Annotated in this window: 36 protein-coding genes; 19 read left to right on the forward strand and 17 right to left on the reverse strand. The window is 65.2% G+C overall.

Annotated elements, in window-relative coordinates:
- Window positions 1–227: 227 nt before the first annotated feature.
- The 3 genes from ACP7DD_RS22640 to ACP7DD_RS22650 are packed head-to-tail and all read right to left on the reverse strand — an operon-like array spanning window position 228 to window position 3229.
- Window positions 228–1133, reverse strand: a complete 906-nt coding sequence (locus ACP7DD_RS22640) for a LysR family transcriptional regulator (RefSeq protein ID WP_426177120.1) — start codon at window positions 1131–1133, stop codon at window positions 228–230.
- A 24-nt stretch (window positions 1134–1157) separates the two neighbouring features.
- Window positions 1158–2087, reverse strand: a complete 930-nt coding sequence (locus tag ACP7DD_RS22645; protein WP_426177122.1) for a pseudouridine-5'-phosphate glycosidase — start codon at window positions 2085–2087, stop codon at window positions 1158–1160.
- A 2-nt stretch (window positions 2088–2089) separates the two neighbouring features.
- Window positions 2090–3229 carry a carbohydrate kinase gene (locus ACP7DD_RS22650; RefSeq protein ID WP_426177124.1) on the reverse strand — a complete coding sequence of 380 codons (1140 nt, stop codon included), beginning with the start codon at window positions 3227–3229 and terminating at the stop codon, window positions 2090–2092.
- Window positions 3230–3509: 280 nt separating this feature from the next.
- Between ACP7DD_RS22650 and xapA the strand changes: the two genes are divergently transcribed.
- Genes xapA through ACP7DD_RS22685 form a run of 7 tightly spaced genes read left to right on the forward strand, consistent with a single transcriptional unit; the run spans window position 3510 to window position 11907 of the window.
- Window positions 3510–4352, forward strand: a complete 843-nt coding sequence (xapA, locus tag ACP7DD_RS22655) for a xanthosine phosphorylase (RefSeq protein ID WP_426177125.1) — start codon at window positions 3510–3512, stop codon at window positions 4350–4352.
- A 30-nt stretch (window positions 4353–4382) separates the two neighbouring features.
- Window positions 4383–5576, forward strand: coding sequence for a phosphopentomutase (locus tag ACP7DD_RS22660; protein ID WP_426177127.1), 1194 nt, complete (start codon window positions 4383–4385; stop codon window positions 5574–5576).
- Complete coding sequence (gene deoC / locus ACP7DD_RS22665) at window positions 5573–6529, forward strand: deoxyribose-phosphate aldolase (RefSeq protein WP_426177129.1); 957 nt, start codon at window positions 5573–5575, stop codon at window positions 6527–6529. The genes ACP7DD_RS22660 and deoC overlap by 4 nt, the downstream gene beginning before the upstream one ends.
- Window positions 6530–6547: 18 nt before the next feature.
- Window positions 6548–8926, forward strand: a complete 2379-nt coding sequence (locus ACP7DD_RS22670; RefSeq protein WP_426177130.1) for an aldehyde dehydrogenase family protein — start codon at window positions 6548–6550, stop codon at window positions 8924–8926.
- 27 nt (window positions 8927–8953) lie between these two features.
- Window positions 8954–10276: a thymidine phosphorylase gene (gene deoA, locus ACP7DD_RS22675; protein ID WP_426177132.1), complete on the forward strand. Its 1323-nt coding sequence runs from the start codon at window positions 8954–8956 to the stop codon at window positions 10274–10276.
- Between the two features lie 10 nt (window positions 10277–10286).
- Window positions 10287–10691, forward strand: coding sequence for a cytidine deaminase (locus ACP7DD_RS22680; protein WP_426177134.1), 405 nt, complete (start codon window positions 10287–10289; stop codon window positions 10689–10691).
- A gap of 1 nt (window position 10692) precedes the next feature.
- A complete protein-coding gene (locus tag ACP7DD_RS22685) occupies window positions 10693–11907 on the forward strand; it encodes a nucleoside deaminase (protein WP_426177136.1) in 1215 nt (404 codons plus the stop codon).
- Between the two features lie 313 nt (window positions 11908–12220).
- On the opposite strand, the gene ACP7DD_RS22690 is transcribed toward ACP7DD_RS22685, so the two are convergent.
- From ACP7DD_RS22690 to ACP7DD_RS22715, 6 genes are all read right to left on the reverse strand, one after another.
- Entirely contained in the window at window positions 12221–12997 is a 777-nt protein-coding gene (locus ACP7DD_RS22690) for a LytR/AlgR family response regulator transcription factor (protein ID WP_426177138.1), read from the reverse strand.
- A gap of 1 nt (window position 12998) precedes the next feature.
- Window positions 12999–13892: a sensor histidine kinase gene (locus ACP7DD_RS22695; protein ID WP_426177139.1), complete on the reverse strand. Its 894-nt coding sequence runs from the start codon at window positions 13890–13892 to the stop codon at window positions 12999–13001.
- The gene (locus ACP7DD_RS22700; RefSeq protein ID WP_426177141.1) at window positions 13889–14137 is read right to left on the reverse strand and encodes a hypothetical protein; all 249 of its coding nucleotides are present in this window, start codon (window positions 14135–14137) and stop codon (window positions 13889–13891) included. Before ACP7DD_RS22700 ends, ACP7DD_RS22695 begins: the two co-directional genes overlap by 4 nt.
- Before the next feature lie 115 nt (window positions 14138–14252).
- Window positions 14253–14807 (reverse strand): GNAT family N-acetyltransferase, encoded by a 555-nt coding sequence (locus ACP7DD_RS22705; RefSeq protein WP_426177142.1) that lies wholly within the window; start codon window positions 14805–14807, stop codon window positions 14253–14255.
- On the reverse strand, window positions 14800–15471 hold the full coding sequence (locus ACP7DD_RS22710) for a TetR/AcrR family transcriptional regulator (RefSeq protein ID WP_426177144.1): 672 nt from the start codon (window positions 15469–15471) through the stop codon (window positions 14800–14802). Before ACP7DD_RS22710 ends, ACP7DD_RS22705 begins: the two co-directional genes overlap by 8 nt.
- 8 nt (window positions 15472–15479) lie before the next feature.
- Window positions 15480–16949, reverse strand: coding sequence for a PLP-dependent aminotransferase family protein (locus ACP7DD_RS22715; RefSeq protein WP_426177145.1), 1470 nt, complete (start codon window positions 16947–16949; stop codon window positions 15480–15482).
- Between the two features lie 174 nt (window positions 16950–17123).
- Between ACP7DD_RS22715 and ACP7DD_RS22720 the strand changes: the two genes are divergently transcribed.
- The 7 genes from ACP7DD_RS22720 (at window position 17124) to ACP7DD_RS22750 (ending at window position 26958) form a co-directional block, all read left to right on the forward strand.
- Window positions 17124–18440 (forward strand): aspartate aminotransferase family protein, encoded by a 1317-nt coding sequence (locus tag ACP7DD_RS22720; RefSeq protein ID WP_426177147.1) that lies wholly within the window; start codon window positions 17124–17126, stop codon window positions 18438–18440.
- 13 nt (window positions 18441–18453) lie between these two features.
- Window positions 18454–19956 (forward strand): CoA-acylating methylmalonate-semialdehyde dehydrogenase, encoded by a 1503-nt coding sequence (locus ACP7DD_RS22725; protein ID WP_426177148.1) that lies wholly within the window; start codon window positions 18454–18456, stop codon window positions 19954–19956.
- Between the two features lie 76 nt (window positions 19957–20032).
- Window positions 20033–21409: an NAD(P)-dependent oxidoreductase gene (locus ACP7DD_RS22730; RefSeq protein ID WP_426177149.1), complete on the forward strand. Its 1377-nt coding sequence runs from the start codon at window positions 20033–20035 to the stop codon at window positions 21407–21409.
- On the forward strand, window positions 21397–22668 hold the full coding sequence (gene preA / locus ACP7DD_RS22735) for an NAD-dependent dihydropyrimidine dehydrogenase subunit PreA (RefSeq protein WP_426177150.1): 1272 nt from the start codon (window positions 21397–21399) through the stop codon (window positions 22666–22668). The genes ACP7DD_RS22730 and preA overlap by 13 nt, the downstream gene beginning before the upstream one ends.
- A 134-nt stretch (window positions 22669–22802) precedes the next feature.
- Window positions 22803–24281 carry an NCS1 family nucleobase:cation symporter-1 gene (locus tag ACP7DD_RS22740; RefSeq protein WP_426177152.1) on the forward strand — a complete coding sequence of 493 codons (1479 nt, stop codon included), beginning with the start codon at window positions 22803–22805 and terminating at the stop codon, window positions 24279–24281.
- 20 nt (window positions 24282–24301) lie between these two features.
- Window positions 24302–25702, forward strand: coding sequence for a dihydropyrimidinase (gene hydA, locus ACP7DD_RS22745; RefSeq protein WP_426177154.1), 1401 nt, complete (start codon window positions 24302–24304; stop codon window positions 25700–25702).
- Window positions 25703–25716: 14 nt separating this feature from the next.
- Window positions 25717–26958 (forward strand): Zn-dependent hydrolase, encoded by a 1242-nt coding sequence (locus ACP7DD_RS22750; RefSeq protein WP_426177156.1) that lies wholly within the window; start codon window positions 25717–25719, stop codon window positions 26956–26958.
- A 51-nt stretch (window positions 26959–27009) separates the two neighbouring features.
- Here ACP7DD_RS22750 and ACP7DD_RS22755 read toward each other — a convergent pair whose 3' ends face one another.
- Window positions 27010–28197, reverse strand: a complete 1188-nt coding sequence (locus tag ACP7DD_RS22755; protein WP_426177158.1) for an ammonium transporter — start codon at window positions 28195–28197, stop codon at window positions 27010–27012.
- A 287-nt stretch (window positions 28198–28484) separates the two neighbouring features.
- Here ACP7DD_RS22755 and ACP7DD_RS22760 point away from each other — a divergent pair, with 287 nt between their 5' ends.
- Window positions 28485–29645, forward strand: a complete 1161-nt coding sequence (locus tag ACP7DD_RS22760; RefSeq protein ID WP_426177160.1) for a zinc-dependent alcohol dehydrogenase — start codon at window positions 28485–28487, stop codon at window positions 29643–29645.
- Window positions 29646–29694: 49 nt separating this feature from the next.
- Here the strand turns inward: ACP7DD_RS22760 and ACP7DD_RS22765 are convergent, their stop codons facing one another.
- Together ACP7DD_RS22765 and ACP7DD_RS22770 are read right to left on the reverse strand one after the other, a co-directional pair.
- Complete coding sequence (locus ACP7DD_RS22765) at window positions 29695–31452, reverse strand: allantoate amidohydrolase (RefSeq protein ID WP_426177162.1); 1758 nt, start codon at window positions 31450–31452, stop codon at window positions 29695–29697.
- 37 nt (window positions 31453–31489) lie between these two features.
- Window positions 31490–32425 (reverse strand): LysR substrate-binding domain-containing protein, encoded by a 936-nt coding sequence (locus ACP7DD_RS22770; protein WP_426177164.1) that lies wholly within the window; start codon window positions 32423–32425, stop codon window positions 31490–31492.
- A gap of 121 nt (window positions 32426–32546) precedes the next feature.
- Here ACP7DD_RS22770 and ACP7DD_RS22775 point away from each other — a divergent pair, with 121 nt between their 5' ends.
- Together ACP7DD_RS22775 and ACP7DD_RS22780 are read left to right on the forward strand one after the other, a co-directional pair.
- Window positions 32547–33749 (forward strand): urate hydroxylase PuuD, encoded by a 1203-nt coding sequence (locus ACP7DD_RS22775; protein ID WP_426177166.1) that lies wholly within the window; start codon window positions 32547–32549, stop codon window positions 33747–33749.
- 8 nt (window positions 33750–33757) lie between these two features.
- On the forward strand, window positions 33758–35017 hold the full coding sequence (locus ACP7DD_RS22780; protein WP_426177168.1) for a M20/M25/M40 family metallo-hydrolase: 1260 nt from the start codon (window positions 33758–33760) through the stop codon (window positions 35015–35017).
- 90 nt (window positions 35018–35107) lie between these two features.
- Here the strand turns inward: ACP7DD_RS22780 and ACP7DD_RS22785 are convergent, their stop codons facing one another.
- The 4 genes from ACP7DD_RS22785 to ACP7DD_RS22800 form a co-directional block, all read right to left on the reverse strand.
- Complete coding sequence (locus tag ACP7DD_RS22785) at window positions 35108–36031, reverse strand: hypothetical protein (protein ID WP_426177170.1); 924 nt, start codon at window positions 36029–36031, stop codon at window positions 35108–35110.
- 3 nt (window positions 36032–36034) lie between these two features.
- Complete coding sequence (locus ACP7DD_RS22790; RefSeq protein ID WP_426177172.1) at window positions 36035–36784, reverse strand: DUF6345 domain-containing protein; 750 nt, start codon at window positions 36782–36784, stop codon at window positions 36035–36037.
- Window positions 36785–36990: 206 nt separating this feature from the next.
- Window positions 36991–39351, reverse strand: coding sequence for a prolyl oligopeptidase family serine peptidase (locus ACP7DD_RS22795; RefSeq protein WP_426177174.1), 2361 nt, complete (start codon window positions 39349–39351; stop codon window positions 36991–36993).
- Between the two features lie 297 nt (window positions 39352–39648).
- Entirely contained in the window at window positions 39649–39909 is a 261-nt protein-coding gene (locus tag ACP7DD_RS22800) for a hypothetical protein (protein WP_426177176.1), read from the reverse strand.
- Window positions 39910–40101: 192 nt separating this feature from the next.
- Here ACP7DD_RS22800 and ACP7DD_RS22805 point away from each other — a divergent pair, with 192 nt between their 5' ends.
- The gene (locus ACP7DD_RS22805; RefSeq protein WP_426177177.1) at window positions 40102–42567 is read left to right on the forward strand and encodes a PAS domain S-box protein; all 2466 of its coding nucleotides are present in this window, start codon (window positions 40102–40104) and stop codon (window positions 42565–42567) included.
- Between the two features lie 129 nt (window positions 42568–42696).
- Window positions 42697–42939, forward strand: a complete 243-nt coding sequence (locus ACP7DD_RS22810) for a hypothetical protein (protein WP_426177179.1) — start codon at window positions 42697–42699, stop codon at window positions 42937–42939.
- Window positions 42940–43042: 103 nt separating this feature from the next.
- On the opposite strand, the gene ACP7DD_RS22815 is transcribed toward ACP7DD_RS22810, so the two are convergent.
- Window positions 43043–45877: a M16 family metallopeptidase gene (locus tag ACP7DD_RS22815; RefSeq protein WP_426177181.1), complete on the reverse strand. Its 2835-nt coding sequence runs from the start codon at window positions 45875–45877 to the stop codon at window positions 43043–43045.
- Window positions 45878–46236 lie beyond the last annotated feature (359 nt).

Here is a 46236-nt window from a genome sequence, read left to right on the forward strand (position 1 = left end):
CGGGTGGGGCAAATCAATAACCAGTGGGAGGGCATCGGACAGCATCAGCCAGAAAGTTAACACTTCGGCCGAAAGTTTACAACAAGAAAATGCGACTAAAGCTTAACTTAGCGGCATTAAGGTCTGACCCCAAAAGTGACTCTGCTAAGCAAATCGGGGCCAGACCTAGGTCTGACCCCAAAAGTGCCAGACCTAGGCCTGACCCCAAAAGTGCTATCGGCATTTCCTTACTCTGCGGCAGCAGGATTGAGGATATTGAGGAAGGCGCGCACCACCGGTGCGTCGTCCTGCGTCGTGTAGGCGATGTACAGGTTGGCCGACGGCGGGTCGGTCTTGATCGGCAAGAAGATCACGCCGGGCCAGCCGATCCGGCTGGTCGTCTCCGGCATCAGCGCCACGCCCAGGCCCGCGCCGACCATCGCCAGCAGCGTCTGCGGTTCGCTCGCCTCCTGGAAAATCGTCGGCTGAAAACCGGCGTCCACGCAGCACTGGATCAGGTAGCGCGGGAACGCCGACTTGTCGAGCGCCAGCGTCAGCATCGGCTGGTCGGCGATGTCGATCAGCTCCACGTGCGCCTTGCTGGCCAGCGGATTGTGTTCGTTCACCGCCACGCACACGTTCTCGCGGAAGCACAGCTCCTGGCGCAGGTTGTCGTGCTTGAGTTCCTCCACGCTGAGCTTGGGCTCGCGCCAGAAGCCGACGTCGATCTGCTTGGCGCGCAGTGCCTCGTACTGCACGTTCGGCCCCGACTCGTGCAGCGTCCACGTCACGCGCGGATACTTGGTCTGGAATTCCTCCAGCAGGCTGGGGATCGGTCCCCACATCGCCGAACCGACGATGCCCACGCGCAGGCGCCCGACTTCGCCGCGGTCGATCTGGCGGATGGTGTCGATCGTCATGCGCATCTTCGCCAGCAGCTCCGACGCCTCCGCCATCAGTGCCTTGCCGGCCACCGTCAGTTCGAACGTGCGGGTGGTGCGAGCGAACAGCTTGACCCCTAGCTCGCTCTCGAGCTTCATGATCTGCTGCGACAGCGGCGGCTGCGAAATGTGCAGCCGCTCGGCGGCGCGGCTGAAGCTCTTTTCTTCGGCAACGGCAAGGAAGTACTTCAGCTGTTTCAGGTCGATGGACATGGCGCCCTTTTCTAGCGGTTCAGGTCAGACCGGCTGGGTGCCGGGAAAATCGTGCAGCGCCAGCGCCAGCCGCGCGCCCACCACGGCGTTGTGCTTGACCAGCGCGATGTTGGTGGCCAGGCTGCGGCCGCAGGTCAGCTCCTTGATGCGCCCTAACAGGAACGGCGTCACGGCCTTGCCGGTCACGCCGCGCTGGTCCGCCTCCATCAGCGCCTGGGACGTGATGCGGTCGATCTCTTCTTTTTGCATCGCCGCTTCGGCCGGCACCGGATTACTCACCACCACGCCGCCGCGCAGACCGAGCGCCCATTTGGTGTCGATGAAGGCCGCCTGGTCGAGCGGGCTGTCGAGCTGGAAGTCGGCATTGAAACCGCTCTCGCGCGTGAAAAACGCTGGAAAGCCCGCCTGGCCGACGCCGATCACCGGCACGCCGTGCGTTTCCAGGTATTCGAGCGTGAGGCCGATGTCGAGGATCGACTTCACGCCCGCGCACACCACCGCCACGTTGGTCTGCGCCAGTTCCTGCAGGTCGGCCGAGATGTCGAAGCTGGTCTCGGCGCCGCGGTGCACGCCGCCGATGCCGCCGGTGACGAATACCGCAATGCCGGCCAGCTGCGCGCAGATCATCGTCGCCGCCACCGTGGTCGCTCCAAGGCGCTTCTGCGCGACGACAAACGGCAGGTCGCGCCGGCTTACCTTCATCGCGTCAGGCGAAGTGCCGAGCAGCTCGAGCTGCTCGTCGGACAGGCCGATGCAGATTTTTCCGTCCATGATCGCGATCGTCGCCGGCACGGCGCCGGCGTCGCGGATGATCTGCTCGACTTCGCGCGCCATCGTCACGTTCTGCGGGTACGGCATGCCGTGCGAGATGATGGTCGATTCGAGCGCAACGACTGGGGTGCCTGCCGCGCGCGCGGCGGCCACTTCTGGCGAGAACAAGAGAAACTGCTGCATGGTCATTCCTGGTAAAGAGCGTTAAATGGTTGCGGCGAGTCGGCCGCGTTATCGGCAGCGCCGGCGTCGAGCAGGCTGTCGGCGTCCAGGGTAGGGCAGACCGTCCGGTCGCACGCCAGCGTCATCGCCGACAGCTTCAGGCCGCGCCGGCACGCCAGTTCGAGGTCGTCGTCGCCCTGGAACAGCGACCAGCAGACCGCTGCGGCGAAAGCGTCGCCGGCGCCGGTGACGTCGACGATCTGCGCCGCCGCCGCCGCCAGCTGCCTGACGCTGCCGCCGCTGGTAAAGCACACGCCGCCGCTGCCGCGCGTGACGATGACGTCGCGCGCGCCTTGCGCCTGCAGCGCGGCGCAGGCGGCGGCCAGCGCACCGTCGCTGTCGACCGGGGCGCCGGCGCGCGCGGCAAGTTCGCCTTCGTTGAGGATCAGCAGGCGCAGCCCGTGCAGGTCTTGCGGCAATCGCGCCATCTTCGGCTGCGACACCGCCACCAGCACCAGCGTGGCGGCGTCGCCGCGCGCCTCGGCCAGCAAGGCCGCCACCGTGTCGGCCGGCAGGTTCAGGTCAGCCACCGTCAACGCCGCGGCAGCGCGCCGCCGGCTGGCCATCAAGGCCGGCGTCAGCACGTCGTACAGCGCCATGTCGGCCAGCGCGACGACCATCTCGCCCTCTGCATCGAGCACCGCGGTGTAGGTGCCGCTGCAGGCGCCGGCCACTTTCACGGCGCCGCCGATGTCGATGCCGGCCGCCTCGGCATCGGTCAGCAGGGCGCGTCCGGACGCATCGTCGCCAATGGCCGTCGTCAGGCTGACCGGTGCGCCGAGGCGGGCCAGGTTCTCGGCGATATTGCGTGCCACGCCGCCGAACGATTCGTGCTGGCGCGCCGGATTCGACGTGCCCATGACCAGCGGCGCCTCCGGGCGCAGCTTGCGGTCGATGTTGGCCGCGCCGATGCAGGCGATCGGGCGTGCGCCGGGCAGCACGTACGCGCGCCCGAGCAGGCGCCGATCGCGGATCAGGCTGGCGATGTGCCCGGCCACGGCGGAGCGCGACAGGCGCAACTGATCAGCCAGCTCCTGCTGGGAGATGAAGGGATTTGCACGAATCAATTCGTACAACTGATCTTTCTTGGGAAGGCCAATCACTTTTTCGCCATTAGCAAACAATTGTCTGCAAAGATAAACACTTGTTCATCTGCTGTCAATCGGTTCGCATGTTTCGCTCTTGCGCACTGAAGAGCACAGCACGATCAGCGACTATACAATTTATACGATGTTAGTATAAATAAGGAAGAAAAAGGGTATTTGCAATACATATCGCGATTGATGCATAGTTATAATACTAGGCTGCCCGGTTCGCCTCGCACGCGCTCCCCGCTGTTCCACCCAGCTTTCACCTCATCCTCACCGAACAAGGAAAAACCGCATGTCCAATAACACGCCATTCGAAGCCGCCGACCTGATCCGCGCGCGCAAGCCAGGTTTTGCGCCCCGCGTGGCGTTGATCCTCGGTTCGGGCCTGGGCGTGTTGGCAGAACAGATGACCGGCGCGGTTTCGATCGGCTTCGACGAACTGCCGGGCTTCCCGATCAGCACCGTGCACGGCCACGCCGGCGACCTGGTGCTGGGCACGCTGGCCGGCGTCGAAGTGGTGTGCATGAAGGGCCGCGGCCACTTCTACGAAGGCTACGGCATGGGCGTGATGACGTCCGCCGTGCGCACCCTCAAGCTGCTCGGCTGCGAGATGCTGTTCGTGACCAACGCCGCCGGCTCGCTGCGTCCCGAAGTCGATGCCGGCAGCCTGGTCGCGCTGACCGACCATATCAACCTGCTGCCCGGTACCCCGATGATCGGCCCGAACGACGATCGTTTCGGCCCGCGCTTTTTCAGCATGGCCAATGCCTACGACAGCGACATCCGCAACCTCGTGAAAGACACCGCTGCCGCCAACGGCATCACGCTGCATGAAGGCGTGTTCGTCGCCTATCCGGGCCCGAACTTCGAAACCGCCGCCGAAATCCGCATGATGGCCAAGCTCGGCGCCGACGTCGTCGGCATGTCGGTGGTGCCGGAAGTGATCTCGGCGCGCCACTGCGGCCTGAAGGTCACCGGCGTGTCCGTCATCACCAACCTGGCCGAAGGCATGTCGCCGTTCCCGCTGTCGCACGAGCAGACCCTGAAGTACGCCGCCATCGGCGCCAAGGACCTGGTCAAGCTGATCCTGGCGTTCCTGGAAGGCGTCGCCGCCACCGACCGCGCACAAGCCTGAGTCCACACACCTTTTAAACGAGCCAACATCATGTCACGCGCATTCATCCTTTTGCTTGATTCCTTCGGCCTCGGCGCTGCGCCTGACGCGGCAGCCTTCGGCGACACCGGCGCCAATACTTTCGGCCACATCGCCAGCTGGGCCGCCGACGGCGGCAAGCCGATGCAGCTGCCGAACCTCGAACGCCTCGGCCTGGCCGCGGCGGCGCACGCCGCCAGCGGCGAATGGGCGCCCGGCTTCGCCCAACGCGACGGCTTCACCGGCGCATACGGCGCGGCGCGCGAGCAGTCGACCGGCAAGGACACGCAGAGCGGCCACTGGGAAATCGCTGGCGTGCCGGTGCTGTTCGACTGGGGCTACTTCCCGCGCGACGTGCCGTCGATCCCGGCCGAGGTCACCGACAAGCTGCAGGAACTCACCGGCGTGCCTGGCTTCCTCGGCAACTGCCACGCGTCGGGCACCGAAATCATCAACAAGCACGGCGACGAGCATGTCGCCACCGGCAAGGTAATCCTGTACACGTCGGGCGACTCGGTGATGCAGATCGCCGCGCACGAAGAGCACTTCGGCCTCGAGCGCCTGTACGCGATGTGCGAGGCTGCGTTCGAACTGGTCAAGCCATACAACATCGGGCGCGTGATTGCCCGTCCTTTCCTCGGCGAAAACGGCAACTACCGCCGCACCAGCAACCGCCATGACTATGCCGTGCCGCCGCCAAGCGCGACCCTGCTTGACCACGTCAAGGACGCCGGCGGCGAGGTGATCGCCCTCGGTAAAATCAGCGACATCTTCGCCACCCAGGGCGTCTCGCGCGTGGTCAAGGGCGTCGACAACATGGCGCTGTTCGACGCGCTGCTTAAAGTCGAAGAAGAAGCGGGCGACAAGTCGCTCACGTTCGTCAACTTCGTCGACTTCGACCAGGCCTTCGGCCACCGCCGCGACATCGCCGGCTACTCCAACGCGCTGCACGAACTCGATGAACGCCTGCCCGAATTCATGGTCAAACTGAAGGAGGGCGACCTGGTTGTGATCACCGCCGACCATGGTTGCGACCCGAGCTGGCCGGGGTCGGACCACACGCGCGAACACATCCCGATGATCTTCTTCGGACCGGGCGTGGCGCCGCGCGCGCTGCCGATTTCCGAAACGTTCTCCGACATCGGCGCCACGCTGGCCAAACACCTGGGCGTCAAACCCCTCTCCAACGGAACACCGCTGCTATGACCCAACCTACCGCATTCAAACGCAATCAAGCCTCCGGCCTCGATCTGGGCTGGGTCAACCAGATCAAGGTCAACCGCAATGCCGCCGACCGCCGCGCCGCCAGCCTGGCGAACCGCCGCACGGTGAAGAAACAATACCAGGCCGCGTGGCTGGTCCAGGCGATCAAGTGCATCGACCTGACCACCCTCGGCGGCGACGATACGCCAGGGCGCGTCGAGCGCTTGTGCATGAAGGCGATGCGCCCGCTGCGCTCGGACCTGATGGAAGCGCTTGGCCTTGAGTCGCTGTCGACCGGCGCCGTTTGCGTGTACCACGAGATGATCGCCCCGGCCGGCAAAATCCTGCACGGCCGCCTGCCGATCGCCGCGGTGTCGACCGCGTTCCCGGCGGGCCTCGCCAGCATGGAAACCAAGGTGCGCGAGATCGAACTGTCGGTCGCCGCCGGCGCCACTGAAATCGACATCGTCATCACCCGCCAGCACGTCCTGAACGGCAACTGGCAGGCGCTGTACGACGAGATGGTGGCCTACCGCCAGGCCTGCGGCGACGCCCACGTCAAGGCCATTCTCGCCACCGGCGACCTGACCACGCTCGAAAACGTCGCCAAGGCTTCGTGGGTGTGCATGATGGCGGGCTCCGACTTCATCAAGACCTCGACCGGCAAGGAAGGCGTCAACGCCACCATCCCGGTCGCGCTGACAATGGTGCGCGCGATCCGCGAATACCACGAGCAGACCGGCTTCCAGGTCGGCTTCAAGCCGGCCGGCGGCGTCAGCTCGGCCAAGAGCGCGCTGCAGTACCTGTCGCTGATGAAGGAAGAACTCGGCCGCGAGTGGCTTGAGCCGCACCTGTTCCGCATCGGCGCATCGAGCCTGCTGACCGACATCGAACGCCAGCTCGAACACTACGTCACCGGCAATTACTCGGCGAACCACCGCCACGCGCAACCATAAAAAGTCATCGGATTCGTCATGCCAACTATTAACGAGATTCTCACCACCATGGATTACGGCCCAGCCCCCGAAAGCACCAAAGAAGCGCAAGCGTGGCTCGACGGTCACGAGCGCCGTTTCGGCCTGTTCATCGACAATGCGTGGACGCCGGCATCCGACACCTTCGCCTCGACCAATCCTGCCGACGGCACGGAACTGGCGCAGCTGACGCAGGCGGGCAGCGACGACATCGACCGCGCCGTGGCGGCGGCGCGCCGCGCGCAGCCAGGCTGGGTTGCCATGGGCGGCCACGGCCGCGCGCGCGTGATGTACGCGCTGGCGCGCCTGCTGCAGCGCCACGCGCGCCTGTTCGCCGTCATCGAGACGCTCGACAATGGCAAGACGATCCGCGAAACGCGCGACGCCGACCTGCCGCTGGCCGCGCGCCACTTCTACCATCACGCCGGCTGGGCCCAGCTGCAGTCTGAAGAATTTGCCGACTACCGCGCCGTCGGCGTGGTGGGCCAGATCGTCCCCTGGAATTTCCCGCTGCTGATGCTGGCGTGGAAAATCGCCCCTGCGCTCGCCGCCGGCAACACCATCGTTTTCAAGCCGGCCGAATTCACGTCGCTGTCGGCGCTGCTGTTCGCCGAGATCTGCCAGCAGGCCGGCGTGCCGGCCGGCGTCGTCAACATCGTCACCGGCGACGGCCGTGTCGGCGAAGCGATCGTCAATCATGCAGGCATCGACAAGATCGCCTTTACCGGCTCGACCGAAGTAGGGCGCCTGATCCGCAAGGCCACCGCCGGCACCGGCAAGAAGCTGTCGCTCGAGCTTGGAGGCAAGTCGCCGTTCATCGTGTTTGAAGATGCCGACCTCGATGCCGCCGTCGAAGGCCTGGTTGATTCGATCTGGTTCAACCAGGGCCAGGTCTGCTGCGCCGGTTCGCGCCTGCTGATCCAGGAGTCCGTCGAGGAGCGTTTCCTCGCCAAGGTCCGCGCGCGCATGCAAAACCTGCGCCTCGGTTCCCCGCTCGACAAGTCGATGGACGTCGGCGCACTGGTCGATCCGGTGCAGCAGCGGCGCATTCACGGCCTGGTCGAATCGGCGCGTGCCGAAGGCTGCACCATCTGGCAGCCGAACTGCGAATTGCCGGCCACCGGCTCATGGTTCCTGCCGACCTTGATCACCGGCGCCTCCACCTCGGCCGCCGTCGCGCAAGCCGAGATTTTCGGACCGGTGCTGGTCGCCATGAGCTTCCGCACGCCGGCTGAAGCTGTCCAGCTGGCCAACAACACCGTGTACGGCCTGGCAGCCTGCGTGTGGTCCGAGTCGATCAGCCTGGCGCTCGATATCGCGCCGCAGATCAAGGCCGGCGTCGTTTGGATCAATACCGCCAACCAGTTCGACGCCGCCTGCGGCTTCGGCGGCTACCGCGAGTCCGGTTTCGGCCGCGAAGGTGGCAAGGAAGGCATGTACGAATACATGACGGCGCTGTCGGAAGACGCCCGTCCGGCGCTGCCGGTGGTGGAAGCGAGGGGCAAGGTCAGTTCGTCGGAATCGGGCAGCGTGTTCGGCATCGACCGCACCGCCAAGCTGTACATCGGCGGCAAGCAGGCACGCCCTGACGGCGCCTACAGCCGCGCCATCAACGGCGCCGGCGGCGCTTTCCTCGGCGACGTCGGCGAAGGCAACCGCAAGGACATCCGCAACGCCGTCGAAGCGGCGCACAAGGCGTCCGGCTGGGCCAAGGCCACCGCGCACAACCGCGCGCAGGTGCTGTATTACATCGCCGAAAACCTGGCGATCCGCGCCGACGAATTCGCCGCGCGCCTGGCAGCGATGACCGGCGCGAAGAATCCGGAAAAAGAAGTGCAGGCGTCGATCGAGCGCCTGTTCTACTACGCCGCCTGGGCCGACAAGTACGACGGCCTGGCGCACCAGCCGCCGATGCACGGGATCACCGTCGCGCTCAATGAGCCGGTTGGCGTGATCGGCATCATCTGCCCGAACGAGTCGCCGCTGCTCGGCTTCATTTCGCTGGTGGCGCCGGCGCTGGCGCTGGGCAACCGCGTCATCGCGGTGCCGTCGGAAGCGTATCCGCTGGCGGCGACCGATCTGTATCAGGTCCTCGACACGTCGGACCTGCCGGGCGGCGCGCTCAACATCGTCACCGGCAGCGCGGATGAACTGGCGCGCACGCTGGCGTCGCACTCCGACGTCGATGCGGTATGGCGCCACGACGGATCGGCCGAGGGCTGCGCCGAAGTCGAGCGCCTGTCGGCCGGCTCGCTCAAGCGCACCTGGGTTGGCGGCGGCAAGGGCCGCGACTGGTACGACACCAAGCAGGCCGGTGGCCGCGCCGTGCTGGCGCACGCCAGCCAGGTCAAGAACGTCTGGATCCCGTACGGCGTTTGATAAGAAAAATAATAGAAAAGGCAGCATATGTTTTTGAACCAGGAAATCATCCGCAAGAAGCGCAACGGCGAAACCTTGAGCGCAGAGGAGATCCAGTTTTTCGTCGCCGGCATCACCACCGGCGGCACCACTGAAGGCCAGATCGCCGCGCTCGCGATGGCGGTCTATTTCAAGGACATGACGATGGATGAACGCGTCGCCTTCACGCTGGCAATGCGCGATTCGGGTCAGGTCCTGGAATGGCGCTCGCTCGACCTGCCCGGTCCGGTCGTCGACAAGCACTCCACCGGCGGCGTCGGCGACGTCGTCTCGCTGATGCTCGGACCGATGATCGCCGCGTGCGGCGGCTTCGTGCCGATGATTTCCGGGCGCGGCCTCGGCCACACCGGCGGCACGCTCGACAAGTTCGATTCGATACCCGGCTACTGCACCGTGCCCGACCCGGCGCTGTTTCGCAAGGTGGTGCGTGAAGTCGGCGTCGCCATCATCGGCCAGACCGCTGAACTCGCGCCCGCCGACAAGCGCTTCTACAGCATCCGCGACACCACCGCCACGGTCGAATCGGTCGCCATGATTACCGGCTCGATCCTGTCGAAGAAGCTGTCGGCCGGCCTCGACGCCCTCGTCATGGACGTCAAGGTCGGCACCGGTGCCTTCATGCCGAGCTTCGACAAGTCGGTCGAACTGGCCGAGAGCATCGTCGCCGTCGGTAACGGCGCCGGCACCCGCACCTCGGCGATCCTGACCGACATGAACGAGTCGCTCGGCCCGGTCGCCGGCAATGCGCTCGAAGTGCGCCTGGCGATGGATTACCTGACCGGCCGTTCGCGCCCGGCGCGCCTGCACGAAGTGACGATGGCGCTGTGCGCCGAGATGCTGATCCTCGGCGGCCTGGCCGCCACCGACACCGAGGCGCGCGCCAGGCTGCAAGCCGGCCTCGACTCCGGCGAAGCTGCCGAACGCTTCGCCCGCATGGTCGCCGCGCTGGGCGGCCCGGCCGACCTGCTCGAGCGTCCCGACGCCTACCTGGAGCAGGCGCCGATCATCGTGCCGGCGCCGGCGCTGCAAGACGGTTTCGCCAGCGCCACCGATTGCCGCTCGCTCGGCCTGGCCGTGGTCAGCCTGGGCGGCGGGCGCCGACGTCCGGAAGACGCCATCGACTTCGCCGTCGGCCTGTCCGGCATGGCCGAACTGGGCGCGCAGGTCGCCGTCGGCCAGCCGCTGGCGATGGTCCACGCGCGCACCGAAGCGGCCGCCCGGCAGGCGATCCGCGAAGTGCAGGCCGCCTACCAGATCGGCGCCGCCAGGTCCGCGCCGAACCCGGTCACCTACCGCACCATTCGTCCGTAAAGAGAACAGCATGAACTACGAAACACTGATCGACGAAGCGCGCGCCGCGCGTGAACTGGCCTACGTGCCGTACTCGAACTTCCAGGTCGGCGCCGCCCTGCAATGCAAGGACGGCCGCGTGTTCCGCGGCTGTAACATCGAAAACGCGTCTTACGGCTTGTGCAATTGCGCCGAGCGCACCGCCTTTTTCAGCGCCATCGCGCACGGCTACAAGCCGGGCGATTTTGCCGCGCTGGCCGTCATCGGCTCGACCGACGGCCCGATCGCGCCATGCGGCGCCTGCCGCCAGGTGGTGCTCGAATTGGGTGGCAACGACCTGCCGGTGATACTCACCAATCTCAAGGGCGACATGCTCGAGACCACCGCCGCCGGCCAGTTGCCCAACGCGTTTGGCGGCTGGGACCTGAAGAAGTAAGTTGAAGAAAACGATCGACGTGCAGGCCGCGGTAGCAATCGCCGCCGCCGAAGCCATCGCCGCCAAGTCGCAGGGAACCTTCGGCGTCGGCGGCGTGCTGCTCGACCAGCACGGCAACGTGCTCAAGTCGCTGCCCAACAACGTGGTGCGCGATGAACTCATCTTCGACCCCACCGCGCACGGCGAGCGCCAGCTGATCGACTGGTATTTCGCCGAGCGTGCCAAGGGCCGCGACCTGCCGGCGCCGCACGACATCACGCTCGTCACCTCGCTCGACCCGTGCGCGATGTGCGCCGGCGCCATCCTCGCCGCTGGTTTTAACGTGGTGGTGGCGGCCAACGACCCGAAGGCCGGCGTCAATTACGACCGCAGCGGCGCCTTCCTGTCGCTGCCCGAAGGCCTGCGCGCGCAGGCCGTCGCCAGCTTCTTCTATCCCGCCGTGCTGGGCACCTCCGGCTACGCACGCGAGAGCACCGGCGCGCCGCCACGCTCTCTGTTCATCGGCAAGACCATCGCCGAGCCGACCCAGGCCCTGTGTTCGCTGGCGCTCGAGGCGACCTCGGACAAGGTGCAGGCCTTCCTCACCAGCGACCTGGCGCAGCAGCAGTTGCGCGATCCGGCCACGCTGGAGGGCAGCGACGTGATTGTCCGCAAACTCAAGTCGCTGTACCCGCAAGCCTTGTCCTACCGCTGCGCGCCGCACGCGCCCGACGCCGGCCTGGCGCCGTACCTGCTGGCGGCGATGGAAAAGGACCGGCGCCACGGCGGCGATGGCGACGCCGCCGCGCTGCTCGACGGCTTCGGCAACCTGCTGCTGTGCGTGCCGGGGCGGCGCGCGCAATCGGCGATCTGCACCGCGTTCATGGAATGCACGCGCCAGTACGCGCAGCTGCGCTACCAGCTGATGCTGGGCGCCGGCGCGGAGATGCGCGATCTGGTGCGGCGTTTCCTGGCCCATCCGAAGCAGGGCACGTTCGTGTTCGCGCGCGGCCCGGGCGCCGGCGCCCACAGCGTCATGGACCTGGGCGCCTACGGCTCGACGATGGAAGGGCCGCTGCCGGCGACCAATCCGGCGCAGTTCCAGTACGTGCTGCCGCGTATCGACGAGGCGGCGCTTGGCGCGCTGTGCGCGGCGATGCCGCCGCTGTACCGCGACACCATCCGCATCCGGCCCGTCCGGGTTGCCGATCGCGCGCTGGTCGAGGCGCTAAGCTAGCCTGGCGCGCCGAGCAGGTTGGCGTCGCGCGACAGACGCCATGTGCCGTCCTCGCACCTGCGCCAGATCGACAGCGTACTGCCGGTGCGCGCCATCGGCAGGTTGCCGTGCTTCGACGTGATCGTCACCGACAACCGGGTGCGCGAGTAAGCGAAGTCGACCGCCGTATTCCTCGTCGACGATGTCGATCACGATCGCCGCGCCCGCTTCCCGCACGCGGCCGTACACGGCGTCGGCGTCGGCCACTACCAGGTGAGTCGTCTGTGTCGGCGCGCCGCCGATGTCCTGCGGCTGGCGATTTTGTAAATACTGCCTACATCTGCTGGAACAGGTGCGCGTGATTGCGGCTGACCTCCAGCGCCTCGGTCATGCCGTGCACCTTCAGCATCTGGCGCCCGCGCATGTCGCGCGTTACCGCGGCGATGGCATCGACCCGCACCAGCGTCGAGCGATGAATGCGCCAGAACTCGTCGGGATCGAGTTCGTCCGCCAGTTCCTTCAGCGTCTTGCGGATCAGCAGTTCGGCCTGCGCCGTCTGCACCCGCGTGTATTTTTCGTCGGAGCGGAAGAACAGCACTTCGCGCGTGCTGATCATGCGCAGGCTGCCGCCGACCTGGGCCTGGATCCAGCGCAGGTACGATGGCCGCGCCGCGCGGCCTTGCTCGAGCGCCGCCGTCAGCTGCGCCAGCTTCTGGCCGATGTCCTCGGGTGGCGCCGCCAGCCGCTGGCGCAGCCGCGCGCAGGTCGTCGCCAGCCGCTCCGCCGTCACCGGTTTGAGCAGGTAGTCCATCGCGCCCTGTTCGAACGCGTCGAGCGCGTACTGGTCGTACGCGGTGACGAACACGATGTGGCAGCGCCCGCACAGCTGGCGCGCCGCCTCGATGCCGCTCTGGCCCGGCATGCGGATGTCGAGGAACACGATGTCGGGCTGGTGCTCGGCGGCCATCGCCACCGCCTCGACGCCGTTGGCCGCTTCGCCGGCGATGTCGAGCGCCGGCCACGCTTCGCGCAGCCGTGCGCGCAGCTGGTCGCGCATCGGCGCCTCGTCGTCGACGATCAGCGCGCTGACCGTGGTTGCCGCTTTCGCCATGTCAGTCCGCCATCATCTTGTAAGGGAGGCGGATCGACGCCAGCGCGCCACCTTCCGTCGGCGCCTCGATCACCAGTTCGGCGTCCTTGCCGTACAGGAGAAACAGGCGTTCGCGGATATTTGCCAGGCCCACGCCGTCGTCGGATGTCATGTCGAAGCCGGCGCCGTTGTCGCGCACGTCGACCTGCAGCGTGGCGCCGACCACTTTCGCCGAGACGTCGATGCGCCCACCGGCGATCTTCGGCTCGAGGCCATGCTTGATCGCGTTTTCGATCAGCATCTGCAGCATCATCGGCGGGAACGGCGCGCTGCCGAGAAAATCGGGCACCTCGAACTGCACCGTAAGCCGTTCTTTCATCCGCGCCTGCATGATGGCCAGGTAGGCGCGCGACAGCTCGACCTGCTTGCCGAGCGTGGCGCCGCCGGCCGCGCGCATCTGCGGCAAGGTCGAACGCAGGTAGCCGATCAGGTGCGCGTGGATGCGCGCCGCTTCCGGCGGATCGGTTTCGATCAGCTGGCCGATCAGCGCCAGCGTATTGAACAGGAAGTGCGGCTCGACCTGCGCCTGCAGCGCCGCCATCTGCGCTTGCGTCAGCTTGCGCTCGAGCGTGGCGACGTCGGCCTGGCGGCTCGCCGCGGCCGCGTCCAGCTCCGCCTTGCGCTTGCCGCCGGCGAGCACCTTGACGCCGAACGAAATCAAGACGAACCACAGCGCCGGCTCCGGCGTCTGCGTCATGGCGCCGGTGAGCAGCACCAGCAAGTGGATGATGATCAGCCGGCGCCATTCGATCACCGCCAGCCAGTCGACGAAACGCCACCACGTGGTCTTCACCACTTCGGCCGCTTCGCGCAGGACGTCGGCGGCGCGGTTCAGTTGCGACGCGCTCACGTTCATTCCTTCTGGCGCCGCGCGTTGAGCACGATGGCCGCCACCGCCAGCTTGACGATCAAGAAGACCATGAACAGGAACAAGGCCAGCGGCAGGATGGTGATCAGCAGCGCCAGGCCGATGCAGGCGGCGATCATCTGCGCCACCGACATGGTGGCGATAACGCGCGCGCCGTAACGGAACGCCTGTGCAAAGGCGCGGCCAATTTCTTCCAGCAGCATCGAGATCGATGAGAAGGTGACGTTTTTCATGCAGTGCTCCTGAGGGGCGGTTGTCGATGAGGTCACTGTAGCAAGCGTGCCGGCGCGATGCCATGCGCGTCCGACGAAGCGGGCAAACGGTGGGATAACCGGTCGTTCGGCGCGATTAACGGGGGCGCGCTTCCCAGTCGCTTTTCAGCAAACCGTAGAAAGCGGTGTCGCAGACTTCGCCGGCGACGATCCAGCGCTCGCGCAGCAGGCCCTCGCTGACGAAGCCGATGCGCTCGAGCGCGCGCAGCGAGGCGCTGTTGCGCGGGTCGACGTCCGCCTCGACCCGGTTCAGCGCCAGCTCGCCAAACACGTGGCCCAGCATGGCGTTCATCACTTCGGCCATGTAGCCCTTGCCCCAGTGCGACCGTCCCAGCGCGTAGCCGATGTCGCAGCGGCGGTTCTGCGGGTCCAGCTGATACAGCGCGAACTGTCCGATCAACTGCCCGGTGGCCGCCACTTCGATCCCGACGCGCAGCATGCTGCCCTCGGCCAGTGCCTGCGCGGCGCTGACGATGTACTCGTCGGCCTGCTTGAGCTCCGTCCACGGCGCGCTGCTCCAGTAGCGCACCACCTCGGGGTCGGAAAACACCTCGAACAGCGCCGCGGCATCCGACGCCATCAATGGACGCAGCCGCAGCCGCTCGGTGGTGAATGTTGTCGTCTCAAACATCAGAGGCTCCTGGAATGGCAACCGCACACAGTACCATGTCGGCGATCAGCTTCTCGGCATCGGCAAAATCCTCCGCGGTCAGCTTGCGGTTTAAAACCAGTTCCATTTGCGCCGAAAAGTCAGCGTACGACTGCGTCATCGCCCAGATCGCAAACAGCAGGTGGGTGGCGTTGACCGGCGCGATGCGGCCCTGGTCGATCCACCGTTCGAACACCTCGATGTCCTTGCGCACCAGCGGCACCACGCGTTGGCGAATCTGCTCGCCGTACAGCGGCGCGCCGCTGATCACCTCCATTGCATACACGCGCGAACCGAGCGGATGCTCGCGCGAGAAGCGCAGCTTGGCCTGGATGTACGCGCGCAGCATGTCGCGCGGCTCCTGGCTCGGGTCGGCCAGCGTGTCCATCCGCGCCAGCCATTCGTCGAGCACATCGTCGAGCACGCGCTGGTACAGCGCCTGCTTGGTCGGAAAGTAGTACATCAGGTTCTGCTTCGACAGCCCGGCGTTGTCGGCCACGGTGGCCACCGAGGCGCCTTCGTAGCCGCTTTCGGCAAACACCCGCACCGCCTCGAAGGCGATGTCCGCTTCCAGCTTGTCGCGATTGATCACCCGGCGCTTGACGGTGGCGGTGCGGATCGCGTTGACGGTCCTGGTAATGGTCATGGGCTCTTTCAACGAGGCGCAAACGGCCGCAGGAAGTCGATCAGCGCCCGCGACTCGGCCGCGTAGGCGACGTTGAAGCGGAACCAGATCGTGCTCGATGGGCGCAGCATGAAGAACTGGTTCGGCGACAGCAGTATGCCCGCTTTCAGCGCCAGGTCGGCGATCACCTTGCCGTTCCACTCAGCCGTCGGCGCGACCTGCCAGCCGGCGCTGACGAACATGCCGCCGCGCGGCCTGGCGATCGGCGCCATGCCGGCCTCAAGCAGCCGCTCGATGGTGCGTTCGCGCCCCGTTTCGAGCCGGCTTGCCAGCTTCTCGATCATCCGCTTGTACGGCCGCGCCGACACCGCGTGGTACACCGCGCGCTCGTTGATTTCGGATGTCGTCAGGCCGGCCAGCATCTTCACCCGCAGCAGTTCGGGCACCAGCGAATTGGACGCGCAGATCGAGCCGACCCGCAGCACCGGCGACAGCGTCTTCGAAAAGCTGCCAACCCGGATCACCCGCCGCAAGCCGTCCATCGCCGCCAGCGACGCCTCGCCGCGCGCCGCCAGCTCGCGGTAGATGTCGTCTTCGACCAGCCAGAAGTCGAACTGCTCGGCCACCCCCAGCAGCCGGTGCGCCTGCGCCTGCGTCAGCGACGTGCCAAGCGGGTTTTGCAGCACCGTGTTGACGAACATGAGCTTGGGCTGGGTGGCCGCCGCCTGCGCCAGCAGCACGTCGAAATCGAGCCCGGCCTCGCCGCGCGGAATGCCGACCGCGATGCAGCCATGGTGGCGGATCAGCGACGTGAGGTTGCTGTAGCCGGGGTCTTCGACGAACACCGTGTCGCCCGGTTTGGTCAAGGTGCGCAGGATCAGGTCGAAGGCGTGGGTGGCGCCGTGCGTCAGCAGCACCTGATCCGGTTCGGCCGCGAACAGGTCCTCGGCCAGCGTCGCCGCCAGGTGCTGGCGCAAGGTCGGAAAGCCGAGCGGATGGCCGTAGCCGCGCAGCCGCGAGGCGGGGATCTTCATCGCGTGGCGCACCGCGTCGAGGATGGTGGTCTCGCCATACCACTCCGGCGGCAGCCAGCCGGCGCCCACCGGCAGCGCGTCGGACACGCCGGAATACAGGTCGGGGGTGAGGGCGTCGATGGCGACCGGCGTGGCCGCCAGCGCCGGCATCGGCGCCGCCGCGATATCGCTGCGCGCGACAAAAAAACCGGAACCGCGACGCGACGACAGCAGTCCAACATTAAGGAGCCGGTCATACGACTCCACCACCGTGAAGGTGCTCACGGCATTACATTTTGCGAATTGTCGCACCGATGGCATTTTTGTACCAACCCGTAATTCCCGCTGGTTTACCATCTGCGCGATCGCTGCCACAATCTGATCGACCAGGCTGCCGCGTTTGGTGCGGTCGATCGCCAGCACCGGCCAGTGCGCGGCGCCGTTACCAACAGGAATATTTTCAGTCGATGCTGCTGTCTCGTCCATCCACAGCTCCTTTTGCTGCGCCGCGCCAAACTGTACTGTTTTCGCCACCGATACGGTTGGCCGGTTTTGCCGTTTGTGTATATGTGTGATCGTTGTCTCGCTGTCTATTATTGCACCATCATTTTGCCAACTGGTAAATAATTTTTTTAGCCGTAAAAATTTCTCGGGAGCCGCATGAATCAATCCAGGCCAGCATCGATGTCCTCATTTTGGATGCCGTTTACGAATAACCGCGACTTCAAGGCCAATCCGCGCCTGCTGGTATCGGCCGAAGGCATGTACTACAAGGACGTCGACGGCAACAGCGTGCTCGACGGCACCGCCGGCCTGTGGTGCGTGCCGTGCGGCCACGCCCAGCCGAAGATCGTCAACGCCGTGCGCGAAATGGTCGGCCAGCTCGACTTCGCGCCGACCTTCCAGATGGGCCACCCGGCCGCGTTCGACCTGGCCGAGCAGCTGATGGAATACGCCGGCCACAAGTTCGGCCACGTGTTCTACACCAACTCCGGCTCCGAAGCGGTCGACACCGCGCTGAAGATGGCGCTGGCGTATCACCGCGCGCGCGGCGAGGGCACCCGCACGCGCCTGATCGGCCGCGAGCGCGGCTACCACGGCGTCGGCTTCGGCGGCCTGTCGGTCGGCGGCATCGGCGCCAACCGCAAGAGCTTCGGCCCGCTGCTGCCCGGCGTCGACCACCTGCCGCACACCCACAACCTCGAACACAATGCCTACACCCGCGGCGAGCCCGAATACGGCACCCACCTGGCCGACGAACTCGAACGCCTCGTCGCGCTGCACGACGCCTCCAACATCGCCGCCGTCATCGTCGAACCGGTGGCCGGCTCCACCGGCGTGCTGATTCCGCCAAAAGGGTATCTCAAGCGCCTGCGCGAGCTGTGCACCAAGCACGGCATCCTGCTCATTTTCGATGAAGTCATCACCGGCTTCGGCCGCCTCGCCACGCCGTTCGCCGCCGACTATTTCGACGTCGAGCCGGACCTGATGACCACCGCCAAAGGCCTGACCAACGGCGTCATCCCGATGGGCGCGGTGTTCAGCAAACAGCATATCCACGACGCCTTCATGGACGCGCCGGCCGGCATCGAGCTGTTTCACGGCTATACCTACTCCGGCCACCCGGTCGCCTGCGCCGCGGCGCTGGCCACGCTCGAGGTATTCAAGGAGCAGAACATCCTCGCGCACGCGCAGCAGATGCAGGGCTACTGGGAAGACGCGGTACACTCGCTCAAGGGCATGCCGTACGTGACCGACCTGCGCACCATTGGCCTCATCGCCGGCATCGAGCTCGAATCGATTCCCGCTAAGCCTGGCGTGCGCGCGTTCGGCGCGTTCAAGAAGGCGTTCGCCGACGGTGTGCTGATCCGCACCACTGGCGACATCATCGCGCTGTCGCCGCCGCTGGTGCTCGAAAAAAAGCACATCGACGAATTGTTCGGCAAGCTCGCCACCGTACTCAAACACCTCGACTAACCGAAAGCACCACATGAATACGCTCGACACCATCACCCATTTCATCAACGGCCAGAAGGTCGACACCTCCAGCGGCCGTTATGCAGACGTCTTCAACCCGGCCGTTGGCGAGCCATGCGCGCGCGTCGCCCTCGGTACCGCCGATGAGGTGGGCGCTGCCGTCGCCGCCGCATCGGCCGCGTTCCCGGCCTGGTCGAACACGCCGCCGCTGGGGCGCGCGCGGGTGCTGTTCAAGTACCTGCAACTGTGCCAGCAGCACACCGACGACTTTGCCGCGATGATCACCCGCGAGCACGGCAAGACCTTCGACGACGCCCGCGGCGAAGTCGCGCGCGGCATCGAGATCGTCGAATTCGCGGTCGGCATCCCGAACCTGCTGAAGGGCGAATTCACCGACCAGATCGCGCGCGGCATCGACGCCTGGTCGATGCGCCAGCCGCTCGGCGTGGTGGCCGGCATCACCCCGTTCAACTTCCCGGTGATGGTGCCGATGTGGATGTTCCCGGTGGCGCTGGCATGCGGTAACACCTTCATCCTCAAACCTTCCGAGCGCGATCCGTCGCCGGCGCTGCTGCACGCCAAGCTGCTCAAGGACGCCGGCCTGCCGGACGGCGTGTTCAACGTCATCCAGGGCGACAAGGTCACCGTCGATGCGCTGCTCGACCATCCTGACGTGCAGGCCATCAGCTTCGTCGGCTCGACCCCGATCGCCCAATACATCTATTCCCGCGGCAGCGCCGCCGGCAAGCGCGTGCAGGCTTTGGGCGGCGCCAAGAACCACATGGTGGTCATGCCCGACGCCGACATGGAGATGACGATCGACGCGTTGATGGGCGCCGCCTACGGTTCCGCCGGCGAGCGCTGCATGGCCATCTCGGTGGTGGTCGCGGTCGGCGACGCCGGCGACAAGCTGGTCGGCGCACTGGCCAAGCGCGCCGCCGCGCTGAAGGTTACCGACGGCATGGAGTCCGGCGCCGAAATGGGGCCGGTGGTCACTAGCGCGGCCAAGCAGCGCATCGAAAAACTGATCGGCGAAGGCGTCGAGCAGGGCGCCACCTTGATGGTGGACGGCCGCAACTTCAAGGTGCCTGGCCGCGAGAACGGCTTTTTTGTCGGCGGCACGCTGTTCGACCACGTCACCGCCGACATGACCATCTATAAGGAAGAGATCTTCGGGCCGGTGCTGTGCGTGATGCGTTCGCCCGACGTCGCCAGCGCAGTCGCGCTGATCAACGCCAACGAGTACGGCAACGGCGTTGCGATCTACACGCGCGACGGCGGCGTGGCGCGCGAGTTCGTGCGCCAGATCCAGGTCGGCATGGTCGGCGTCAACGTGCCGCTGCCGGTGCCGATGGCCTTCAACAGCTTTGGCGGCTGGAAGAAGAGCATGTTCGGCGATCACCACGCCTACGGCCCCGAAGGCGTGCGCTTCTACACGCGCCACAAGGCGGTAATGCAGCGCTGGCCGAACACCGCCAGTGCCGGCGCCGAATTCGCTTTCCCGCAGATGAAGTAACGCAGTCGCTTTGAATCGGGGAGCTGCGGCCCGCTCCCCGTGTGTCGCCATGCAAGAATACCTACCAGGGATGCACATGATCGACTCTCTGAAACACCTGCCAAGGTCTGTCGGGTCCGCGGACGCGTTGGCGCAGCAGTTCACCGACCTGGCGCCGCCGCTGACGGACCGCCAGGCCGCCATCGAAGCGGCGCGCTGCCTGTACTGTTACGACGCGCCGTGTACGCGCATCTGCCCGTCGGACATCGACGTGGCCAGCTTCATCCGCAACATCCACGACCACAACATCAACGGCGCCGCCGTCGGCATCCTCAAGCAGAACATCCTGGGCGGCAGCTGTGCGCGGGTGTGCCCGACCGAGATCCTGTGCGAAGACGCCTGCGTGCGCAATCATGACGCCGAAGGCCAGCCGGTCAAGATCGGCCTGTTGCAGCGCCACGCGCTCGATCACGCCAAGTTCGACGCCCACCCGTTCCAGCGCGCGCCGGCAACCGGCAAGATCATCGCGGTGGTCGGCGCCGGCCCTGCCGGCCTGTCGTGCGCGCATCGCCTGGCGATGCTCGGCAACGACGTCGTCATTTTCGAGTCGCGCGAAAAGCCGGGCGGCCTGAATGAATACGGCATCGCCAAATACAAGCTGACGGGCAGCTTCGCACAGGACGAAGTCGAGTTCCTGCTGTCGATCGGCGGCATCGAAGTGCGGCATGGCCAGACGCTCGGCGACAACCTCACCTTGCGCGAACTGCACGCGCAGTACGACGCGGTGTTCCTGTCGCTCGGCCTGAACGCCTGCCGCAAGCTTGGCCTGACGGGCGAAGACGCGCCGGGCCTGATGGCGGCGGTCGACTACATCGCCGCGCTGCGCCAGGCCGGCGACCTGTCGGCGCTGCCGGTGCCGCGCCGCGCCATCGTCATCGGCGCCGGCAACACCGCAATCGACATGGCGGTGCAGATCAAGCGCATGGGCGCCGAGGACGTGACGCTGGTGTACCGCCGCGGCTTCGAGTCGATGAGCGCGACCGGTCACGAGCAGGACATCGCCAAGGCTAATCATGTGCGCATGAAGACCTGGGCGGCGCCGCTAGAAGTGCTGTTGGACGACGACGGCCGCGTGCGCGGCATGCGCTTCGAAGAGACGCGCATCGATGGCGGCCGGCTGCTCGGCACCGGCGCTTTCATCGAGATCGCGGCCGACGCCGTGTTCAAGGCGATCGGCCAGAGCCTCGATACGGCCGGCCTGTCCGACCCGATGGCCCAGCAGCTCGAGCGCAGCGGCGACAAGCTGCACGTCGACGCCCACTTCCGCACTGCGCTGCCGGGCATCTACGCCGGCGGCGACTGCGTCTCGCCCGGCCAGGACCTGACGGTCGAGGCGGTCCAGCACGGCAAGCTCGCCGCCCACACGATCCACAACGACATCCAAACCAAAGCGGGGGCAGCATGGCCGACCTGAGCATCGATTTCTGCGGCATCAAATCGCCCAACCCGTTCTGGCTGGCGTCCGCGCCGCCGACCGACAAGGCCTACAACGTCGTGCGCGCGTTCGAAGCAGGTTGGGGCGGCGTGGTGTGGAAGACGCTCGGCGAAGATCCGGCCGCGGTCAACGTGTCGTCGCGCTATTCGGCGCACTACGGCAAGAACCGCGAAGTTGTCGGCTTCAACAACATCGAACTGATCACCGACCGCAGCCTGGAAATCAACCTGCGCGAGATCACCCAGGTCAAGAAGGACTGGCCGGACCGCGCGATGATCGTCTCGCTGATGCTGCCGTGCGAGGAGCCCTTGTGGGCGGCGATCCTGCCGCTGGTCGAGGCGACCGGCGCCGACGGCATCGAGCTCAATTTCGGCTGTCCGCACGGCATGCCCGAGCGCGGCATGGGCGCCGCGGTCGGTCAGGTGCCGGAATACGTCGAGATGGTCACCAGCTGGTGCAAGAAGCACTCGAAGCTGCCGGTGATCGTCAAGCTCACGCCGAACATCACCGACGTGCGCGGTCCGGCGCGCGCGGCGAAAGCCGGCGGCGCCGATGCGGTCTCGCTGATCAACACGATCAACTCGATCACCCACCTCGACCTTGACCGCATGGTGGCGTTTCCGATCGTCGGCAACGCCAGCACCCACGGCGGCTACTGCGGTTCGGCCGTCAAGCCGATCGCGCTGAACATGGTGGCCGAAATCGCGCGCGACCCGGCCACGCACGGCTTGCCGATTTCCGGCATTGGCGGCATCGGCAACTGGCGCGACGCGGCCGAGTTCATCGCGCTCGGCTCAGGCTCGGTGCAGGTGTGCACCGCGGCCATGCTGCACGGCTTTCGCATCGTCGAAGAGATGAAGGACGGGCTGTCGCGCTGGATGGATGAAAAAGGTTATGCCAGCATCGCCGACTTCCAGGGCAAGGCGGTGGCCAATACTACCGACTGGAAGTACCTCGACATGAACTACCAGGTGATCGCCCAGATCGACCAGGACAAGTGCATCAAGTGCGGCAAGTGCTACGTCGCCTGCGAGGACACGTCGCACCAGTCGATCGCGCAGCTGATCGACGCGGCCGGCGTGCGCACGTATGAAGTGATCGAGTCGGAATGCGTCGGTTGCAACCTGTGCGAGATCACCTGCCCGGTGGAGGCCTGCATCACGATGGTGCCGCAGGAAAGCGGCAAGGCGTACATGAACTGGACGCAGGATCCGCGCAATCCGCGGCGCGCGGCGTAGGGTCAGACCCCGGTTCTCTGACGTCAACTCAAACCGGGGACTCGGCGTCCCCGTCAGACCCCCAAAGGAAGCACCGGGGTCTGACCCCTCCTGCTACACTCACCTCGTCAACCAACGTGATGGAGTCACCCAGCATGAGTAAAGAACTGTCAGCCACCGACCTGTGGAACGCGGACCTCGCCCCCACCACGGCGGCGCAGCGCACCTGGCGCTGGTATCACTTCGCGGCGCTGTGGGTCGGCATGGTCATGTGCATTCCGGCGTACACTCTGTCGGCCAGCCTGATCGAAGGCGGCATGTCCGGCTACCAGGCGGTGATGACCGTCTTCATCGCCAACACCATCGTGCTGCTGCCGATGCTGCTGATCGGCCACGCCGGCACCAAGTACGGCATTCCTTACGCAGTGCTGGCGCGTTCCTCGTTCGGCACCACCGGCGCGCGCATCCCGGCGCTGATGCGCGCAATCGTCGCCTGCGGCTGGTACGGCATCCAGACCTGGTTTGGCGGCAGCATGATCTACACGCTGCTCGGCGTCATGCTCGGCCACGAAATCGGCGGCGACAAGCTGGCGGGCCTCGGCATCAATGCCGCCCAGCTGGCGTGCTTCCTCGCCTTCTGGGCGATCCAGTTCTATTACATCGTGCACGGCATGGAATCGATCCGCAAGCTCGAGACCTACACCGCGCCGCTGAAGATCGTCATCTGCTTGGTGCTGCTGGCGTGGGTGCATAACCGCGCCGGCGGCTTCGGCCCGCTGCTCGATCAGCCGTCGCAGTTTGTCGAAGGCGGCAAAAAAGCCGGCCAGTTCTGGAGCACATTCTGGCCGTCGCTCACCGCAATGGTCGGCTTCTGGGCCACACTCGCGCTGAACATCCCGGACTTCACGCGCTTCGCCAAGACGCAGCGCGACCAGGTCATCGGCCAGAGCGTCGGCCTGCCGGTTCCCATGGGTTTGCTGGCGATGCTGGCGGTGATCGTCACCTCGGCCACCGTGGTCCTGTACGGCAAGGCGATCTGGGATCCGGTCGACCTGGCCAGCCGCATGACCGGCATCGCCGTGCTGATCGCGCTGATCGTGCTGCTGATCGATACCGTCAGCGTCAACCTGGCGGCCAACCTGGTCGGTCCGGCCTACGACTTTTCGGCGCTGGCGCCAAAGCACATTTCGTACCGCACCGGCGGCTACATCACCGCCGGCATCGCGCTGGGGATGATGCCGTGGAAAATTCTCGAGACGACCCAAGGCTACATCTTCACCTGGCTGATCGGCTACTCGGCGCTGCTCGGACCCATCGCCGGCATCCTGATCATCGACTACTACTTCATCCGCAAGACCGAGCTCGATGTCGACCAGCTGTACCGCCACGACGGCATCTACTCGTACGGTAACGGCTGGAACATGGCCGCCGTGGTGGCGTTTGCCGCCGGCGTGCTGCCGAATATTCCCGGCTTCCTGAACGCAGCCTTCCCGCAATCGTTCCCGGATGTCGGCGCCGGCTTCAAGCTCGTTTATACCTACGCATGGTTCGTCGGTATCGCCATTTCCGCCCTCGTGTACGGCGTCATGATGAAGGGGCGCTCCAGCCCCGCCTTGGCGGCCGCTTACCGCTAGCACACCACCAGGAGAACCCCATGAGTATCTTTATCCGCGGCGGTACCGTCGTCAACGCAGACCGCGCTTTCAAGGCCGATGTGGTCTGCTTCGGCGACAAGATCATCGCCGTCGGCGAAAACCTCGATGCGCCGCCGCACGCCACCGTGATCGATGCGCGCGGCCAGTACGTCATGCCGGGCGGGATCGACACCCACACCCACATGCAGCTGCCGTTCATGGGTACCGTCACCGCCGACGATTTCTTCACCGGGACGGCCGCCGGCCTGGCCGGCGGCACCACCACGATCATGGACTTCGTGATCCCCGACCCGAAGCAGTCGCTGCTCGAGGCGTATCACATGTGGCGCGGCTGGGCGGCCAAGTCGGCCGGCGACTATACCTTCCACGTCGCCGTGACGTGGTGGGGCGACTCGGTGCACGCCGACATGGGCACGCTGGTGCGCAAGCACGGCGTCAACAGCTTCAAGCACTTCATGGCCTACAAGAACGCCATCATGGCCGACGACGAGACGCTGGTGAAGAGCTTCACCCGCGCGCTGGAACTGGGCGCGATCCCGACGGTGCATGCCGAGAACGGCGAGCTGGTATTCCAGCTGCAGCAGGACTTGCTCAAGAAAGGCATCCGCGGGCCGAGCGCGCATCCATTGTCGCGCCCACCGGAAGTCGAAGCCGAGGCGGCCAACCGCGCGATCGCGATCGCCAACGTGCTCGGCACGCCCGTGTACATCGTCCACGTGTCGTGCGCCGAGTCGCTCGAGGCCATCACGCGCGCGCGCGCCAAAGGGCAGCGCGTGTACGGCGAGGCGCTGGCCGGCCACCTGGTGATCGACGACAGCGTGTACCAGAGCACCGACCTCGAATACGCGCGCGCCCACGTGATGAGCCCACCGTTTCGCGGCAAGCACCACCAGGCCGCGCTGTGGCAGGGCCTGCGTGGCGGGAACCTGCACACCACCGCGACCGATCACTGCACCTTCTGCGCTGAGCAGAAGGCGGCCGGCCAGGACGACTTCACCAAGATCCCGAACGGCTGTGGCGGCGTCGAGGACCGTATGTCGGTGGTGTGGGACGCAGGCGTCAACGGCGGGCTCCTGACGCCATCCGAATTCGTGCGCGTCACGTCGACCAACGCGGCGCAGATCTTCAATATGTATCCGCGCAAAGGGATTGTTGCCGCCGGCGCCGATGCCGACATCATCGTGTGGGATCCGGAAGGCAGCCGCACCATATCGGCCAGGACGCAGTTCGCCAAGGGCGGCTTCAACGTGTTCGAGGGACGCACCGTGCGCGGCATTCCGTCGCACACGCTCGCTGCCGGCAGACTGGTGTTCGAGCGCGGCGACCTGCGCGCGGTCGAAGGCGCCGGGCGCCACGTCGACCGTCCCGCATTCACCGCCACCAGCGCCGCGGCAGCATGACAATGGAGAACACAATGAACGAACTGCGAATCGACGGTGGTCGCCTGTGGGCGTCGCTGATGGAACTGGCAAAGATCGGCGCGACTCCGAAGGGCGGCGTCAAGCGCCTGGCGCTCACTGACCTCGACCGGCAGGGGCGCGACCTGGTGGTGGGCTGGGCGCGCCAAGCAGGCCTGTCGATCACCGTCGACCAGATCGGCAATGTGTTCATGCGCCGCGAGGGCAGCAACCCGGCGCTGGCGCCGATCGTCACGGGCAGCCATATCGACACGCAGCCGACCGGCGGAAAATTCGACGGCAACTACGGCGTGCTGGCCGGCCTTGAAGTGGTGCGCACGCTGAACGACTTGAACATCACCACCGAGGCGCCGATCGAAGTGGCCTTCTGGACCAACGAGGAGGGCTCGCGCTTTGTGCCGGTGATGATGGGCTCGGGCGTTTTCTGCGGCGCGTTCAGCCTGGAGACTGCGTACGCCGCCAAGGACACCGAAGGCAAGACGGTCAGGGACGAGCTGGCGCGCATCGGCTACATGGGCGACCAGGTGCCGGGCCAGCATCCGATCGGCGCCTACTTCGAGACCCACATCGAGCAGGGTCCGGTGCTGGAAGACGCCGACAAGGTGATCGGCGTGGTGCCCGCGGTGATGGGCCTGTCGTGGTACGACTGCGTGGTGACGGGCATGGAGGCGCATGCCGGTCCGACGCCGATGGGGCTGCGCCGCGACGCGCTGCAGGTATCGACCCGCATCATGCAGGAAGTGGTGCAGATCGCGAACCGCTATCCGCCGTATGGGCGCGGGACGGTCGGCATGGTGCAGCTGTTCCCGAACAGCCGCAACGTGATTCCCGGCGAAGTCAAATTCAGCATCGACCTGCGCAACGTGAACGACGAGCTGCTGGACACGATGCACGAGGAGATGCTGGCGTTTATCGACAAGACGCGCGCGGAGAGCGGCCTGGCGATCAGCATCGAGCGCGTGTCGTACTATCCGCCTTGCCCGTTCCATGCCGATTGCATCGGCGCGGTGCGGGCGGCGACAGAAAAGCTGGGCTATTCGACGATGGATGTCGTCTCCGGCGCCGGTCACGACGCCATCTACGCCGCGCGGCTGGCGCCGGCCGGGATGATCTTCGTGCCGTGCAAGGACGGCATCAGCCACAACGAGATCGAGGACGCCCGGTCGGACCACCTGGAAGCGGGCTGCAACGTGCTGCTGCACGCGATGCTGGAGCGCGCCAGGGTCGTCGCCACCTAGCCAGTACACGCGAAACCGTCGTTCCCGCCTCCGCGGGAACGACGGCTGGCGCTACTCCGGCGTCGCGCTGATCTTGTGTACCGACAGGTCGGCGCCGTCGAACTCCTCCTCCGGGTCGAGGCGCAAGCCGACCGTCGCCTTCAGCAATCCATACACGGCCACTCCACCGGCGCCGGCGATCACTATCCCCAGCACGGTGCCGGCCAGCTGCGACAGCAACGACACGCCGCCAAGCCCGCCAAGCGCCTTGCTGCCGAAAATCCCGGCAGCGATGCCGCCCCACGCGCCGCACAGGCCGTGCAGCGGCCACACGCCCAGCACGTCGTCGATCTTCCACTTGTTTTGCGTCCACGTGAACATCGCCACAAAAATGACGCCGGCGACGGCGCCGGTGGCCAGAGCGCCGAGCGGATGCATCAGGTCCGAGCCGGCGCAGATCGCCACCAGGCCTGCCAGCGGGCCGTTGTAGACGAAGCCCGGATCGTTCCGGCCCATCACCAGCGCGGTGAGGGTGCCGCCGACCAGCGCCATCAGCGAATTGACGGCGACCAGGCCATTCATCTTGTCGAGCGTCTGCGCGCTCATCACATTGAAGCCAAACCAGCCGATCGTCAGGATCCACGCGCCGAGCGCCAGGAACGGAATGCTCGACGGCGGATGCGCGGCCATGCCGCCGTCCTTGTGATAGCGCCCGCGCCGCGCGCCGAGCAGCAGGATCGCCGGTAGCGCCACCCAGCCGCCGACCGCGTGCACGACAACCGAGCCGGCGAAGTCGTGGAACTCATGGCCGAACAGCGACTGGAACGCGGCCTGCACGCCGAAGCGGTGGTTCCAGGCGATGCCTTCGAACAGCGGATAGATGACGCCGACCAGCAACGCGGTGGCCATCAGCTGCGGATAAAACTTTGCCCGTTCGGCGATGCCGCCCGAGACGATCGCCGGAATCGCGGCGGCAAACGTCAGCAGGAAGAAGAACTTCACCAGCTCATAGCCGTTCTTGTCGATCAGCGTGTCGGTCGCGCCGAAGAAGTTGATGCCGTAGGCGATGCTGTAGCCGACGAAGAAGTAGGCGATCGTCGAGATGGCGAAATCGACCAGGATCTTGACCAGCGCGTTGACCTGGTTTTTCTTGCGTACGGTGCCAAGTTCCAGGAATGCGAAGCCGGCATGCATCGCCAGGATCATTATGCCGCCAAGCATGATGAAAAGGGCGTCTGCCCCATTTGTGTGACTGTTCATTACTAAAAACTCCCCGAAATCGTGCGGTTCTCCGCCGGTGGATCAATGATAAGCAAAAAACGTGCCATTTCAGTGCGGCGATTCCGCGCCAATGTGGCGACTACAAACGTGACGCGCACCACTGAGTCGCGGCGGTGCACCGCAATGGTGCTTTCTACGCACCATCTCTTCGTAGGCAAATACCTACGGCGACAACCGTGATCCGCTGACAAAGTAGCCGCGACAATATTGTTAGGCTTGCCATACATCCGGTGTGTCAAGCCGGGCAACCACCTCAGGAGAAAGCAATGCGAGCGCTCACTTACCATGGCAGCCACGAAGTCAAAGTCGATACGGTCCCTGATCCAATATTGAAAGAGCAGGATGACGTCATCCTGAAGATTACCGCGACGGCAATCTGCGGTTCGGATTTGCACATGTACCGCGGCAAAATCCCGGCAATGAAAAGCGGCGATATTCTCGGCCACGAATTCATGGGTGAAGTGGTCGACGCAGGACCGAAAGTGACTGCGCTGCAAAAAGGCGACCGCGTGGTGGTGCCGTTCGTGATCGCCTGCGGCAGCTGCTTTTTTTGCGACATGGATCTGTACTCCGCCTGCGAGACGACCAATCCGGACCGCGGTTCGATCATGAACAAGAAGAGCCTGCGTTCAGGCGCGGCGCTGTTCGGCTTCAGTCACCTGTACGGCGGCGTGCCGGGCGGTCAGGCGGAGTATGTGCGGGTGCCAAAGGCAAACGTCGGCCCGATCAAGATTCCGACCAACCTGGCCGATGAACAGGTGCTGTTCCTGTCCGATATCCTGCCGACCGGTTATCAGGCAGTGCTCAACACCGGCGTCACCAAGGGCGGCTCGCTGGCGATTTTTGGCGCCGGGCCGGTCGGCCAAATGGCGGCGGCCAGTGCCAAGATGATGGGGATCGACCGCATCTTCATGGTCGACCATCACAAGTACCGGCTCGACTTCGCCACCGAAACCTATGGCGTGGTGCCGTTCAATTTCGATGATGGCGACGCCGCCGAATTCATCCTGCAGGCGACCGACGGGCGCGGCGTCGATGGCGTGATCGACGCGGTCGGCTTCGAAGCGAAAGGCAGCAAGATCGAGACGGTGCTGACCGACCTGAAGCTCGAAGGCAGCAGCGGCAAGGCGCTACGCCAGTGCATCGCGGCGGTGCGGCGCGGCGGCATGATCAGCGTCCCTGGCGTGTATGCGGGGTTCATCCACGGCTTCCTGTTCGGCGATATATTCGAGAAGGGCATCGGCATCAAGGCCGGCCAGACGCACGTGCAGAAGCACATGCCGGAACTGCTGAAGGCGATCGAGGAGGGCAAACTGCATCCGAATGCGATCATCTCGCATCGCATGAAGCTCGAGCAGGCTGCCGAGGCGTACAAGATGTTCGACAAAAAAGAGGACAACTGCAGGAAGGTTGTGCTGACGCCGTAGGCTACGCAAGCTAACGGGGTCCTCGCAGATGCGCGGACCCGATTGCGTTTCAGGAGCCGCGCGGCTTGAAATTGCGAAAGAAGTCGAGCAGCACGCGCGCTGCCACGTCGGCATCGTCGGCCGTCATCGTCTCGAGCCGGTTGTGGCTGATGCCGCCGTTGCCGCAGCGCGTGAACAGCATCGCCACATCGGTCATCTTCGCCATCGCCATCGCATCGTGGCCGGCGCCTGACGGCAGCTCGTAGCGCGGCAGGCCCGCCCGTTCGACCGCGGCGCCCAGCTGGTCCATCATCCAGGGCGCACAAGGCGCCGCCGATGCCGATACTACTTGCCGGATGCTCGCCTCCACCTGGCGCCGTGCGCAGATCTGCCCGATGGCGTCGAGGACGTCCGCCACCGCCGCCAGCCGTACCGTGTCGTCGGCCGCGCGGATATCGAGCGACAGATTGCAGTGGCCCGGAATCACGTTCACCGACCCATTCGGTACCTGCAGCTGCCCCACCGTGCCAACCAGCGAAGCGGCCTCGCTGCAGCGCCGCTCGACCAGCAGCACGATTTCGGCGGCTGCCGCCGCAGCGTCGCGCCGCATGTTCATCGGCGTGGTGCCGGCATGGCTGGCCAGGCCGGTCAGCTCCACCAGGTAGCGCGAGCTGCCGGCGATCGCGGTGACAACGCCAACTGCCAGGCCGTGCTCGAGCAGCACCGGGCCCTGCTCGATATGTACCTCGACAAACCCCAGCACATCCGCCGGATTTCGCGCAATCGCGGCAATCGCGCCGGCATCGTGGCCGGCGCCAGCCAGCGCCGCGCGCATCGTGACGCCGTCGGCATCGACCGCATCGAGCTGCGCCATGTCGAACTGCCCGGCGACGGCGTTGCTGCCCAGGAAAGTGCTCTTGAAGCGCACCCCTTCCTCTTCGGCGAAACCGATGATCTCGAGGTCGAACGGCAGCCGCTCGCCGTGCTGGCGCAGGTGGCGCACGATCGCCAGCGGCAGCAGGATGCCGAGCCGGCCGTCGTACTTGCCGCCGTCGCGCACGGTGTCGTAGTGCGAGCCGGTGATCAGCGTTTTGGCGCCTGGCCGCCCGCAGGCGAAGCGCCCGACCACGTTGCCGACGGCGTCGATGTGCGCTTCCATGCCGGCCTCGCGCATCCACTCGGCCAGCTGGCTCGCGCTGCGCTGGTGGGCCGGCGTCATGTACGAGCAGGTCAGGCCGTCGCCGGTGTCGCTCCAGGCGCCGATCACCTCCGACCAGTACATCACCGCCGGACCGAAATCGAGCTGCACGTGAAGCAGGTCGTTCAGGCGCAATTCGGCGATGCGGTGGATCTGGCGCAGGCACTCGGCCATTTCGCCTGCGCGCTGGTTTTCAAGGCGCCGCGTGAAGGTGTCGATGATCGCCTGGCGCGGCAGGCCGGCCCCGTCCGGCCCTTTGACCGCGAGGATGAACGGGAAGCCGAACTTCATGTTGTAGTCGGTGTTGAGCCGGTGCAGGGTCGCGTACTCTTCCGCGCTGCACAGGTTCAGCCCGGACTTTGCCTGCTCGCTGGACGACTCAGGCGTCAGCTCGCCGGCGATCGCCGCTTTGCCGGCCAGTTCAGGGTGGGCGCGGATCAGGCGAAGCTGTTCATCTTCGGTGGCCGCGGCGACCGCGCTTTGCAGCGCCAGCTTGAGCGCGGCGAGGCTGGCAAACGGACGCTGGTGCGCGGCGCGTTGCGGGATCCAGCGCGAGTGTTCGTAGATGCCTTGCAGCGCGTCGGCGAAGTCGGCTTCGCTGCAGCTGTTCAATTCCGATAGTGTCGTCATGGCGATATTGTCTGCTATGGATAGGGTGATGACAAGCTTACTTCGGCAATGCCCGCGCCGCGGCGCTGACCTGGTCGCGCAGCCATTTGTGCTCGGGCGCCTGGTGCACGCGCTCGTGCCATAACTGGTAGAAGCGCATCGGCGGGAACTTGACCGGCACGGTAAAGCTCTTGAGCGGCAGTGTCTTCTCGTAGTAGCGCATGAACTGGCGGCCGGTGGTGAGTACGAGGTCGGTCTGCGTCAGCATGTACGGGATCAGGCCGAAGTAGGGCGACTCCACCGCGACGTTGCGCTGCATGCCCTGGCGCTCGAGGAAGGCGTCGATCACGCCGAGGTTCCCCGGCACCATCTGCGACGGCGCCACGTGCGGCAGCGCCAGGTAGTCTGCCACCGTCATGGCGTCGCCGGCGGTGCGCTTGGCGTACGGGCAGTCGGCGCGCATGGTGCACACAATCGGGTCTTCGAACAGCTTCGACATGTGCAGGTGCGCCGGCGGCTCGTCCCAGTTGGCGATCACCAGGTCCATGTCGCCGTCGGACAGCATGCGCGTGTAGTCGATGCCGGCGCCAAGGCTGTGGATCACCACGCGGCTGTTGGGCGAGCCGCGCCGCAGCGCCGCCACCACGTTGGGCAGGAACTGGCTGTCGAGGTAGTCCGGCGCGGCGATGCGGAAGGTGCGCGCTTCTTCCTGCGGCATGAAGGGCGACTTTTTGATAAAGAGGCTCTCGGTTTCGTCGAGGATGCGCTTGGCCGGCTTGAGCAGGCTCTCGCCGTGCTGGGTCGGCACCATGCCGCGCGCGCCGCGCACCAGCAGCGGGTCGCCGGTCAGCTCGCGCAGCTTGCGCAGCGACGCCGAGATCGAGGGCTGCGGCTGATTGAGCTTGAGCGCCACGCGCGAGACGTTCTTTTCGACCAGCAGCAGGTACAGGATGCGGATCAGGTGCAGGTCGAGGTGGACGGGGAGGGCGGCCATGTTGAGTATATGAAAGTGAATATGTCGAATATACTTGATTTTTCATGTCATCGGCGGTGAATCAGGCTATCTTCGCTACACTGGCGCCGCTGTGCCTGCCGCGCCCGCACCTAGGAACCCCATGGAAGTTTTCGACTATCTGATCCCGTACGCGCTCGACTGGCTCAACCTGCTGCTGCGCTGGCTGCACGTCATCACCGGCATCGCCTGGATCGGCGCGTCGTTCTACTTCGTCTGGTTGGACAACACCATCCGCCCGCCGGCGCCGGGATCCGAGCTGGCGCAGAAGGGCGTGTCGGGCGAACTGTGGGCGGTGCACGGCGGCGGCTTTTACAACCCGCAAAAATACCTGGTGGCGCCCGCCGAACTGCCGAAGGAACTGCACTGGTTCAAATGGGAGGCATATTCGACCTGGCTGTCCGGCTTCGCGCTGCTCACCGTCGCCTACTACTTCAACGCGCAGGCCATGATGGTCGACAAGGCGGTGGCCGACCTGTCGACCTGGCAGGCGATCGGCATCGGCATCGGCAGCCTGCTGATAGGCTGGACCGTCTACGACCTGCTGTGCCGCTCGAAACTTGGCCAGCACGACCTCGCTTTCGGCGTTGTCATGTTCGCCTTCCTGGTGTTCAGCGCCTGGGTGTTAACCAAGTACCTGAGCGGACGCGCCGCCTACATCCACGTCGGCGCGATGATCGGCACCATCATGCTGGCCAATGTGCTGATGCTGATCATTCCCGGCCAGCGCAAGATGGTGGCGGCGATGGCCGCCGGCGGCAAGCCCGATCCGATCCACGGCCAGCGCGCCAAGCAGCGCAGCGTCCACAACAACTACTTCACCTTGCCGGTGCTGTTCATCATGATCAGCAACCACTACGCGATGACCTACCGTCACGTGCACGCGTGGGCGGTGCTGGCGGCGATGATGGCGGCCGGCGTGTTGATCCGCCACTTCTTCAACCTGCGCCACCGCGGCCGTACCGAGTGGCGCTATCCGGTTGCCGGCGTGGCGGTGCTGCTGGCGCTGGCGGTGGCGATCGTGCCGAAGGCGCCGGTGGCCGCGCCGGCGGTGTCGTTCGCCCAAGTGCAGGCGATCGTCACGCAGCGCTGCGTGTCGTGCCACTCGGACCATCCGACCCAGCCTGGCTTTGCGGCGGCGCCGGGCGGCATCATGCTGCACACGCCTGACCTGGTGCGCCAGAATGCGGCCAGGGTCTACCAGCAGGCGGTGCAACTGAAGGCGATGCCGATCGCCAACCTGACCAACATGACGGACGCCGAACGCGCGCAGGTCGGCGCCTGGTTCGAAGCCGGCGCCAAATAAGGACTCACATGCAAACCCAAGAAAAGCTCACCAGCTGGATCGACGCCCATTTCGACGAGGAAGTCGCCTTCCTGCAGCGGGTCATCGCGATTGCTACCGATACCCCGCCGGGTAACAACGCACCGCACGCCGACGCCGTGGCCGAGATGGTCGCCGGCTTCGGCTGGAGCGCCGAGAAGCACGCGGTGCCGGCGCAGGTGGTGCACGATTACGGCATGGAGAGCATCACCAACCTGATCGTGCGCCGGCCTTACCAGGCGGGCGGCCCGACCATCGCGCTCAACGCGCACGGCGACGTGGTGCCGCCGGGTGAGGGCTGGACCAAGCCGCCTTACGGCGGCGTCATCGAGGACGGCTTCATCTACGGGCGCGCCGCGGCGGTGTCGAAGTGCGATTTTGCGACCTACATTTTTGCTGTGCGCGCGCTCGAGGCGGCAGGCGTCCCGCTGAAGGGCGGGGTGGAGCTGCACTTTACGTATGACGAAGAATTCGGCGGGCTGCTCGGCCCTGGCTGGCTGCTCGAACAGAAGCTGACCCGGCCCGATTTCGTCATCGCGGCCGGCTTCAGCTACAACATCGTCACCGCCCACAACGCCTGCCTGCAGCTGGAAGTGACGGTGCACGGCAAGTCCGGCCACGGCGCGATGCCGGAGACCGGCGTCGATGCCTTGCAGGCAGCCACGCGCATACTGAATGCGATCTACGGCCAGCTGCCGGAGCTGAAGAAGATCAAGTCGAACGTGGCGGGCATCGATTCGCCGACCATGCTGGTGGGACGCATCGACGGCGGCACCAACACCAACGTCGTGCCGGGCAAAGTGGTGCTGAAGATGGACCGCCGCATGATTCCCGAAGAGGATCCGGTTGCGGTGGAAGCGCAGGTGCGCGCGCTGATCGAGGATGCGGTGCGCGGCGTGCCGGCCATCCGCGTCGAGATCCGGCGCCTGCTGCTGTCGCGCGCGTTGCGGCCGCTGCCAGGTTCGGAGAAGCTGGTGGCGAGCCTGCAGAAGAACGGCCGGCAGGTAATGGGCGAGGAGATCACCGCGCAAGGCACGCCGCTGTATGCGGACGCGCGCCTGTACGGCGAGCACGGGATACCGGCGGTGCTGTACGGCGCCGGACCGCGCACGGTGCCCGAGTCGAACGCGAAGAAAGCCGACGAGAAGCTGGCGCTGGACGACTTGCGCAAGGCGACCAAGGTGGTGGCGTTGACATTGCTCGATTTTTTGGCCGTGCAGGGCAAGGGTTCAAGCACTGGCCTTGACTGATATCTCGGATGGCAGGCGTTCCCGCCTGCGCGGGAACGACGTTGCAACTTGCGTCTGTCTAGCCCGTCGTTCCCCGATATTGGCGCGTTGCTAGCAGCGTCCTCGCGTGCCGGTGGCCAGTCCGTCGTCACCGCGCGAGCAGATCGGCAGGTAGGTCTTCTCGGTTGCCTGCACCGCCAGCACGTACGCTTGCCGCTCGAGCTTATGGCGCAGCACCACGTGCGCGACGAACGCAGGCGCCAGCAGCCGCTGCGCCTTGCGCTTGCCCAGGTCGAGGTAACCGAACTGGATGCTGGCCGATTCGATCACGTCGCCCGGCAGCTGATCGCGACCGGTTCCGAGCAGGCTGATTAACTGCAGCGACAGCTGGCGTGCCGCCAGTTCGCGCTCGATGATCCTGGCGGTGTCGAGCCGCTCGGAGGCGCTTGGCCGCACCTGCACCGACAGCGCGTCGACGGCGCCGCTGCCGGCCAGCCGCAGCGCCACCGACGCCGCGCCCAGCACCGGGATGCCGGCCACCGAGTGGCGATACGCGCCGACGATGCGGCTCAGGACCGGCTCCGAGACCTTGCCCGCCGGGTCGGCACCTTGCGCCTTCATCTGCCACAGGCGCTCGAACGCGATGCTGCCCTGGTCGCCCGCCCATTCGGCGACGTTGAGCTTCCGGGCCACTTCATTGACCTGGCGCGTCAGCTTCTCCTTGTCGGCGACCTCCTTGAACAGCGACTGCAGCGGCGCCAGCGCCGAGACGTATTGCATCGTGCCGGACGCGTGGTACAGCATCGCGCGGGCGCCCTGCGCCAGGCGCACCACTGTCTGCGCGTCGGTCGACACCCAGTCGCCGCGATCGTTGGCGCAGTCGTCCTCGTGCGTGGCCGCGACACTGGCGAGCAGGTGGCGCGTGCGCGATTTGAGTTCGTCGAGCGAAAACTGCTGCACCGCGATGATGTCGGCGGTGGCGGGGATGTCGACGGCGTCGGCCATCAGGCCCTGTATCAAAAGTTGTGCGTCCATGGTTCAACCCTCCGTCCAATACCACAAGATGCAGGCCTGCTGGGCAGGTGCGAGGTCCGGTTCGACGTTGCCGTGGCCCCAGAGATGATCGCGGTTCAGGGTGCTGCGGTCCCAGCGGATGTTGCCGTTGTTCCAGGTCGCGGCATCGCCGACGCACACCGTGATCGGGTGGTTGTCGACCCACCAGTCGGACACGCCGTTGTGCCAGGCATGGCTGACGGTGTCGCCGTGAATCAGGTTGTCGCCGACGTCCTCGCCGCATTCGTCCGTTGTGGTGCCGTCCCACATCGTGCCCCATGCGCCGCAGTAGATGTGCAGCCGCGCGAAGATGTTCCACAGGCCGGTGACGCGGTTGCGGTCGACCGTGTCGCACGAATACGCCATGACCCATTCGGCGTTCCAGTTTTCGCCCAGCTGCCACTGGTCCGAGAACGTGCGCCAGTTGCTGTGCGCCGTGTCGTACAGCAGGCGCGCGCGGCCGTCCGCCTCGTGGTTGCCGTGCGTCTCGATCCAGAACAGGTCGACGTCGTCGACCCAGTGGACGTCGTCGCCGCCCTTGTCGGCGTCGCGGATGTCGGTCTCCCAGGCATTCGTATTGGCCCAGTAGAACGCGCGCGTGTGACCGGCCGAGCGCAGCTTGCCGTCGATGCCGTTCGCGCGGTTGAACGTGTACGTCAGGTCGCCGGCGGCACTGACGCCGGCGGCGCGTGCATGATTAAAATATCGTATCCCTTCCACCCCAAAGCGTGCCATTGCATTCTCCTGTTCAGACATCGGTGAACGCACATGCCGCTGGTCAACGCTGCAGATCGTCGGCATGTGCGAAGCAGCCTTAACAGTATCGGCGCAGGTGCCGCGGACTCTGCTGTAGAACAGGAAAGAGGCGATGTGCTGCGATATTCCTGCAGGCATGTTCGGGTTGAAAACATCGACAAAAAAGGCGCCCGCGGGCGCCTTTTTTACTCCTGCTTCAGCGTTCGTTCGAACAGCTGGTAGATGCGCCGGTACTGGTCGTACCAGCTTTCCGGCTGCACGAAGCCGTGCTTCTCGAGCGGATAGCTGGCCAGTTCCCAGTTGTCCTTTTTCAGCTCGATGAGCCGCTGCGCGATGCGCACCGAGTCCTGGTAGAACACGTTGTCGTCGATCATGCCGTGCGCGATCAGCAGGTTGCCGCGCAGCTTGTCGGCGTACTCGATCGGCGACGACTTGCGGTACGCCTCGGGGTCGAGTTCGGGCGTATTGAGGATGTTGGCGGTGTAGTCGTGGTTGTAGGTGGTCCAGTCGGTCACCGGTCGCAGCGCGGCGCCCGACTTGAACATGTCCGGCGCGCGCATCAGCGCCATGAACGTCATGAAGCCGCCGTAGCTGCCGCCGTACACGCCGACGTTCTTGATGTCGCCCTGCTGGTTGGCCACCATCCAGTTGACGCCGTCGATGTAGTCCTCCAGCTCCGGGTAGCCCATCTGGCGGTAGATCGCCGTGCGCCAGTCGCGCCCGTAGCCTTTCGAGGCGCGGTAGTCCATGTCGAGCACGATGTAGCCGCGCTGGACCAGCAGGTTGTGGAACATCTGCTCGCGGAAGTACACCGGATAGCGCTTGCTGACGTTTTGCAGGTAGCCGGCGCCGTGCACGAACATCACGACCGGATATTTCTTGCCAGGTTCGAGCTGCGCAGGGCGGTACATCTTGGCCCAGATGGTGCCGGCGCCGTGGGTCGACGGTACCGCCACGTACTGCGGCTCGATCCACTGGCGCGCCTTGAAGGCGGCGCTGCGGCTGTCCGTCAGCACCAGGGCGGCGCCGCCGCGCGCCGGCACCGTCGCCAGCTGCGTCGGCACGTAGCTCGACGAGTAGTGCACCAGCAGCCTGGCCTGGTCCGGCGACAGCGCAAAGCGCTCGACGCCGCCCAGCGACGTCACTTCGCGGATGGCGCCATCGCGCGCCGACACCGCGCACACTTCGTAATCGCCCGGCATCTGGCGGTTGCACAGCATGTACGCGGTGGCGCCGTCGGACGACCAGGCGATATTGGTCGCTTCCCATTTGCCGTGCGTGAGCGCGCGCGATTTGCCGTCGGCGCTGATCGTGTACAGGTGCGCGTAGCCGCTTTCCTCGGACTGGTACCACAGCGTGCTGTTGTCAAGCATCCAGCCAAAATCATTGTTGCCGTTGTTGATCCAGGCAGCGTCGGTCTGGCGGTGTACTGGTTTGAGCTTGCCGGCGACCAGGTCGACGGTGGCGATCCAGCGGTCCTTGTTGTCGACCGAACGCACCATCACGGCGGCCTGCGCGCCGTTGTCGCTCCACTGGATGGCGGCGCCGTCATCGTCGACGCGCACCGCGCGGCTGCCCTTGAGCGGATCGATCTTGCGCGCCGCGCGCAGCGCCGCCAGCGGATCGGTGCCGATGCCGGGCAGGCTGTCGAACGACACGTCGCGCACCTTGCCGGTGGAGATCTCGACCAGCTTGAGCGTGTGCGGCGCCGGCATGTTGCGCCCGACGCGCGCGCGCTGGTCGTCGAATTCTTCGTAGCCCGATTCGGTGACGTAGCGCGGCAGCTTGCCGATGCGGCCCTTTTCGCCGGCTTTCGGCGCCGTTGCCAGCAGCAGGTAGCGCCCGTTCGGCGACATCGCGCTGCCGTCGATGACGACTTTGTCGCCGAGGTAGATCGGCGCCGGCGCGCGGGTGGCGTCGGCGCGGCGTTCCTGCTCGGCGCGCGTGCGGCCGGCGTCGCGCTCGTCCTTCTGGCGCTGCAGCGTGGCGATCAGGCGCAGCTGGTCGCTGCGCATGGCGTCGTCGTCCGGCGGCGCGGCGGGGTCCTTCGCCGCGCGCGCCATCGCCAGTGGCGAGAGCAGGCGGTCAACGCGGTTCCAGGTCAGCCACTCGTGGCCGACGCGGAACTGGATGCTGCCGCCATCGGCCGAATACTGCGGCGCCGCCACCGCATTGGCGCCGCGCGTGACCTGCATCAGCGCGCCGGTGGTGAGGTCGCGCTCGAACAGGTCGCCGTTGCGCAGCAGGATGCTGCGCGTGCGCGCGCGGTTGTAGACGACGGTGGCGCCATCGAGGTTGGCCAGCTCGGCGTCGCCGACCAGGCGCGCTGCGCCGGCGGCAGCTTCGAACGTGTCGCGCAGCGCCGAGCCGGCGCGCTTCTGTTTGTAGAACACCTGCTTGCCATCCCAGCTCCACCAGGCCGTTTCGGCGGGGGCGCCGATCCAGTCCGGATGGGCCATCGCCTGGTCGAGGCTGATGGGGGTGGAAGCGGCGGCGGGCAGCGCCAGCAAAGCGGCGGCCAGGAAGGAAAGGGCGGACAGTCGCATCGTGAGGGAGCAGTAGAAAGAAGGGTCGGCTTGCGTATAAGAGTTGCAAGCAGGCATTCTAGCTCAGCCGGGCGGCTTGGTGCGAACGGAAAACAAGGGGAGCAGTGCGAGGAAGCACTTGCCGCCGCGGGGGACGCGGCCGGCAAGTCGGGAGGGGAAGCCGGAGCAGCTCCCCCGGAGCGATCGGGTGGACTTGGTACTAGTACTGCCGCGACGCGGACGAGTTGAACCAGACGAACCGAGCCAGTATGGCGATGCCGTACAGTCCGGCTACGGCGTATTCGGCGAATTCCATACTTAGTCCCTGGAAGCGAAAAAGCGCAGTTCGGCGGCCAGGTTCGGCGACATCGTCTCGTGCTCTTTGGCCAGTGCGAAGATCTGGCGGCGGCTTTCGACCTTGCTGCGTTCCGATACCTTGGTCGAGCGCACTTCCTGGGCCACGAACTGGCGGCCCTGGGCTGCGAACAATGCGTCGGCGAAGGCGCGCGCTGCGTTGCTGACATCGGTTAAATAGTGACGGAGCGAGCCGGCTGGCTGATTGAAGGTAGCGGTAGTCATCATTTTTCCTTAATTGGTTTCTCGTGTTGCAGTGCAGTATAGGTGCTCCACTTCAATAAAGAAAATTTCGATTTGTGATGCCAGCCATATGAATTATGAATAAATGGGTTGATGTTAAGGTGGCCGTGCCGAATGAACATGTTTTTAATACCTGCTACACTCATCCATTCTCCTTTTCAAAGCGAAACCATCTTGTCAGAATCGGCCTCCCGCCCAGCGTGGACAGAAGCAGAGCGGCTGACGGCGCTACGCTCCTACGCCATCCTCGACACTGAACCAGAACGTGCTTTTGATGACATCGTTCGCCTCGCCGGTCAGTTGCTCGAGGCGCCGATCGTGGCGGTCAACCTGATCGACGCCGACCGCCAATGGTTCAAGTCGGAAATCGGACTTGGCACGCGCGAATTGCCGCTTGACGACTCGATCTGCAAGTTCGTCCTGCTGGAAAGCGCGCGCATGGTCGTGTGCGATACGCGTGAAGACACCCGTTTCAGTTGCAATCCGCTGGTGACGGGCGCCCCCGGCTTGCGCTTTTACGCCGGCGAATTGCTCAAGTCGGCCGAAGGACTGCCGCTTGGGACCCTGTGCGTGCTCGACACTGCGCCGCGGCCGCAAGGATTGAATCCGCACCAGGCGTTCGCGCTGCGCACCCTTGCACGGCAGGTGCAAACCCAGTTGGAACTGCGCAAGATCGTGCTCGAACAAGACAAGATCCTTCTCGAGCAGATGCGCTTGCACGCTGAGCTGATGGACGCGCAGCAACGCAGCCGGCTTGCCACCGAAGCGGCCGGCCTCGGCTTGTGGAGCTGGGATCCGGCCGGCGACGTCGTGGTGTGGGAAAACGAGCGATCTTTCGAGATTTTCGGCTTGACGCGCGGCGATGCCCCGATCAATGGGCAACAATTCATGCGCCAATTTCTCCAGCCGGACGCCGTCTCGGCGTTCGCCCAGGCGTTGGCGGCGACGCTGAGCACGGCAGTGCCATTCCAGTTTCAATGCAGTATCCGCCGGCCCGATGGCGAGCTGCGATGGATCGATTTCTTCGGCAAGGCACAGGTGCCGCGCGACGGCGCCGCGCCGCTGATCGTCGGGGTGGTCGGCGACATCACCGCGCGCAAGCTGGCCGAAGTGGAACTGCAGGACAGCCGCCAGCGATTCGAAAATATCGTCAGCCAGGCCGCCACGGGCGTGGTGCAGACCGACCCCGAGGGCCGGATCAATGTCGTCAACGACAAGTTTTGCGCGATGCTCGGCTATGCCCGGGCCGAACTGCTGACGATGAACGTGCTCGACATCACAGCCTCCGACTCGCGCGATGCCACCGCCGCGGCGCTGGCCGCCGTTGGCGGCGGCGACGCCGGCGTGGTCGTGCAAAAACAGTACCGCCGCAGCGACGGCTCGCTGATGTGGGCCAGCAGCGGCGTCAGCGCGGTGCGCGGCGCCAGCGGGCAATTTCAAGGCATCGTCGCCATCGTCGTCGACATCAGCAAGGATCGCCTCGCCGAGGAACGCCTGCGCAAGCTGGCATCGGATCTGTCGGCATCGGACCAGCGCAAGTCCGAGTTCCTTGCCACGCTGGCGCACGAGTTGCGCAATCCGCTTGCGCCGATCAGCACCGGGCTGAGCGTGCTCAAGCTCGGCGGCGACAATGCTGCCGCGGTGACGAAGATCCGCGGCATGATGGAACGGCAGGTCGCGCAAATGGTGCGGCTGATCGACGATCTGCTGGACGTGGCCCGTATCAGCGGTGGCAAGATCGATTTGCAGAAGCGGGTCGTCGATATCAAGACCGTGCTGGCCGCCGCCATCGAGACCAGCCTGCCGTTCATCGAGCACGGCGCTCACCAACTGGTGGTGCGTCAACCCGACGAACCGCTGTGGCTGCACGCCGATCCCACCCGGATTTCCCAGGTGTTGTCGAACCTGCTCAACAACGCCGCCAAGTACACGCCGCTGGGTGGCCGCATCGAGGTGCAGGTGCAGCGCGTCGGCGCCGATGTCGCCGTGTCGATCGCCGACAACGGCGTCGGCATCCCGGCTGAATCGCTGTCGAGCATCTTCTTGATGTTTAACCAGGTGCGGCGCAACATGAATCGCGCCCAGGGCGGATTGGGCGTCGGATTGTCGCTGGTGAAGCGGCTGGTGGAACTGCACGGCGGCCAGGTTGAGGCGCTGAGTGTCGGCAAAGGCGCCGGCAGCACGTTCACGGTTCGGCTTCCATTGGCCCAAGAGCATGGCGGCACGCAGGGCGAGGGCGCGGTGATCGAGCGCACGATGCGCGGCCGTTTGCGCGTGCTCGTCGCGGACGACAACGTCGACGCGGCACAATCGCTGGCGGCCATGTTCGAGCTGCAAGGGCATGCGACGCGCGTCGCGCACTCAGGCGTGCAGGCAATTGAAATGGCGCGCGGGTTCATGCCCGAGGTCGCATTCCTCGATATCGGCATGCCCGAGATGAATGGCTACGAAACCGCGCGGGCAATGCGCTCGCTGGCCGGCATGGAAGGTGTCGTGTTGGTTGCTTTGACCGGATGGGGCAACGAAAGCGACCGCGCGCTGTCGAAGGATGCCGGCTTCGATCATCACCTGACCAAGCCGGCAGACGGCGCGACGATCGACCGCTTGCTTGACGAGGTAGCGCGCAGCATCGCCGCTTGATCCGACGTTTCTTCTGTCACTGGCAAGGCTGCTCGTTAATATTCCTTTTCCAACAACCACCTGTTGACCAGAGAATCCGCCATGCAGCCCTAGACCATCGATACCCTGATCCAGCCGTCGCGCCGCACGGTGGCGTTGCAGTTCTATGTCGACATGATTCTCGTCGGCTTCGTGACGTACGCCGTCCATGACGGCGCGCATTGGTTTGCAGGCTTGCTGATGGGAGCCGAAATGACAGCGAGCCTGAACGGCGTGCGCTACCTGACCGCGCTCTCACCCGGTCAGCGCGCATTCGCCGACATCGCCGGCCCGGCGGTGACGATGGTGCAGGCGCTGATCGCGTATCGGATGATCAAGCGCCAGGCGCCGTGACGACGATGCTGATTGTCGGCGGCGACATGCTGTACACGCGCCGCTGATCAAAAAAAGCGGGGCGAGAGGACGCGAAAAGCCGGCCTCTGCGCCCCGGGTCGCATTACCTGCTGATCAGCACTGGCTCGCCGAAGCCCAGTTCCTTCATGCGCGGCAGCTGCGTCTTTGCGTCGCCGACCACCAGCCAGACCATCTTCGACGGATCGAGATACTTCTGCGACAACGACTGAATCTTCGGCAAGGTCATCGCCTTGACGATCTGTTCGCGGTCCTTCACATAATCGGGGCGCCAGCCGTACTTGCTGATATTTTCCAGCATGCCGAGCTTCGCAGCGGACGTCTCGAAGGCGCGCGCGTTGCTCTTGACGAGGTAGTTTTTGGTGGTTTCCAGGTCCGCTTCCGTGTACGCCGGCGCGTAGTCCTGCAAGATCTGTTTCACCAGCTGGGTGGACTCGAGCGTGACGTTGCTGCGAACGCCGCTGGCGATGGTGAACGGCCCGGCGTTGTTGCTGCCCGAGAAATTCGAATTGATGCCGTAGGTGTAGCCCTTGCCTTCACGCAGTTGCTGCGTGAGGCGCGAGGCGAAGCCGCCGCCGCCGAGGATGTAGTTCGTCACCGTGGCCGGGTAATAGTCGGCATCGGTCACGGCAAGCGCGCGGTAGCCGACGCGCAGCACCGATTGCTTCGCGTCCGGCACATCGACAAAGTAGATCTTCGCCGGCACCGCCTCGGCCACCGCGGCCGCGGCCGGCAGCGACACCGGCTTCGCTTTCCATTCGCGGTTGAGGTCAGCGAGCGAGCGGGCGATGGCCGCCTTCGGCAACGCCCCGATGACATGCATGCGCGCCACCGACGGCGACAGGTTGGCGCTGTAATACTGCTTCACGTCGTCGATGGTGATCGCGTTCACGGTCTCGGCGGTGCCAAGAATATTGCGCGAGCGGATGTTGCTCTTGCCATAGATAATTGCGCTGTAGTTGCTGCTCGCAAGCATGTTTGGATCGGCTTCCTGCTGGCGAATCTGGCTCAGCACGCTTTGTTTGATCAGCGCAAATTCCTTCTCGTCCCAACGCGGCTGCAACAAGATTTCCTGGACCAGGGCGAGCGTCGCCTGGTAGTTGCGCGCCAGCGTCGTGACGCTGACGCGCACGTCTTCGGTGTTGGCCGAGACGTTGGTCGTCGCGCCCAGTTGCTGGATTGCTTCTTCCAGCTCTTGCGGGGTGCGCTTGGCGGTGCCTTGCGTCATCATGCGCGCCGTCAGGTTGGCGACGCCGACCTTGTCGAGCTTGTCGAGCAACTGGCCGCCGTCGATGGCGATATCGAACTGAACCAGCGGCACGTCGCTGTTTTCGATGCCGTGCACGCGCATGCCGTTCGACAGCGTGGTGTCCCACACGACCGGCACCTTGACGGCAGGCGGGGCGCCGTAGCCGGGCTCCTTGCTGCGGTCAAACGTCGACGGCGTCTTGGCATACGCGGCATTCGCGCTCGGGTCGACCGCGTCCTCGGCGCCTTGCACGACCTTTTCCTCGACGACTTCAGCCTTGCCCGAGCCGCTCAGGGCCAGCGCCAGTTTGCCTTTCGGGACGAAGCTGGTTGCGACGAAAGGTTTGCCTTTGATATAGGTGTCGTACACGCGCCGCACGTCGGCCGTGGTGACTGCCAGCGTCTTCTTGACGCTTGTCTCGACGTATCCCGGATTGCCGGTCAAATAGTTGTATTCGGCCAGCAGCGCCGATTTGCCCAGAACGCTGGAGACGGAGCCGTAGAACTTTGTCTCCAGTCCTGCCTTGATCCGGTTCAGGTCTTTTAGCGGGATGCCTTCGGCTTCGAACTTCGCGAAGGCCTTGTCGACCGCGGCGGCGACTTCATCGAGGGTTTTGCCGTCGAAGGCGCGCGTTTTCAGCATGAACTGGCCCGCCAGCTCCGACGTGTAGTTTGCGATCTGCACTTTAGAGCTTAGCTTGCTGTCTTCGACCAGCACCTTGTAGAACGGCGCGCGCTTCGTTTCCGACAAATATTCGGCCAGCACTTCCAGCGCATGCGAGTCCGGGTGCACGTCTTCCACCGTCGGCCAGGCCATCGTCAGTTCCGGCAGTTTGGCGAAATTGTCTTCGTGCGCGAGTTTAACGGTTTGCTTGATGATGCCGGGGCGCTTGGCCATCGACTTGATCGGCTCGCCGCGCTTGATCTCCGAAAAATACTTCTCGACCCACTTGCGCGCCTGCACCGGATCGAAGTCGCCCGCCAGCACGAGCGTTACATTGTTCGGCACGTACCAGAGGCGGAAGAATTCGGTGACGTCGTTGAGTTTCGCATTCTGCAAGTCGTCGAGCGAACCGATGACTTGCCAGTTGTATGGATGGTCGAGAGGGTACAAAGCCTTGTTGATGACGTACATCGTGTGGCCATACGGCGCGTTGTCGTAGCTTTGGCGCTTCTCGTTCTTGACGACCTGTTTTTCTTTCGCCAGCACCGGATCGGTGACGGTGTTGATGAACCAGCCGAGCTTGTCGGCTTCGGCCCAGATCATCTTTTCCAGCGCGTCCTTCGGGACGGTCTGCAGATAATTGGTGCGGTCCTGCGACGTCGAGCCGTTCGCGCCGGAGCCGCCGATGCGCGCGGTCATCTTGTCGAGGCCGCCCTTGCCGAGGTTCTCCGATTCGAGGAACAGCAGGTGTTCGAACAGGTGGGCGAAGCCGGTGCGGCCGGCCTTTTCGCGGGCGGACCCGACGTGCGCGGTCAGGTTGACGGCGACGACAGGATCGGACCGGTCGATGTGGAAAATCACCTCGAGTCCGTTCGGCAGCGTGAATTTCTGGAACGGCAGTTTCAGCACTGCGTCAGGCGCTGCTTTGACCGGTGCCGCGTGGGCTGGCGCCAGCATGGCCGACGCGATACACGCTGCCAGAACGAGGGAAGAGGGGACAGTCTTCATGCAGTCGGATCCTTACAATAGAACGAACAAGCGGTGACCACCGCGGCGTTCTAGATAGTATTGGAATTTCCCGATTGCTACAACGTCGGATCAGCCTGCCGAAGGGGTCAGACCCTGACCCTTCCCCTCATATTTTTCTTGTAAACAAGATTTGATTCTGTTAACTTAACTGTCAAAAACGGTGCATGCATGACTGTGTTACCGCTTTCTTTTGTAGCGACCAAACTGCAAAAGAGAGACAACCATGCATGCAAAGAGAATCATACAAGAACTGTTAGACAGAAATTGCCCGACAATGCATGCCAAGCGCCGGCATTGCGTAGCAAAGCTTGCAGAGGCAGGCCGACAGGGCGGTCTTG

This window comes from Massilia sp. TWR1-2-2, assembly GCF_049897565.1.
Lineage (GTDB): Bacteria > Pseudomonadota > Gammaproteobacteria > Burkholderiales > Burkholderiaceae_D > JAFCUW01.

Coding starts and splice junctions, on each gene's coding strand:
- deoC (WP_426177129.1), top strand. CDS start 5,573: ATGACCCAACCTACCGCATTCAAACGCAATCAAGCCTCCGGCCTCGAT.
- ACP7DD_RS22790 (WP_426177172.1), bottom strand. CDS start 36,784: ATGGCACGCTTTGGGGTGGAAGGGATACGATATTTTAATCATGCACGC.
- ACP7DD_RS22715 (WP_426177145.1), bottom strand. CDS start 16,949: ATGGACGAGACAGCAGCATCGACTGAAAATATTCCTGTTGGTAACGGC.
- ACP7DD_RS22640 (WP_426177120.1), bottom strand. CDS start 1,133: ATGTCCATCGACCTGAAACAGCTGAAGTACTTCCTTGCCGTTGCCGAA.
- ACP7DD_RS22760 (WP_426177160.1), top strand. CDS start 28,485: ATGCGAGCGCTCACTTACCATGGCAGCCACGAAGTCAAAGTCGATACG.
- ACP7DD_RS22730 (WP_426177149.1), top strand. CDS start 20,033: ATGATCGACTCTCTGAAACACCTGCCAAGGTCTGTCGGGTCCGCGGAC.
- ACP7DD_RS22785 (WP_426177170.1), bottom strand. CDS start 36,031: ATGGACGCACAACTTTTGATACAGGGCCTGATGGCCGACGCCGTCGAC.
- hydA (WP_426177154.1), top strand. CDS start 24,302: ATGAGTATCTTTATCCGCGGCGGTACCGTCGTCAACGCAGACCGCGCT.
- ACP7DD_RS22710 (WP_426177144.1), bottom strand. CDS start 15,471: ATGACCATTACCAGGACCGTCAACGCGATCCGCACCGCCACCGTCAAG.
- ACP7DD_RS22700 (WP_426177141.1), bottom strand. CDS start 14,137: ATGAAAAACGTCACCTTCTCATCGATCTCGATGCTGCTGGAAGAAATT.
- ACP7DD_RS22670 (WP_426177130.1), top strand. CDS start 6,548: ATGCCAACTATTAACGAGATTCTCACCACCATGGATTACGGCCCAGCC.
- ACP7DD_RS22660 (WP_426177127.1), top strand. CDS start 4,383: ATGTCACGCGCATTCATCCTTTTGCTTGATTCCTTCGGCCTCGGCGCT.
- ACP7DD_RS22645 (WP_426177122.1), bottom strand. CDS start 2,087: ATGCAGCAGTTTCTCTTGTTCTCGCCAGAAGTGGCCGCCGCGCGCGCG.
- ACP7DD_RS22775 (WP_426177166.1), top strand. CDS start 32,547: ATGGAAGTTTTCGACTATCTGATCCCGTACGCGCTCGACTGGCTCAAC.
- preA (WP_426177150.1), top strand. CDS start 21,397: ATGGCCGACCTGAGCATCGATTTCTGCGGCATCAAATCGCCCAACCCG.
- ACP7DD_RS22770 (WP_426177164.1), bottom strand. CDS start 32,425: ATGGCCGCCCTCCCCGTCCACCTCGACCTGCACCTGATCCGCATCCTG.
- ACP7DD_RS22750 (WP_426177156.1), top strand. CDS start 25,717: ATGAACGAACTGCGAATCGACGGTGGTCGCCTGTGGGCGTCGCTGATG.
- ACP7DD_RS22795 (WP_426177174.1), bottom strand. CDS start 39,351: ATGCGACTGTCCGCCCTTTCCTTCCTGGCCGCCGCTTTGCTGGCGCTG.
- deoA (WP_426177132.1), top strand. CDS start 8,954: ATGTTTTTGAACCAGGAAATCATCCGCAAGAAGCGCAACGGCGAAACC.
- ACP7DD_RS22780 (WP_426177168.1), top strand. CDS start 33,758: ATGCAAACCCAAGAAAAGCTCACCAGCTGGATCGACGCCCATTTCGAC.
- ACP7DD_RS22690 (WP_426177138.1), bottom strand. CDS start 12,997: ATGGCGAAAGCGGCAACCACGGTCAGCGCGCTGATCGTCGACGACGAG.
- ACP7DD_RS22720 (WP_426177147.1), top strand. CDS start 17,124: ATGAATCAATCCAGGCCAGCATCGATGTCCTCATTTTGGATGCCGTTT.
- ACP7DD_RS22755 (WP_426177158.1), bottom strand. CDS start 28,197: ATGAACAGTCACACAAATGGGGCAGACGCCCTTTTCATCATGCTTGGC.
- ACP7DD_RS22695 (WP_426177139.1), bottom strand. CDS start 13,892: ATGAACGTGAGCGCGTCGCAACTGAACCGCGCCGCCGACGTCCTGCGC.
- ACP7DD_RS22725 (WP_426177148.1), top strand. CDS start 18,454: ATGAATACGCTCGACACCATCACCCATTTCATCAACGGCCAGAAGGTC.
- ACP7DD_RS22765 (WP_426177162.1), bottom strand. CDS start 31,452: ATGACGACACTATCGGAATTGAACAGCTGCAGCGAAGCCGACTTCGCC.
- ACP7DD_RS22680 (WP_426177134.1), top strand. CDS start 10,287: ATGAACTACGAAACACTGATCGACGAAGCGCGCGCCGCGCGTGAACTG.
- ACP7DD_RS22815 (WP_426177181.1), bottom strand. CDS start 45,877: ATGAAGACTGTCCCCTCTTCCCTCGTTCTGGCAGCGTGTATCGCGTCG.
- ACP7DD_RS22705 (WP_426177142.1), bottom strand. CDS start 14,807: ATGTTTGAGACGACAACATTCACCACCGAGCGGCTGCGGCTGCGTCCA.
- ACP7DD_RS22740 (WP_426177152.1), top strand. CDS start 22,803: ATGAGTAAAGAACTGTCAGCCACCGACCTGTGGAACGCGGACCTCGCC.
- xapA (WP_426177125.1), top strand. CDS start 3,510: ATGTCCAATAACACGCCATTCGAAGCCGCCGACCTGATCCGCGCGCGC.
- ACP7DD_RS22800 (WP_426177176.1), bottom strand. CDS start 39,909: ATGACTACCGCTACCTTCAATCAGCCAGCCGGCTCGCTCCGTCACTAT.